39 protein-coding genes, 2 rRNA genes and 1 pseudogene are annotated in these 42,918 nt (G+C 31.5%); 25 read left to right on the top strand and 17 right to left on the bottom strand.

Annotated features, from left to right (window positions below):
* Nucleotides 1-3: 3 nt before the first annotated feature.
* The 6 genes from AJ884_RS07100 to dnaK all read left to right on the top strand — a co-directional run bounded on the left by AJ884_RS07100 (nt 4) and on the right by dnaK (nt 8,330).
* Nucleotides 4-3,070: ribosomal RNA gene (locus AJ884_RS07100) — 23S ribosomal RNA — on the top strand.
* Nucleotides 3,071-3,365: 295 nt separating this feature from the next.
* Nucleotides 3,366-3,482 (top strand): 5S ribosomal RNA (gene rrf, locus AJ884_RS07095).
* A 245-nt stretch (nt 3,483-3,727) separates the two neighbouring features.
* Nucleotides 3,728-4,909, top strand: a complete 1,182-nt coding sequence (locus AJ884_RS07090) for a hypothetical protein (protein WP_070233301.1) — start codon at nt 3,728-3,730, stop codon at nt 4,907-4,909.
* A 208-nt stretch (nt 4,910-5,117) separates the two neighbouring features.
* Nucleotides 5,118-5,909, top strand: coding sequence for an HrcA family transcriptional regulator (locus AJ884_RS07085; protein ID WP_070275172.1), 792 nt, complete (start codon nt 5,118-5,120; stop codon nt 5,907-5,909).
* On the top strand, nt 5,906-6,436 hold the full coding sequence (grpE, locus tag AJ884_RS07080; protein ID WP_002790452.1) for a nucleotide exchange factor GrpE: 531 nt from the start codon (nt 5,906-5,908) through the stop codon (nt 6,434-6,436). The genes AJ884_RS07085 and grpE overlap by 4 nt, the downstream gene beginning before the upstream one ends.
* Nucleotides 6,437-6,458: 22 nt before the next feature.
* The gene (gene dnaK / locus AJ884_RS07075) at nt 6,459-8,330 is read left to right on the top strand and encodes a molecular chaperone DnaK (protein ID WP_002861408.1); all 1,872 of its coding nucleotides are present in this window, start codon (nt 6,459-6,461) and stop codon (nt 8,328-8,330) included.
* A 57-nt stretch (nt 8,331-8,387) separates the two neighbouring features.
* Here dnaK and AJ884_RS07070 read toward each other — a convergent pair whose 3' ends face one another.
* Nucleotides 8,388-9,215, bottom strand: coding sequence for a flagellar basal body-associated FliL family protein (locus tag AJ884_RS07070; protein ID WP_250535418.1), 828 nt, complete (start codon nt 9,213-9,215; stop codon nt 8,388-8,390).
* A gap of 119 nt (nt 9,216-9,334) precedes the next feature.
* On the opposite strand from AJ884_RS07070, the gene AJ884_RS07065 reads away from it, so the two are divergent.
* Nucleotides 9,335-10,345 (top strand): MBL fold metallo-hydrolase, encoded by a 1,011-nt coding sequence (locus AJ884_RS07065; protein ID WP_070233304.1) that lies wholly within the window; start codon nt 9,335-9,337, stop codon nt 10,343-10,345.
* Nucleotides 10,346-10,426: 81 nt separating this feature from the next.
* Nucleotides 10,427-10,768, top strand: coding sequence for a cupin domain-containing protein (locus AJ884_RS07060; protein ID WP_044794551.1), 342 nt, complete (start codon nt 10,427-10,429; stop codon nt 10,766-10,768).
* A 22-nt stretch (nt 10,769-10,790) separates the two neighbouring features.
* Here the strand turns inward: AJ884_RS07060 and AJ884_RS07055 are convergent, their stop codons facing one another.
* The 15 genes and pseudogenes from AJ884_RS07055 to AJ884_RS06985 form a co-directional block, all read right to left on the bottom strand.
* Nucleotides 10,791-11,957 carry a pyridoxal phosphate-dependent aminotransferase gene (locus AJ884_RS07055; protein WP_070233305.1) on the bottom strand — a complete coding sequence of 389 codons (1,167 nt, stop codon included), beginning with the start codon at nt 11,955-11,957 and terminating at the stop codon, nt 10,791-10,793.
* Nucleotides 11,958-12,127: 170 nt separating this feature from the next.
* Nucleotides 12,128-12,766 (bottom strand): serine O-acetyltransferase, encoded by a 639-nt coding sequence (gene cysE / locus AJ884_RS07050; protein ID WP_070233306.1) that lies wholly within the window; start codon nt 12,764-12,766, stop codon nt 12,128-12,130.
* Nucleotides 12,767-14,602, bottom strand: a complete 1,836-nt coding sequence (gene speA, locus AJ884_RS07045; protein ID WP_032595244.1) for a biosynthetic arginine decarboxylase — start codon at nt 14,600-14,602, stop codon at nt 12,767-12,769.
* A complete protein-coding gene (gene hisS / locus AJ884_RS07040; RefSeq protein ID WP_070233307.1) occupies nt 14,599-15,825 on the bottom strand; it encodes a histidine--tRNA ligase in 1,227 nt (408 codons plus the stop codon). Before hisS ends, speA begins: the two co-directional genes overlap by 4 nt.
* The gene (gene tmk, locus AJ884_RS07035) at nt 15,822-16,400 is read right to left on the bottom strand and encodes a dTMP kinase (RefSeq protein WP_070233308.1); all 579 of its coding nucleotides are present in this window, start codon (nt 16,398-16,400) and stop codon (nt 15,822-15,824) included. The genes hisS and tmk overlap by 4 nt, the downstream gene beginning before the upstream one ends.
* The gene (coaD, locus tag AJ884_RS07030) at nt 16,391-16,867 is read right to left on the bottom strand and encodes a pantetheine-phosphate adenylyltransferase (protein ID WP_002852633.1); all 477 of its coding nucleotides are present in this window, start codon (nt 16,865-16,867) and stop codon (nt 16,391-16,393) included. Before coaD ends, tmk begins: the two co-directional genes overlap by 10 nt.
* Before the next feature lie 39 nt (nt 16,868-16,906).
* Nucleotides 16,907-17,470: a UbiX family flavin prenyltransferase gene (locus AJ884_RS07025; RefSeq protein WP_002871446.1), complete on the bottom strand. Its 564-nt coding sequence runs from the start codon at nt 17,468-17,470 to the stop codon at nt 16,907-16,909.
* Nucleotides 17,467-18,129: a flagellar basal body P-ring formation chaperone FlgA gene (gene flgA / locus AJ884_RS07020; protein ID WP_002852578.1), complete on the bottom strand. Its 663-nt coding sequence runs from the start codon at nt 18,127-18,129 to the stop codon at nt 17,467-17,469. The genes AJ884_RS07025 and flgA overlap by 4 nt, the downstream gene beginning before the upstream one ends.
* Nucleotides 18,130-18,212: 83 nt before the next feature.
* The gene (locus AJ884_RS07015; protein ID WP_070233309.1) at nt 18,213-18,989 is read right to left on the bottom strand and encodes a MetQ/NlpA family ABC transporter substrate-binding protein; all 777 of its coding nucleotides are present in this window, start codon (nt 18,987-18,989) and stop codon (nt 18,213-18,215) included.
* A gap of 9 nt (nt 18,990-18,998) precedes the next feature.
* Nucleotides 18,999-19,653: pseudogene (locus AJ884_RS07010) on the bottom strand (MetQ/NlpA family ABC transporter substrate-binding protein).
* A 161-nt stretch (nt 19,654-19,814) separates the two neighbouring features.
* The gene (locus tag AJ884_RS07005) at nt 19,815-20,588 is read right to left on the bottom strand and encodes a MetQ/NlpA family ABC transporter substrate-binding protein (protein WP_002872575.1); all 774 of its coding nucleotides are present in this window, start codon (nt 20,586-20,588) and stop codon (nt 19,815-19,817) included.
* A gap of 189 nt (nt 20,589-20,777) precedes the next feature.
* Entirely contained in the window at nt 20,778-21,689 is a 912-nt protein-coding gene (locus AJ884_RS07000) for a methionine ABC transporter permease (RefSeq protein ID WP_044780307.1), read from the bottom strand.
* Nucleotides 21,686-22,696: a methionine ABC transporter ATP-binding protein gene (locus tag AJ884_RS06995; protein ID WP_070275167.1), complete on the bottom strand. Its 1,011-nt coding sequence runs from the start codon at nt 22,694-22,696 to the stop codon at nt 21,686-21,688. Before AJ884_RS06995 ends, AJ884_RS07000 begins: the two co-directional genes overlap by 4 nt.
* 4 nt (nt 22,697-22,700) lie before the next feature.
* The gene (locus AJ884_RS06990) at nt 22,701-25,313 is read right to left on the bottom strand and encodes a valine--tRNA ligase (protein WP_070275166.1); all 2,613 of its coding nucleotides are present in this window, start codon (nt 25,311-25,313) and stop codon (nt 22,701-22,703) included.
* Nucleotides 25,314-25,335: 22 nt separating this feature from the next.
* Complete coding sequence (locus AJ884_RS06985) at nt 25,336-26,355, bottom strand: hypothetical protein (RefSeq protein WP_002861422.1); 1,020 nt, start codon at nt 26,353-26,355, stop codon at nt 25,336-25,338.
* 128 nt (nt 26,356-26,483) lie between these two features.
* Here AJ884_RS06985 and AJ884_RS06980 point away from each other — a divergent pair, with 128 nt between their 5' ends.
* The 14 genes from AJ884_RS06980 (at nt 26,484) to purU (ending at nt 39,133) form a co-directional block, all read left to right on the top strand.
* Nucleotides 26,484-28,514 (top strand): ATP-dependent helicase, encoded by a 2,031-nt coding sequence (locus AJ884_RS06980; protein WP_070286526.1) that lies wholly within the window; start codon nt 26,484-26,486, stop codon nt 28,512-28,514.
* A 41-nt stretch (nt 28,515-28,555) separates the two neighbouring features.
* Nucleotides 28,556-29,296, top strand: coding sequence for an AcfC family adhesin PEB2 (peb2, locus tag AJ884_RS06975; protein ID WP_002881716.1), 741 nt, complete (start codon nt 28,556-28,558; stop codon nt 29,294-29,296).
* Nucleotides 29,297-29,393: 97 nt separating this feature from the next.
* Nucleotides 29,394-29,921 carry a thiol peroxidase gene (gene tpx, locus AJ884_RS06970; protein ID WP_002856712.1) on the top strand — a complete coding sequence of 176 codons (528 nt, stop codon included), beginning with the start codon at nt 29,394-29,396 and terminating at the stop codon, nt 29,919-29,921.
* 223 nt (nt 29,922-30,144) lie between these two features.
* On the top strand, nt 30,145-32,919 hold the full coding sequence (napA, locus tag AJ884_RS06965) for a periplasmic nitrate reductase subunit alpha (RefSeq protein WP_070286525.1): 2,775 nt from the start codon (nt 30,145-30,147) through the stop codon (nt 32,917-32,919).
* Nucleotides 32,920-32,936: 17 nt separating this feature from the next.
* Complete coding sequence (gene napG / locus AJ884_RS06960; protein ID WP_070275162.1) at nt 32,937-33,677, top strand: ferredoxin-type protein NapG; 741 nt, start codon at nt 32,937-32,939, stop codon at nt 33,675-33,677.
* Nucleotides 33,674-34,456: a quinol dehydrogenase ferredoxin subunit NapH gene (napH, locus tag AJ884_RS06955; protein ID WP_010891886.1), complete on the top strand. Its 783-nt coding sequence runs from the start codon at nt 33,674-33,676 to the stop codon at nt 34,454-34,456. Before napG ends, napH begins: the two co-directional genes overlap by 4 nt.
* A complete protein-coding gene (locus tag AJ884_RS06950) occupies nt 34,453-34,977 on the top strand; it encodes a nitrate reductase cytochrome c-type subunit (protein ID WP_074471030.1) in 525 nt (174 codons plus the stop codon). The genes napH and AJ884_RS06950 overlap by 4 nt, the downstream gene beginning before the upstream one ends.
* A 4-nt stretch (nt 34,978-34,981) precedes the next feature.
* A complete protein-coding gene (locus tag AJ884_RS06945; RefSeq protein ID WP_044779452.1) occupies nt 34,982-35,896 on the top strand; it encodes a WD40 repeat domain-containing protein in 915 nt (304 codons plus the stop codon).
* Nucleotides 35,889-36,227: a chaperone NapD gene (locus tag AJ884_RS06940; RefSeq protein WP_002852435.1), complete on the top strand. Its 339-nt coding sequence runs from the start codon at nt 35,889-35,891 to the stop codon at nt 36,225-36,227. Before AJ884_RS06945 ends, AJ884_RS06940 begins: the two co-directional genes overlap by 8 nt.
* A gap of 9 nt (nt 36,228-36,236) precedes the next feature.
* The gene (gene tatA2, locus AJ884_RS06935; RefSeq protein WP_070286524.1) at nt 36,237-36,410 is read left to right on the top strand and encodes a Sec-independent protein translocase subunit TatA2; all 174 of its coding nucleotides are present in this window, start codon (nt 36,237-36,239) and stop codon (nt 36,408-36,410) included.
* 78 nt (nt 36,411-36,488) lie between these two features.
* Nucleotides 36,489-36,737 carry a tetratricopeptide repeat protein gene (locus AJ884_RS06930; protein ID WP_002859818.1) on the top strand — a complete coding sequence of 83 codons (249 nt, stop codon included), beginning with the start codon at nt 36,489-36,491 and terminating at the stop codon, nt 36,735-36,737.
* A complete protein-coding gene (locus AJ884_RS06925; RefSeq protein ID WP_002861429.1) occupies nt 36,734-37,225 on the top strand; it encodes a CiaD-like domain-containing protein in 492 nt (163 codons plus the stop codon). The genes AJ884_RS06930 and AJ884_RS06925 overlap by 4 nt, the downstream gene beginning before the upstream one ends.
* Nucleotides 37,194-38,312: a CCA tRNA nucleotidyltransferase gene (locus AJ884_RS06920; RefSeq protein WP_070286523.1), complete on the top strand. Its 1,119-nt coding sequence runs from the start codon at nt 37,194-37,196 to the stop codon at nt 38,310-38,312. Before AJ884_RS06925 ends, AJ884_RS06920 begins: the two co-directional genes overlap by 32 nt.
* Entirely contained in the window at nt 38,309-39,133 is an 825-nt protein-coding gene (purU, locus tag AJ884_RS06915) for a formyltetrahydrofolate deformylase (RefSeq protein ID WP_002852510.1), read from the top strand. The genes AJ884_RS06920 and purU overlap by 4 nt, the downstream gene beginning before the upstream one ends.
* On the opposite strand, the gene AJ884_RS06910 is transcribed toward purU, so the two are convergent.
* On the bottom strand, nt 39,130-40,404 hold the full coding sequence (locus AJ884_RS06910; RefSeq protein ID WP_083262106.1) for an aminotransferase class V-fold PLP-dependent enzyme: 1,275 nt from the start codon (nt 40,402-40,404) through the stop codon (nt 39,130-39,132). The two genes, purU and AJ884_RS06910, sit on opposite strands and share 4 nt — an antisense overlap.
* A 35-nt stretch (nt 40,405-40,439) precedes the next feature.
* Between AJ884_RS06910 and AJ884_RS06905 the strand changes: the two genes are divergently transcribed.
* The 3 genes from AJ884_RS06905 to AJ884_RS06895 form a co-directional block, all read left to right on the top strand.
* Nucleotides 40,440-41,312, top strand: coding sequence for a DUF234 domain-containing protein (locus AJ884_RS06905; protein ID WP_070284770.1), 873 nt, complete (start codon nt 40,440-40,442; stop codon nt 41,310-41,312).
* A 9-nt stretch (nt 41,313-41,321) separates the two neighbouring features.
* Nucleotides 41,322-42,341, top strand: coding sequence for a fla regulon two-component system sensor histidine kinase FlgS (flgS, locus tag AJ884_RS06900; RefSeq protein ID WP_044794323.1), 1,020 nt, complete (start codon nt 41,322-41,324; stop codon nt 42,339-42,341).
* 98 nt (nt 42,342-42,439) lie between these two features.
* On the top strand, nt 42,440-42,918 hold a 479-nt coding region (locus AJ884_RS06895; RefSeq protein ID WP_410002265.1), incomplete at its 3' end, for a Cj0814 family flagellar-dependent secreted protein.

The following is a 42,918-nucleotide window of genomic DNA, read 5'->3' as shown; positions in this document are numbered from 1 at the left end:
AAAAGGTAAGCTACTAAGAGCGAATGGTGGATGCCTTGACTGGTAAAGGCGATGAAGGACGTACTAGACTGCGATAAGCTACGGGGAGCTGTCAAGAAGCTTTGATCCGTAGATTTCCGAATGGGGCAACCCAATGTATAGAGATATACATTACCTATATAGGAGCGAACGAGGGGAATTGAAACATCTTAGTACCCTCAGGAAAAGAAATCAATAGAGATTGCGTCAGTAGCGGCGAGCGAAAGCGCAAGAGGGCAAACCCAGTGCTTGCACTGGGGGTTGTAGGACTGCAATGTGCAAGAGCTGAGTTTAGCAGAACATTCTGGAAAGTATAGCCATAGAGGGTGATAGTCCCGTATGCGAAAAACAAAGCTTAGCTAGCAGTATCCTGAGTAGGGCGGGACACGAGGAATCCTGTCTGAATCCGGGTCGACCACGATCCAACCCTAAATACTAATACCAGATCGATAGTGCACAAGTACCGTGAGGGAAAGGTGAAAAGAACTGAGGTGATCAGAGTGAAATAGAACCTGAAACCATTTGCTTACAATCATTCAGAGCACTATGTAGCAATACAGTGTGATGGACTGCCTTTTGCATAATGAGCCTGCGAGTTGTGGTGTCTGGCAAGGTTAAGCAAACGCGAAGCCGTAGCGAAAGCGAGTCTGAATAGGGCGCTTAGTCAGATGCTGCAGACCCGAAACGAAGTGATCTATCCATGAGCAAGTTGAAGCTAGTGTAAGAACTAGTGGAGGACTGAACCCATAGGCGTTGAAAAGCCCCGGGATGACTTGTGGATAGGGGTGAAAGGCCAATCAAACTTCGTGATAGCTGGTTCTCTCCGAAATATATTTAGGTATAGCGTTGTGTCGTAATATAAGGGGGTAGAGCACTGAATGGGCTAGGGCATACACCAATGTACCAAACCCTATCAAACTCCGAATACCTTATATGTAATCACAGCAGTCAGGCGGCGAGTGATAAAATCCGTCGTCAAGAGGGAAACAACCCAGACTACCAGCTAAGGTCCCTAAATCTTACTTAAGTGGAAAACGATGTGAAGTTACTTAAACAACCAGGAGGTTGGCTTAGAAGCAGCCATCCTTTAAAGAAAGCGTAATAGCTCACTGGTCTAGTGATTTTGCGCGGAAAATATAACGGGGCTAAAGTAAGTACCGAAGCTGTAGACTTGCACACAACTTAGATTATTTAAGTTGAGAATATAAAAAACTAAGTTATATGTTTTAGTTATATTTTTACTGATTTTTATAGAGTAAAGATAGAAATAAAGCTTAGTAAAATCAGTAAAAATATTCTTGGTTTAAAGTTTAAGTAGTTTAAGTAGTTTAAGTTGTGTGCAAGTGGTAGGAGAGCGTTCTATTTGCGTCGAAGGTATACCGGTAAGGAGTGCTGGAGCGAATAGAAGTGAGCATGCAGGCATGAGTAGCGATAATTAATGTGAGAATCATTAACGCCGTAAACCCAAGGTTTCCTACGCGATGCTCGTCATCGTAGGGTTAGTCGGGTCCTAAGTCGAGTCCGAAAGGGGTAGACGATGGCAAATTGGTTAATATTCCAATACCAACATTAGTGTGCGATGGAAGGACGCTTAGGGCTAAGGGGGCTAGCGGATGGAAGTGCTAGTCTAAGGTCGTAGGAGCTTATACAGGCAAATCCGTATAAGAACACTCCGAGAACTGAAAGGCTTTTTGAAATCTTCGGATGGATAGAAGAACCCCTGATGCCGTCGAGCCAAGAAAAGTTTCTAAGTTTAGCTAATGTTGCCCGTACCGTAAACCGACACAGGTGGGTGGGATGAGTATTCTAAGGCGCGTGGAAGAACTCTCTTTAAGGAACTCTGCAAAATAGCACCGTATCTTCGGTATAAGGTGTGGTTAGCTTCGTACTAGGATTTACTTCGAAAGCGAAGAAACTTACAACAAAGAGTCCCTCCCGACTGTTTACCAAAAACACAGCACTCTGCTAACTCGTAAGAGGATGTATAGGGTGTGACGCCTGCCCGGTGCTCGAAGGTTAATTGATGGGGTTAGCATTAGCGAAGCTCTTGATCGAAGCCCGAGTAAACGGCGGCCGTAACTATAACGGTCCTAAGGTAGCGAAATTCCTTGTCGGTTAAATACCGACCTGCATGAATGGCGTAACGAGATGGGAGCTGTCTCAAAGAGGGATCCAGTGAAATTGTAGTGGAGGTGAAAATTCCTCCTACCCGCGGCAAGACGGAAAGACCCCGTGGACCTTTACTACAGCTTGACACTGCTACTTGGATAAGAATGTGCAGGATAGGTGGGAGGCTTTGAGTATATGACGCCAGTTGTATATGAGCCGTTGTTGAGATACCACTCTTTCTTATTTGGGTAGCTAACCAGCTTGAGTTATCCTCAAGTGGGACAATGTCTGGTGGGTAGTTTGACTGGGGCGGTCGCCTCCCAAATAATAACGGAGGCTTACAAAGGTTGGCTCAGAACGGTTGGAAATCGTTCGTAGAGTATAAAGGTATAAGCCAGCTTAACTGCAAGACATACAAGTCAAGCAGAGACGAAAGTCGGTCTTAGTGATCCGGTGGTTCTGTGTGGAAGGGCCATCGCTCAAAGGATAAAAGGTACCCCGGGGATAACAGGCTGATCTCCCCCAAGAGCTCACATCGACGGGGAGGTTTGGCACCTCGATGTCGGCTCATCGCATCCTGGGGCTGGAGCAGGTCCCAAGGGTATGGCTGTTCGCCATTTAAAGCGGTACGCGAGCTGGGTTCAGAACGTCGTGAGACAGTTCGGTCCCTATCTGCCGTGGGCGTAAGAAGATTGAAGAGATTTGACCCTAGTACGAGAGGACCGGGTTGAACAAACCACTGGTGTAGCTGTTGTTCTGCCAAGAGCATCGCAGCGTAGCTAAGTTTGGAAAGGATAAACGCTGAAAGCATCTAAGCGTGAAGCCAACTCTAAGATGAATCTTCTCTAAGCTCTCTAGAAGACTACTAGTTTGATAGGCTGGGTGTGTAATGGATGAAAGTCCTTTAGCTGACCAGTACTAATAGAGCGTTTGGCTTATCTTTAATAAAGCATCACTTCCTTGTTAAGGTTTTTATAAAGCTTTGAATGTTTTATATGAAATATTTATATAAACATTATGTTTTTAAGCTAATAAAATCTTTCAAGTAAAGTTTATATTAGAACTTGCTCTTAACATTGTTTTTTAAGTATTCTATATAAAAACTTATCAAAGATAAAAGATAAGTAAAGAAGAAAGAAAAACAAAAGAAGAAAGAGAATAAAGAAAAAAGTAAAGAAATAAAAAGATTAAGCTTTATTTTTTAAATTCAATCTTTCAAAGAATATTTAAATAACAATGTCCGTGATTATACAGATGTGGAAACGCCTTGCTCCATCCCGAACCAAGAAGCTAAGCACATCGTGGGTGATGATACTACGCCTTACTGGCAGGGGGAAAGTAGCTCATTGCGGACTTGTTAAATGTCTTCATTGCTTACTTTATATATAAATCCTATGTTTATTTTTATTGTTGTTTTAGATGGTGCTTAGAATCGTGTTTAAAAAAGAGTTTGTTGCTGGTTAAGGTTTTTAAGAGAATAGGGTGTTTTTAGGAGTTTGGAAAATAATAGAGGATAAAATTTAAAATTTTATAAGTTAAAATTAAATAAAATATATTAGCAATATTTTTGAAAAGATGTCGAAAATTTGAAGGCATCAAAATGGATTTTATAAAATTTCTTAATCATTTTCAACCCATATCTAAATCTTCTCAGCAAGCTAGTGTATACAAATCTTTTAAGTTGAATTTAAAACCAAATATTCTTAATGAAAAAGACGAAAATTCCTCTTCATTTCAAGAGCAAAAAACAGATGTAGCTCAAACTATGCTTCAAAGATTAGAAGATGAAAAAGTTTTCAATCAAAAGGTAAGTGATAAAGTAAAAAAAGCTGAAAGAGGTATGACTACTATATATTTTAGAGATCCTATTACAAATAAACTCGTTCGTAGTGCTTTAAGTTCAACAGCTATTAATAAAATGGGGATTGAATTTGACAAAGAAGATATGACTAAAAGACTTGATGGATCATATATATTAAGTGGAAAAGCTGAAAATTTCGTGTCTGGATGGTATGCTGATATAGCATATACTAGAGCTTATGTGGCTAGTGATAGAAATAATGATGGATATTTAGAAGATTATGAACTTGAAGATACGAAAAGTGGTTTTGTAGCACAGGAAACAAATTTAGGACTTTTTGTGCAATCTTATACACAATTAAATGGTAGCGTGGATACTCTATTTGGTTTTGAAAAAGATTTTAGAGAAATGCGCCCAGATGATACCAAGGATACAGATTATGCTGGTAGAACTATAGGTTTAGAGCTTGATAAAATGATAAGAAAAGATGGAGATTTTAATGGGAAGCTTAGTTTTAGCGAAACTGGCATGCAAGCAGTAAAAACCAAAGCTCCAAATTCTGGATGGACTGAAAGTGTAGGTATGTTAACTTTAACTAAATTTAATCAAACTAATACAATAGAAATTAAAGATATCTTGGATAAATTAGGTAAAGGTGTAAAATATGATGATTTAAGTGAAGATGAAAAATCTCTACTTAAAATGCAATTATCTGATAAAATTTTTGATGAAGTTGAAGATAAAGAAACTGGTAATAAAAAACTTGTTTTTAATCTGGATAAATTTAAAATTTTCTATGAAGGTTTTGTTGATTTATTCAAACAAAGAAGTGCAAAAATGCTAGGTTTAAAACCTGAAGATGCAACTAAACTTAATTATAACAATCTTAGTGAAATTGTCAACGAAATGAAGCAAACTTATTTTGATACAAATTCTACAAGTTATGGAAAAATAGCTGATTTAATTAAAATTTGGGCTTAGTTTTTATAATTATCTTGTAAAGTGTATTGTTATTTTTTATTTTGATATATTGTATTTTTATAAAAAATAACTAATAAAAGTTTAGTCATATAGACTAAATAAAATTAAGTATATTTTTTTATATTTATACTTGACAAAATAACACTCAATGTTGTATAATACTTCTAGCAATCAAAAAATAGAGTGCTAAAAATTTAAGGAAAGAGCTATGAAAAGCCGAGATAAAAAGGATTTGATTTTAGATTCTATCATCCAAACTTATCTTTTGGATAATGTTCCTATTGGTTCAAATGAATTAAATTTAAATCTTTGTATCCCTGCTTCAACTATACGCGTCTATCTTAAAAGACTTAGCGACGAAGGGTTGATCACTCAGCTTCATATAAGTAGCGGTAGAATTCCTACTATTTTGACAATGCAAAATTATTGGCAAAGTTTTTGGAAAAAAGAACAAGATCAAGATATCAATATCAAAAGTGAGAATTTTTTAAAAGAGTTGAGTAAAGAATTTGAAATTTATTGTCTTGTTTATGGTGGTAGAAGCTTAGTACTTAAAGAAGCGCTTGATCTAAATGCTAAGTTTATAGTGCTTGATTTTAAAGAAGAAGAGCTCGTTTTAAAATATGAAAAAGAAGCATGGAATTTTTTACAAAGTCTTATAGGATTAGATCTTTTTAGTATAGAAAAAATAGCTTTGAGAGTTCATTTTATGGATCTTGTAGAAAAAATAGCTAGCTTAAGACAAAATTTGATTTGCTATAGAAGTAATGAAGAAAGAGCTTATCAAATTTATCAAAATGATGAATTTGTTAAGCTCTTAGATTGCGGAGTTCATCGTTATTTTAAAGAAAGTCTTGAATTTGAACCTTTATTTAAAGAAGGTTTTATGGGGCTTAAGGTGGATGCGCAGTTTTTGGGCGAAGATGTAAATATTATCTTAGCAGGTAGTGTTTATACGGATTATAAAAAAATATTACAATACATAAAGGAGGCGGCGTGAGCGAGCAAAAGCAAGAATTTGAAAACGAAAACGCAGAAAATTCTGAACATTTGCAAGATGAGAATTTGCAAAATATCGAAGATGTTGAGCAAAACAAATTGCAAAAAGACTATGATGAATTAAAAGACAAATATATGCGTGCAAACGCTGAATTTGAAAATATTAAAAAAAGAATGGAAAAAGAAAAGCTAAGCGCTATGGCTTATGCAAATGAAAGTTTTGCAAAGGATTTGCTTGATGTTTTAGATGCTTTAGAAGCAGCTATCAATGTCGAATGCCATGATGAAATTAGCTTAAAAATCAAAGAAGGAGTGCAAAACACTTTAGATTTGTTTCTTAAAAAACTTGAAAAGCATGGAGTGGCTCTTATTAAAGAAGAAAAAGAGTTCGATCCAAATTTACATGAGGCAATGTTTCATGTAGATAGTGAAAATCATCAAAGTGGTGAAGTGGTTACCGTGCTTCAAAAAGGCTATAAAATAGCCGATCGCGTAATCCGCCCAACTAAAGTTAGTGTAGCAAAATAAATTTTAATAAAAAGGATAAAAAATGAGTAAAGTTATAGGTATAGATTTAGGAACAACCAATTCTTGTGTTGCTGTGTATGAACGTGGTGAGAGTAAAGTAATCCCAAATAAAGAAGGTAAAAATACAACTCCTTCTGTGGTAGCTTTTACAGATAAAGGCGAGGTTTTAGTAGGAGATAGTGCAAAACGCCAAGCGGTGACTAACCCTGAAAAAACTATTTATTCTATTAAAAGAATTATGGGTTTGATGATCAATGAAGACGCGGCTAAAGAAGCTAAAACAAGACTTCCTTATCATATCACTGAAAGAAATGGTGCTTGTGCGATTGAGATCGCAGGTAAAATTTATACTCCGCAAGAAATTTCAGCAAAAGTTTTAATGAAACTAAAAGAAGATGCTGAAGCTTTCTTAGGCGAGAGTGTTGTAGATGCGGTTATTACTGTGCCTGCATATTTTAACGATGCGCAAAGAAAAGCGACAAAAGAAGCAGGAACAATAGCAGGACTTAATGTATTAAGAATTATCAACGAGCCTACTTCAGCAGCTCTAGCTTATGGACTTGATAAAAAAGATAGTGAAAAAATCGTGGTTTATGATCTAGGTGGGGGAACTTTTGACGTTACCGTGCTTGAAACTGGCGATAATGTAGTAGAAGTTTTAGCAACGGGTGGTAATGCTTTCTTAGGTGGCGATGATTTTGATAATAAACTTATAGATTTTCTAGCTAATGAATTTAAAGATGAAACAGGCATAGATCTTAAAAATGATGTTATGGCTTTACAACGCTTGAAAGAAGCAGCGGAAAATGCTAAAAAAGAATTAAGCTCAGCTAATGAAACTGAAATTAATTTACCATTTATCACAGCAGATGCAAGTGGGCCAAAACATTTGGTTAAAAAACTTACTAGAGCTAAATTTGAAGGTATGATTGATTCTTTAGTGGCTGAAACCATCACTAAAATCAATGAAGTAGTAAGTGACGCAGGGCTTAAAAAAGATGAGATTAAAGAAATTGTTATGGTAGGAGGCTCTACTCGTGTTCCTTTAGTGCAAGAAGAAGTGAAAAAAGCCTTTAATAAAGATCTTAACAAGTCTGTAAATCCTGATGAAGTTGTAGCTATTGGTGCGGCGATTCAAGGTGCGGTTATAAAAGGCGATGTTAAAGATGTGCTTTTACTTGATGTTACTCCGCTCTCTTTGGGTATAGAAACTCTAGGCGGGGTAATGACTAAGATTATCGAAAAAGGTACAACTATTCCAACTAAAAAAGAGCAAGTTTTCTCAACCGCTGAAGATAATCAAAGTGCTGTAACTATCAATGTTTTACAAGGGGAAAGAGAATTTAGTCGTGATAATAAATCTTTAGGAAATTTTAATCTTGAAGGAATTCCACCAGCACCACGCGGTATGCCACAAATCGAAGTTACTTTTGATATCGATGCAAATGGTATTTTAACTGTTAGTGCAAAAGATAAAGCAACAGGTAAGGCTCAAGAGATCAAAATCACAGGTTCAAGCGGACTTAGCGAAGAAGAAATTAACAACATGGTAAAAGATGCTGAACTTCACAAAGAAGAAGATAAAAAACGCAAAGAAGCTGTAGATGCTAGAAATGCAGCTGATAGCTTGGCTCATCAAGTAGAAAAATCTTTAAGTGAGTTGGGTGAAAAAGTTGCCACTGCTGATAAAGAAAATATCCAAAAGGCTCTTGATGATTTGCGCGAGACCTTGAAAAATCAAAATGCAAGCAAAGAAGAGATTGAAAGCAAAATGAAAGCTTTAAGTGAAGTTTCTCATAAGTTAGCTGAAAATATGTATAAAAAAGATGAGCCAAATGCAGCGAACGATAAAAAGAAAAAAGATGACGATGTAATCGACGCTGAAGTTGAGTAATCTTTCAAAATCTTCATTCAAGCCTTTTTAAAAGGCTTGAAAATTTTTTAAAAATTTTTAGGAAATGACAAAATCTTTAAAATATAATCCTTTTATTAGCTTACTACCTAATTTTTCATTGATTTTTTTAAGCAATTCTCTTTGAAGTTCTAATTTAAAATCAGATAATTCATTTTCTTGTATTTCTTTTGCTAGAATGGTTTGAATAATGATATCTCTAATAACAGGCAAAATTCTTGTAAAATTTTCTGAAGAAATCTTACCTGTTAATTCCAAATCAATAGCACAATGTATATATTTTTGTCTGCCAGATTGTGATAGGTTAAGAGTAAAAGGTTCTAGGGAATAAAAATAGTTTGTATGAAAGCTATACGAAGAATTTTCTTGTCTTATATTTTTAGAAGATTTATTAAGTAAAAAGTAGGTGATAAAAACAATGCAAGATAAAATACATATAAATAAAAAAATAATCAATACTTCCAGTGGTTTTAGTATTTTTTTCTTGGTGTTTTTTTCTTTTGAAATAAAATTGAAATTATGTGGATTATTTTTAAAATTAACAATATTTTGTTTGAGCTTTGGCAAATCATAGCGAATAAGGTTTGTTACGATATTTAAATCCATAGCTTGACTATTATGAGCCGCAATATTTCTACTTTTTGAGAGTCTTTTCATATCTTCTTCGCGAAAAATTACCATAACTTCAGTATCTTCGCTATCTTGAATATTTTTTATTGTTTCTTTAATATTGATTAGGGACATGAAAATAGCTTTTTGTTTGGTTTCATTTTTTAAAGCTTGCACAAGTTCGCCTTTAGTTTGTTCAAATATAAAATCAATTTCTTGAATTATTTTGTCTAATTTATATAAATTCTCTTTTTGCATCATTTTACCTAGTATTTAATTTACTTATTTTAACACAAGCAAACTAAAAACTTAGCAATAAAATAAAATTAGTCTAAAAACTTTTTAGATATAATCTTGATAAACATAAAAGGAAAAATTTGAATTTATCATTTAAAACCTTTGATATTTCTAATGCGCAACGATCAAAAGCTAAAAAAGTGCAGGGTAGAAAATATGAATTTTTTCTTAATGAAAACGAGCAAAGTTTTATAACTCCTAAAGTGTCTTTTAAAGAAATTTTGAGGTATTATTATCTTTACCCAAAAAACGCCATTCCTTCTTTTAAATTGCCTTTTTTTAAGCCTGATTTGAGTGATTTTAGCACCTCGCATATTGCTTGGCTTGGACATTCTTCGCTTTTTATAAGTTTTAAAGAATATAAAATTTTGATTGATCCTATTTTTAACACTCATGCTTCGCCTATTTTTTTTATCAACAAGGCTTTTAAAAATGCTCCTGTTTATAATGTAAATGATTTTAATAAAATTTTTGCTGTGATTATCACGCATTCGCATTTTGATCATTTAGATGCTAAGAGTGTAAAAGCTTTAAAAGATAAGGCTAAAATTTTTATTACTCCTTTAAAAGTGGGAAATTATCTAAAAAGTTATGGGGTGAGTGAGAAAAAAATCATAGAGCTTGATTGGTGGAGTGGAATAGAATTTGATGATTTAAAAATCATTGCAACACCTGCACAACACAGTTCAAGTAGGGGAGATGGTAAAAACAAAACCCTTTGGGCTTCTTTTGTGATGGAATTTTTAAGTGTAGGTAAGAGAGTGTTTTTTAGTGCAGATGGAGGGTATTTTACACATTTTAAAAAAATAGGTGAGTATTTTGGAGGTTTTGACTTAGCTTGTCTTGAAAGTGGACAGTTTAATATCGCTTGGCCATATTCGCACTCTTTTCCTGAGCAAATTTTAAAAGAAGCAAAAGATCTTAATGCAAAAGCTGTCATGCCTATACATTGGGGGAGATTTTTAGCAGGAACTCACGCGTGGAATGAAGTAGTAAAATTTCTTTATAAAAATTTAGATTTACCCCTTATCACACCAAAAATGGGCGAGGCTTATGAAATAAGGGCTAAATTTAAACAGGATTTTTGGTGAAAAGAAGGATAAATTAACACAAGTTTATAATCTATATTTTGGTTTTTGCTATAGTTTTATAAAACTAAAAAAGGAGATTTTGTGAAAATTATTCAATGGAATAGGGCGGAATTTAGCCCAAAAGAAGTAAAAATCAATGTTTTAATTGACAATGAAAAAGGTAAAGAAATTCAAATTTTATTAGCTAAAGATAGTGTGATGAAAGAGCATAAAGCTCCTTTTGCTATACATATTCAAGTTTTAAGCGGTAAAATTTGGTTTGAAGTGGAAAAGGAAAAATTTGAATTAAATGCTTTAGATATGATAAGCCTAGAGGCAAATGTAGCGCATTCTTTAGGTGGATTAGAAAATTCTATAATAAGATTGAGTTTAAATAAATCAGATAGTATTCAAAGAGTAAATGCTGTGCTTAAAAAGCCTTAAAGTAATTTTAAGGCTTTAGGGCTTAATAAGAAGCAATGAAATTTGCTATTCTTTCTAAACCTTTTTCGATGAGTTCATCGCTTGTGGCATAAGAAAGTCTAAAGTATCCATCCGTGCCAAAACCTATGCCTGGAACAACGGCAACTTTTTCTTGTTCAAGTAATTTTTGGCAAAATTTCATAGAATCTTTTTCTATTTTTTGTATATTTACAAAAAGATAAAAAGCACCTTCTGGTTTATAAACACTGATATTTGGGATTTGTTTAAGCATATCTAAAGCTAAGTTACGGCGTTTTTCAAAGGCTTGACGCATTTTTTCTATATCTTTATCACATTTTCCATTTAAAGCAGGAATGGCTGCATGTTGAGTAATGGAGCAAATATTTGAAGTGCTTTGTCCTTGAAGTCTTTTAACAGCTGAAATTAGGGCTTTATTTTTGCTTGCCATATAGCCAAAACGCCATCCTGGCATAGCTCCACATTTACTAAGTCCGTTAATGGTCACAGTGCGTTTTAAAGCGTCTTCGCTTACACTTGCAAAAGCTACAAAATCAAAACCATCATAGCGAAGTTTTTCATACATTTCATCACTTAAAACAGTAATTTGCGTTCCTTCTAGAATTTTAGCAATTTGAGTTAATTCTTCTTTAGAATAAATCGATCCCACAGGATTTGAAGGAGAATTTAGCATTAAAACCTTGGTTTTAGCTGTGATAGCTTTTTTTAATTGTTCAGCGGTAATTTTAAAGCCATTTTCTTCTAAGCCTTCTATAAATACAGGTTTTCCACCTGCAAATTTTACCATTTCAGGATAGCTTACCCAGTAAGGACTAGGGATAATGACTTCATCATCTTTTTCTACTAAACATTCTATACATTCAAAAAGAGAGTGTTTTGCGCCTACATTGGTGATAATTTCGCTTGTTTCATAATCAAGATTATTATCTTTTTTAAATTTGATTTGAATAGCTTTTAATACTTCAGGAATTCCCGCAACAGCAGTGTATTTTCCACATCCTTTTTCAATAGCACTTATAGCGGCATTTTTGATGGTTTGCGGTGTGTCAAAATCAGGTTCGCCTGCTGAAAAACTAATGATATCCTCGCCTTTAGCTTTAAGTTCATTGGCAAGTGCGGTGATAGCTAAAGTGATAGATTCTTCTAAAACTTGAGATCTTTTTGTAAGCATTTTTCAATCCTTAATAATTTTTGTTTAATTTTAGCAGAAAATTGCATTTTTGTAATAAATTTAATTTAAAAATGAGTTATAAAATTCAATAAATGTGAAAATTTGTATTAATTTTTAGGAAAAATTAATACGCATAATAATACATATAATTTTATGTATTATAAAAATTATTATTTTTGTGATTCAGGTCGTTTTAATATAAGATTTTCAAGTTCTAAAATTTTATTTTCTAGCTTTTCTAATTTATCATCGCAATTTGCATCTATGGCTCTAATGTTTTTATTTTTACGCTCTTCGATAATATAAGCAGGAATTCCAACGGCAGTTAAATTTGCACCTACATCTTTAACCACTACAGCATTTGAGCCTATTTTGGCATTTTCTCCTATGGTGATATTGCCAAGTATTTTTGCGCCTGAACCTATGATCACTCCTTTTTTTATGGTTGGATGACGTTTAGTGCCTTTTTCAAGACTTGTTCCGCCTAAAGTAACGCCTTGATAAATCAAAACATCATCTTCTATGATTGCTGTTTGGCCTATAACCACTCCATTGGCATGATCTATAAAAACACGCCTTCCAAGTTCTGCACCAGGGTGTAAATCTACTCCAGTTAAAAATTGGGAAATTCCGCTAATCATTCTAGCAATGCGTTTAAAATTTCTTATGTAAAAAAAATGTGCAAAGCGGTAATTTACTACAGCCCATACTCCAGGGTAATTAAAAAAAAGTTCTATAGAAGAATTAAAAGCTGGATCTTGCACCTTTGGTTGAGAAAAATCTTCTTTTATAATACCCCAAAAATTCATCTAAACTCCTATGCTTTTTAAATAACCATTATCATTTAAGAAAAGATAAAGTTCACCTAAAATATGCTTTTTTTGCTTGTCATTGACAAGCTTAGAATTACTTATGCGTTCATTAAGTATATCCATGATAGCGTGTATATCATAGTCTAAATCTTCTAAGGCATCAAGTATGGATTGTGCTTCTATAATCCCCTCAACTTCATAGCCTTTTTCATTGATACTTATAATAGCTTCAGTGGGATGAGTAAAAAGATTGTGTTTCATTCCAAGTACTTCTTGATAGGCACCTACAAGAAAAAACCCTAGAAAATAATTTTCTTTTTCTACATCTACATCGTGTAAAAATAAAGGTTTATCTTTAGAATATGAAATTTCTCCATCGCTATCGCAGGTTATATCCCAAATACTTGCACTTCGAGTCGGTTCTTCATCTAAGCGATCAAGGGGCATGATGGGGAAATTCTGTTCTAAGCCCCAAAAATCGGGTATGCTTTGAAAGAGTGAAAAATTTACCAAATACCTTTCTTGCACTTCATCTTGTATGGCAAGTAAATCCGCAGGATTTTGTTTATCGCCTAAAAGCAAGATGGCTTTTTTCGTAATCAAATGAGTTAAAATTTCAGCATTGGAACGATCTTGTAAATCCACATAGCCCAAATCAAAAAGAGTTAGAATACTCTCTAAATGATCTATGCTATCGTGCAAGTATTCTAAAGCATTGGAAGGTTTTATGCTTTTATAAAGATCATAAAGCTCATCGATAAGTTTTGGATTTTGTTTTTTAAGTATGAGTTTGTTTTCTGCGTATTCTTGAGAAAAAAGTTCTAATACAGGAGCGATTAAAACAGCATGATTGGCTGCTACAAAACGTCCGCTTTCTATGAAAATATCAGGCTCTAAATCTTTTTTTTGTTCAGCTATATTTTTTAGGATAAAAACTACATCGTTAGCGTATTCCCTTAAGGTATAATTTCTACTTTTTTCATTTTTAAATTGTGAGTATTCCACAGCTAAACCGCCACCAAGATTGATAGCTTTTAGATTTTTAGCTCCCATTTTTCTAAGTTCTGTGTAAATATTTCCTGCTTCGTTTAAGGCTTTTTTTAAAGGATGAATTTCGGTAATTTGTGAGCCTAGATGAAAGTGAATCATGGTAAATTGTTCTAAAAGTTTGTTTTCTTTGAGTAAATTTACTGCTTCTATGAGTTCAGTGGATGTAAGTCCAAATTTAGAATTAATCCCACCGCTTTTTGCCCAAATTCCAACTCCAGCAGAATGCAAACGCACACGTAAGCCTATATTTGGTTTGGGTTTAAAGCGTTCTTTGGCTATGTCTATGATAGCTTCAAGTTCATTAAGTCCTTCTATGGTTAAAGTGATATTATGTCCCATTTCAGCTGCGATAAAGCCTATATTGATAAGTTCTCTATCTTTAAAGCCATTTACTGTAATAGGTGCACCTTCATTATTATAAGCCATAGCGAGTAAAAGCTCTGCTTTAGAACCTGCTTCAAGTCCGTAGTTATAGTCTTTTCCAAGCTTTACAAGATTTTTTACAAAACCAGGGTATTGATTTACCTTTAAAGGATAAACAGCGTTAAATCCTCCTTTATAGCCAAATTCTTTTCTTGCTTTATTGAAATTTCCGTAAATATTTTCAATTTGTTTTTGAATAAGATGAGGAAATCTTAAAAGTAAAGGTCCCTTGTATCCATCATCTCTTAATTCTTTAACTATATCAATAATAGCAGGTTTTTTCTCATGATTGATACAAACTTTACCATTTTTGATAATGAAATTTTCATTTCCCCAAATATCAATACCATAATCCATTATAAAACCTTCTTTAAGTCTGAAATTTTAATCATTTTTTCTTCTTTTTTTGCTAAATTTTTATAAAACAAACTTTCATTTTGTGCTTCATTTTCTCCCATACAAAGAAAAATTTCAGCATTATTTTTATCCGCGTTTTCAAGATGTTTAGCTAGTTTTCTTGCTTCATAGCTTAAAAGCACTTTATGTTCTTTTCTTAAATTTGTAGCGATATGCAAAAGTTTTTGGATATAAATTTCATCCATAGCACAAAGATAAATTCCTTCTCTTTGAACCTTTTCTTCTTTTTGTTCTAAAATAGCTATAATTCTTTCTATACCCATGGCAAAACCTACACCAAAACCACTTTTTCCATCAAGGTATTCAATAAGTCTATCATATCTTCCGCCCCCAGCAATAGCAGCTTTTGCACCAATTTCATCGCTAATGAATTCAAAAGCCGTTTTAGAGTAGTAATCAAGCCCTCTAACAAGTTTAGAATCCACTTCAAAATCCACTCCGTTTTCTTTTAAAACGCTTTGTAAAATTTCAAAGTCTTTTTGGCAAGATGAGCATAAATTTTGATTTAAAAGCGGAACATCATTAAGTAAGCTTTGACAATGCTCATTTTTACAGTCTAAAACACGAATGGGATTTAAGTTTTTTCTACGCAAACAATCCTCGCAAAAACCTTTTTTGCTATCTAAAAAATGTATCAAATTTTCACGATATTTTGGCATACATTCTAAACAACCTAAAGAGTTAATCAGTAGTCTAAATTTAATATCTAAGCGTGAAAAAATTTCTACTAACATTAAAATAATACTTGCATCTTCATAAACGCTTGCGTTTCCAAAACTTTCAACGCCAAATTGATGAAATTCTCTTAAGCGTCCCTTTTGGGGTCTTTCATAGCGGAACATGGAACCATGATAAAACCATCTTTTCACACTAGTGTTTTTATCGAGTTTTTTTTCTATATAGGCACGCACCACCCCAGCAGTTCCTTCAGGACGCATGCAAACATGATTTTCGCCTTTATCGATAAATTCATACATTTCTTTGCCTACTATATCAGAACTTTCTCCTACGCTTCTTTTAAAAAGGGTGCAAAGTTCTAAATGCGGTGTGTTGATAAAAGTAAAGCTATAGTTTTTAGCTACTTCTTCACAGATTTTAATCACTTTTTCATAATAATATGCATCTTTATCTAATAAATCTTTCATTCCTTTTAAAGCGTTAATCATTGTAAAAATTCCTTTATTTGTTGGTGTAATTTTTCTTTACTTTCTTTTGCGTCAAGTGTTAAAATTTCTATAGAAATTTTTTCTTTTAAAAAATAAAGCACTTTTTCGAGTTTATCTTGTATGCTTAAAAAATACTCAATGCCACGTTTTTCTATGCTATCTAGTTCTTTTTGACTGAGACGTTCTTGGATAAGGTTTACATCTCCTTTTAAAAAGATAATTTTTTGTGGAAAAAAATTTTCTAAAGCAAAACTATTTAAAGCAAAAAGCAAATCGTTTTCAAAATCTTTGGCATAAGCCATGCCTGAAATAAAACTTCTATCGCTAATAATGAGTTTGTTTTGATTGGTTTTTAAGATTTCTTCAAAATGTTGAGCACGATCAGCTAAAAAAAGCAAGAGTTCAGCTCTTTTGCTAATAGGATGAGTTTTATTAAGTAAAATTTCTCTTAAATGTTTTCCAAGTTCTGTTCCGCCAGGTTCGAGTGTGAAAATGGCGTCTTTATAAATTTCTTTTAAAAGTGAAATTTGCGTACTTTTTCCTACGCAGTCAATACCTTCAAAAACTACATACAAGATTGATCCTTTAAAAAAGGTAGAATTTCTTTTGGAACAAGAGAACTTACATCACCCCCATGTGCTACTATAGAGCGAACAATAGAACTTGAAATAAAAGCATGTTTTAGACTTGGCATAAGATAAATGGTTTCCATATCTTCCCAAAGTGCGTGATTTGCATAGCCAATTTGCAATTCGTATTCAAAATCACTCACCGCTCTAAGTCCACGGATTATAGTATTAACTTTTAATTCTTTGGCTAAATCTACAAGTAAATTATCAAAAGCAATGATTTTAACATTTTTTAAATTTTGTGTTGCAAGCAGGGCTAGTTCTTTGCGTTTTTCTAAATCATAGCAAGGTTTTTTATGTTCACTTTTTGCTATGGCAACGATGACTTCATCAAAAATTTTTAAAGCTCGTTTGATAACATCCAAATGTCCGTTGGTAATAGGATCAAAAGTCCCAGGATATAAACAAGTCATTTTTGCTCCAATTTTTTTTAAAAATATAACAAATTTAAACTAAAAATTTTGCCATTTTTCATATAAATTGTGTTTTATTTCTAAAAGATCTAGCCATTTACCTACGATAAAATTTTCCATTTGTTCTAGATTGTTTGCTTTAGAATAACTTGCGATAATAGGAGGTGCGATAATAACTCCCATTTGGCTAAGTTTTAACATATGTTCTAAATTTAAAGTAGAAAAAGGCATTTCACGTACGCCTAAGATGAGTTTTTTTCTTTCTTTTAAGGCCACTGCTGCAGCACGCATTAAAAGAGTGTCTGCAAAACCAGCGTGAATTTTTGCTAAACTTGAAATCGAACAAGGAGCAATGATAGTTTTTTCTATTCCAAAAGATCCACTTGCTACACTTAGACTTAAATTTTTATCATCTAAAAAATGAGTGTATTTAAAATTTTCTTGACAAATTTCTTCTAAATTTGCTTCATTTTCAGCTTTGAAACTAAGTTTTGCACCTTGAGTTAAAATACAATAAAGTTCGCATTGATTTTCTAAATTTTTTAATAATTTTAAGCCTAAATTGACACTGCTTGAACCAGAAATTCCTAATAAAACCTTCATTGTATAATCATCCTATTTTTACCCACTACGATGCCTTGCATAACTTTGCCTTCTTTGTTTTTTGCACGAATCCTTTCGCCCATATTTGCACTTTGCAAAGCCACAAGTTCGATTAAAACATCAACATTTGCTTCACTTAAAACTCCGATTATAGGATCATTTCGGCGTATTAAAGCTGTGGTTTTAAACATATTTGCTCTTAAAATGGCGTTTTTGTTAATATTGCTTTTAGCTACAAGATTATCTACATCATCTAAGGTTAAGGCATTTAAAGGAACTTTATCAAAATCAATCAATACGCTTTTATAGTCAAAAGCTCCAAGTTTATCTCCTCTTTTTATAGCGCGTTCGCTTTTTAAAACTTCTAAATTTGCTTGAATGAAATATCTAAAAAATACATTTTTTTGTATATTTTGCGGAGTTTTAAATTCAGCCCTTAAAAAGCCTTGTGCTTGATTAAAACGCCCATTAGCGATTCTTAGAAATTCATATTGATCAAAATCTTTAGGCAATGATGTTATTTTTAAATCAATTTGAGAAATTATAATTTTAGGAAAATTATTTCTAAATTCTTTAGCTAGTGCTGTTTTGATTTCTTCTAAACTAGCTGCTTGGATATAATTTATCACAATAAAAAAAGTTAAAAAAATAATTTTCATTTTTATCCTAAGAATTATAATGCAATAAATAGTATTTTAGCTTTTATAAGTTTAACAAAGCCTTTAGAAGGCTTTGTATAGAGTTAAAAAGTAGGGATAACAGAGCCTTTATATTTTTCTATGATAAAATTTTTAATTTTATCGCTTGTTAAAATTTCTTTAATAACAAGACTTTTTTGACTTGTTTCTTCACCTTTTCTTGCAGCTAAAACAATAGCATATAAACTATCTTTATCTTCTATAAAAATACCATCTTTTAAAGGGTTTAAACCTGCTCCAAGAGCATAGTTTGTGGTAATAACAGCCAAATCAGTATCATTTAGGGCTCTTGGAAGTTGTGCGGCTTTAAGCTCTATAAATTTAAGTTTTTTTGGATTTTTACTTATGTCAATAGGGGTTTTAAGGGTGTTTTGACTTTTAAATTCTATTAAATTTGCTTTAGCTAGTAAATCAAGGGCTCTGCTTTCATTGGTAGCATCATTAGGTATAGCGATTTTAGCACCATTAGGAATGTCTTTTATATCTTTTATGGAGTTAGAATATATAGCCATAGGAACTAAAACAATAGCACCTAAAGAACTTAAATTTGTTCCTTTGTGGGTATTAAAATCATCTAAAAAAGGTTTATGCTGATATAAATTTGCATCTAAATCTTTCTCATTTAAAGCGATATTAGGTATATTATAGTCATTAAATTCCTTAACTATCAACCTCCAACCTTTTTCTTGAAATAAGGGTTTAGAGAAATTTAAAATTTCAGCATAAGGCGTTGGTGTTGCACCTATGATTATGGTTTTATCTGCCCCAAAACTAAGGCTAATTGTAAATAAAACACTTAAAAATATTTTTTTAATATTCATGCTATACTCCTAAAAAGCTGGGATTAATATATCTTTATAATGTTCATTAATGATGGCTTTAAATTTATCGCTTCTTAAAATTTCATCAATTACTTTGGTCTTTTCGCTATTTTTATCTTCTGAGCGTACCACAACATAATTTACATAAGGGCTATTTTTATCTTCCCTAAAAATAGTATCTTTACTTGGATTCAGACCGGCTCCAAGTGCGAAATTAGAATTAATTATAGCAATATCAACATCATCTAAAGCTCTTGGAAGTTGTGCGGCTTTAAGTTCTATAAATTTAAGTTTTTTTGGATTTTTGTTTATGTCCAATGGGGTTTTAGAGTATTTTTGTTAAGCTCTATTAATTTTGCTTTCTCTAAAAGCTCTAAAGCTCTGCTTTCATTGGTCGCATCATTAGGTATAGCAACTCTAGCATCTTCTTTAAGATTTTCTAAATTTTTGATTTTTTTACTATAAACTCCTACTGGAGCTATAAGTACAGGCGTTGTTGCAATTAAATTTGAACTTTTTTTAGGTTGTATTCTTCTAAAAAAGGTTTGTGTTGATATAAATTTGCATCAAGTTCTTTTTCCTCTAATGCACGATTGGGCAAAATATAGTCTGAAAATTCTACTATTTTAAGCTCATACCCTTTGTTTTTAAAATCATCTTTCATTAGTTCTAGTAAGCTACCAAAAGGATTTGGAGTGGCTCCTATAGTAATGTTTTGTGCAAATAGGCTAGATAAATTTAGAATGCAAGCGAGTATAATAATTTTAAATAAATTCATAAAAACTCCTTTGTATTTAAAAAAAAGTCCCTAGGTAAGGGACAAAATTAAAAAGCAGGTAAAACAGATCCGTTGTATTTTTCTATGATAAATTGTTTGATTTTATCACTTTGTAGAGCTTGGATTAAGGCTTTGATTTTTGGATCGTTTTCATGTCCCACTCTTACAACAAGAATGTTTGCATACGGGCTTTCTTTATCTTCGATAAATACGCTATCTTTTGCAGGATTTAGATTTGCAGAGAGAGCGTAGTTGGAATTAATTACAGCAAAATCAACATCATCCAAAGCTCTTGGAAGTTGTGCGGGCTTTAATTCTACAAATTTAATTTTTTTAGGATTGTCTATAATATCAAGAGGTGTTTTTAAAGCCTTATCTTTAAATTTTACCAAACCTTTTTTTGCAATAATATCTAAAGCTCTACTTTCATTGGTTGGATCATTTGGAATGGCGATTTTAACCCCTTCTTTAATATCATCTAGACTTTTGTATTTTTTGGAGTAAACAGCCATAGGTTCTATGTGTATGGCAGCTACTTTGATAAGTTTGGTGCCTTTGTTTTTATTAAATTCTTCCAAATAAGGAGTATGTTGGAAAAAATTTGCATCGGCTTCTCCGTTATCAACAGCTAGATTAGGTAAAACATAATCCGTAAATTCTTTGATTTCAAGTTTATAGCCTTGTTTTTCTAAATCAGGTTTTACTTGTTCTAGGATTTCAGCATGAGGGACGGGAGTTGCTGCAACTGTGATGGTTTCTAATGCATTTGCATTAAGACTTAATGTTAAAATACTTGCTATAAATAAAGATTTGATTTTCATTTTTTTCCTTTTTAGTCATTTTGTGCTTGCTTTAATCTTAATAAATTCACTCTGACTATCAGGAAGAAGCATATAAAAACTTGTTGATAGTCAGATTAACGCATCTGATACATCATTTTAATTCCTTTAATTTTTTTTAAATTTTACTTAAAAAAACTTATATTTATCTTAAAAGGAGATATAATCTCCTTATTTTTTGAAACCTTTATAAAGCAAACTTCCTAAAAATAAGATAAAAATAATTGCTTGCCAAAAGAAATTTTCATCATTGTTTATATTGATAACTATACTAACTCCAAGTAAAATCAATAGAGTGGCAATGATATATGTAGTTTTACTATTTTTAGCCCAAGTATAAAATAAATTACCTAGAATTTGAACTAACTGAACTAATATAAGTAAAATAACTACAGTTTGAATCATAACTTCTTTGTTAAATCTTTCATAACCATAGCGAATAGCGACATCTCCCAAACCTCCACCACCGACAGTTCCAGCAAGAGCAGAAAAACCAATGGTAAAGATTAAAGTTAGAGTAATTCCGCTAATTATAGCAGGAAGAGCCTCACTAAAGATAACCTTGAAGATAATTTGAATATTGCTAGCGCCATAACTTTTTGCTGCTTCTATGATTCCTTTGTCTATTTCTTTAAAAGCACTTTCAAGCATCTTTGCCAAATAAGGAGCTATTCCGATAGCTAATGGAACTATGGCGGCATTTGTACCTATGCTGGTGCCTACTATGATTTTAGAAAGTGGTAAAAGAACAACTATAAGAATTAAAAATGGAAAGGCACGCAGTATATTTGTAATAAAATCTAAAATGCTATAAGCGATTTTATTTTCTTTAATTCCGTTTTTATCCCAAATAGCAAGTAAAATTCCAGGAATAATAGCCAATAAAAATCCAAATAGTACAGCCATTAAACTCATATAAATTGTTTCATTAAGTGCAGGTTTTAAAATGTTCTCATAATTTTCACTGAAACTTGTGATAGAACTTAAACTCACTTCTTTAATATCCTGCCAAGAAAATTCATTAAAAAATTGAGAAATTCTACCAAAAAAAGCACTGATGATAGAGATGTTTTCTTCATTCATGATGCCACCTCCCATAATACTCCACTTTTTTCTATGTAATCAAGAACCTTGTCTTTATCCTTTTCATTTATATTTATAACTAAATTTCCTAAGGCTTTTCCATTAAGTTTTTCTATTTTACCCCAAACTATGTTAAAGTCTATATTTAGAGTTCTTGCCATATGAGTGATGACGCTATTTTGGGCAACTTCTTTTGGAAAGTAAAGTTTGATATTAAGTCCGTGTTTAGGCAAAAAATCACTTTCTCCTAAAAATTCTTTCATTTTGGCATTAGGCTTTAAAAAAAGCTCATCAATTGCTCCACTTCCTATGATTTGTCCATGTTCAAGCAATAAAGCTTTTTGAGCTATGTCTTTTACCACATCCATTTCGTGAGTTACTAAAACAACAGTAATCCCAAATTCAGTATTGATTTTAGATATAAGCTCTAAAATATTTTTTGTAGTGTTTGGATCAAGAGCCGAAGTAGCTTCATCACTAAGTAAAATTTTTGGGTTTAAAGCTAAGGCTCTAGCAATAGCAACGCGTTGTTTTTGCCCCCCACTTAGTTCTCTTGGGTAGGATTTGTTTTTATGATCAAGTCCTACGATTTCAAGCAAAGAATTGACTTTTTGGGCAATTTCTTTTTCACTCATGTATTCTTTATTAAAAAGCTTGGCATGAAATTTACACTGAGTATAGTGTGTTCTTAAAGGCATAGCAACATTTTCAAATACATTTTTGCGCTCCATTAGGGCAAAATTTTGAAAAATCATCCCTATATCTTTTCTAAGCACTCTTAGCTCTTTTGATTTTTTTTGACTTAAATCTTTAATTTCTTGATCAAAGACTTTTAAGCTTCCTTCTTGATAATTCTCAAGTCCATTAATACATCTTAAAAGAGTGGATTTTCCAGCTCCACTATGACCTACTATGGCGTAAATTTCACCCTTTTTAATCTCCAAAGAAACATCGTTTATCACGAGTTCCTTGCCATAATATTTTTTTAAATTTTTTATTTTTATCAAATTTTCAACCTCTTAGATTTTGAAGTTCAACTGATATTTTTTCAAGCTGAATTTTTAAATTTTCTAGAGCTTCTTTATTTTGCTCCACCACCTCTTTAGGTGCGTTAGCAGTGAATTTTTCATTTGAAAGCATGGAGTTAAGCTTGAAGCTTTCTTTTTCAAGCTTATTTTTTTGATTTTCAAGTCTTGTTAAAATACCACTTAAATCAACATTTTCAAGCGTAATGAAAATTTCTAAATTCTCGCTAACATCACATATTGCCTTTGGTAATTTTTCTTCACTAAATTCTATTTGCTCGCACTTTGCGAGCATCATGATAAAATTCATATAAGCTTTGATTTCATTTTTGATTTTTTTATCGTTAAATTTGATATAAGCTTTTTCTATTTTAGAATTTCCAAGATCGATTAAACTTTTAGCACGGCGGATACCAACTATGCTTTCTATAAGTAAAGAAAAGATTTTTTCTATATTTTTATCTTGTTCTTTAAATTTTGGATATTTGCTTATCATAATAGAAGGGCTTGTTTTAAGTTCTGTATCGCTTAGTTTATGATATAAATATTCACTGATAAAAGGCATAAAAGGATTTAAGAGCTTTAAAGCTTCTTTGAAAATACTACCAAGTTCTTTAACGCTTGATTTTTCTGCTTTGCTAAGCTCTATACCCCAATCGCAAAAATCATCCCAAAAGAATTTATATAGAGTATTGGCTGCATCATTAAAGCGATAATTGTCTAAATTTTCTCTTACATCCTTAACACAAGTTTGAAATTTGGCATAAATATATTTTGCTAATTCTGAATGAAGTGTGATATTTTCCAAATCTTCAAATTTACTTTCATTTAAAAGCAGATAATTTGTAGCATTATAAATTTTATTTGTAAAATTTCTAACTTGTAAAAGTTTATCATTGCTAAGTTTAATATCGCGTCCTTGTATAGCAAGAAGTGCTAAAGTAAAGCGTAAAATATCGGCACTATATTCTTTAATACTTTCATTTGGATCGATGACATTTCCAAGACTTTTACTCATTTTTCTACCTTGCTCATCTTTCACAAGAGCGTGTAAATAAATATCTTTAAAAGGAAGTTGATGTAAGGCATTAGTGCTTTGAAACATCATTCTAGCCACCCAGAAAAATAAAATATCAAAACCTGTAATGAGTAAAGAATTGGGATAAAAATCTTTTAAATCCTTTTCAGACCAAATTTTATCTTTACCCCAATTTTCATTCCCCCAGCCTAGAGTACTCATAGCCCAAAGTCCTGAAGAAAACCAAGTATCAAGTACATCTTCATCTTGTTTGAAATTTTGACTTTGACATTTTGGACAAGTTTTAGGCGTATGTTGGCTTGCCCATTCATGAGAGCATTCGCAATAATACACAGGAATTTGATGCCCCCACCAAAGTTGTCTTGAAATACACCAATCTCTTAAATCTTTCATCCAAGCATTAAAGCTATTTATCCAGTGATTTGGATAAAATTTGCTTTCGCCAAGTGCAACTTTTTCTATACTTTCTTGGGCGATTTCTTTTTTTACAAACCATTGCTTGGAGATATAAGGTTCAACTACATTGTTGCAACGATAACAATATCCTACCTGATTATTATGTTCTTCTGTTTTTTCTATAAAGCCAAGACTTTCAAGTTTGGCTACGATTTTTTCTCTTGCTTCTAAGCGTTCTAAACCTTGAAACTCTAAACAATGTTCGTTTAAAATTCCTTTTTCATTAAAAACGCTTATAAATTCTAAATTATGTCTAAGTCCTACTTCATAATCGTTCATGTCATGAGCGGGAGTAACTTTTACAACTCCTGTTCCAAATTCTTTTTCTACATGCTCATCAGCTATAATTTTAATGGCTTTTTTACTTATAGGCAAAATCACTTCTTTGCCCACAAATTTAGTATAGCGTTCATCGTCAGGATGTACCATAACTGCAGTATCGCCAAAAAAAGTTTCAGGACGCGTTGTGGCTACTACTAAAAATTCATCGCTATCTTTTAAAAAGTATTTAATATGATAAAGTTTTCCTTTGTTTTCTTTGTATTCAACTTCTATATCACTTAAAGCGCCATCGTGAGTACACCAATTTATCATGTAGTTTCCACGTACAATAAGTCTTTTATCATAAAGTTCTACAAAGGCTTTTTTTACGGCATTAACCAAACCTTCATCCATAGTAAAACGCAAGCGACTCCATGCAGGAGTGATGCCTAGTGTTCTCATTTGGTCTAAAATTTTTCCACCGCTTTGCTCTTTCCACTCCCAGACTTTTTCTATAAATTTTTCTCTACCTAGTTCTTCTTTTTTAATGCCTTGAGCAAGAAGTTGTTTTTCTACAACATTTTGAGTAGCAATACCTGCGTGATCAAGCCCTGGTTGATAAAGAACCTTATAGCCATCCATTCTTTTGTAACGCGTCATAATGTCTTGTAGAGTAAAAGTTAAAGCATGTCCTATGTGTAAAACTCCAGTGACATTAGGAGGAGGCATCATAATGCAGAAATTTTTATCTTTTTCTTGTATGGTTTTATTGCCATCGATCTCAAAATATCCGCGTTCTTCGCAAATTTGATAATACTCTTTTTCTAAATTTTTATCATACATTATTTGCCTTTATTGTTTTAGCTTATTTAATAGAGCTAATTTCTATAATTTCACAAAACGGGAAGAAATATTGTGCTGTATTAAGTCCAGTTTTCAAACTTTTGATATGTTTAGAAAAATCACTTCCTTTGCCATCTTTTTTAATTTGAAGTTTAAGTCTTTCTAAAATTTCTTCACGTGCTACATGTTCATTTAATTCTTTTGGATTGTTTAAATATGGGCTTAATCTATCTAAGCTAATATATTTATAAGCTTTTTTCATATCTGAAAAGATAATTTCTTTGTTATAGATAGTTAATTTCATTTCCCCTTTTGGTAGCATTTTAACAAAAATACTTAGATAATAATCTTTTGCATTATCTTGTATAACGCTTAGCATATCTTTTAACAGATTGATTCTATATTGGCTTAAAAATTTTCCATCTAAAATATAAACTTTCATATTTTCTGTACTAAGTTCAGGTTCTAAACGACTGTTTTTTCCTATGCTTAGATACTCTCTAGCGGTATTTAGATATTTATTTTTGTTTGACTTGTTTGATTGAAGTTCTTTTTTTACGGCTCTCTCTCTTTCTAAGATCTTTTGTTGTTTGCTGATTTCTTTTTTAAGAGCTTCTATTTTGGCTTGTTTATTTTCTTGTTTTAATTTTTCTTTATCCGTATCTAAAATTTGCTTATTTTCATTTGTATTAATATTATTACTTGTATTGGTGTCATTATTTAAGCTTTGATTGTTTTCACTTATTGGCGTATTAAATGTATTGTTATTTAAGCTTTGATTTTCATCTAATGGGTTTGTTTCTTGCTTTTGGATGGTATTGTTATTAATATTTATATCTGATGAACTATTGTTGGTTTGGATCGAGGGCGAATAGGAATTATCGTAGTTATTAGTATACGATTTTTGCTCGGTGTAAGTGTTGGTGTTTAAGGTGTAATTCTTTGGTTTTGAATATTCAAAAAGATAATAATAGGTTCCACCTAATATCACAATAATAGCAATTAATATGCCAACAATAATAGAAAAAATTTTCAAATTCATTTGCTATCCCTTAAAAACAGAAAGTTAAATAATTTTAGCATTGTACTATAATCTAATATAAAGTAATTTTAAATTTTTATATTTTTAAGTAATTTTTTTTTATAATTTTAACTTTTATAAGGAAAATAATGCCACTTTCAAAATTAAATAATGAACAATATCTTGCTGCTACTGCTGATTTTGGACACAATCTTGTTATTGCAAGTGCAGGGACGGGAAAAACTTCTACTATTGTTGCAAGAATTTCTTATCTTTTAAGCAAGGGAGTGACACCTCAAAAAATTATGCTTTTGACTTTCACAAATAAAGCCAGTAAAGAAATGATAGGGCGTTTAGGGAAATTTTTTGATAAAAATATTACCAGTAAAATACTTGCAGGAACTTTTCATAGTACGGCTTATACCTTACTTAGAAATGCGGATAAAAATATAATTTTAAAGCAAGCAAGCGAGTTAAAAACTCTACTTAAAAGTGTCTATGAAAAAAGAACCTTTAGGCATTTAAGTGATATAAAACCTTATCAATCAAGTTATTTATATGATCTTTATTCTTTGTTTCAAAACAAAGCACACAATCAAGATTTTTATACTTGGTTTTGTCAAAACTATGAAGAACAAAGTATTTATGCTGAAATTTATGAAGATATTTTAAAAGAATATGATAATGAAAAAAAGCGTTTTAATTATGTAGATTTTAATGACTTACTTATCAATCTAAAAGAGCTTTTAAAAGAAGAAAAATATGAATTTGATGAAATTTTAGTGGACGAATATCAAGACACAAATACTTTGCAAAGTTCCTTAATAGAGGCTTTTCATAGTAAAAGTTTGTTTTGCGTAGGGGATTATGATCAAAGTATTTATGCTTTTAATGGAGCGGATATTAATATCATAGGTGGGTTTAAAGATCGTTTTAAAGATGCAAAAATTTTTTCTTTAAATAAAAACTACCGTTCATCAAGAAGTATTTTAGCTTTGGCTAATAAAGTGATTTTAAATAACGAAAGATTATATCCAAAAGAACTTATTGTTACAAGAAATGATGAGTTTAAAGCCCCATCTTTGCTTACTTTTGAAGAATTATTTGATCAGTATCAAAATATAGCCAAAATGATACTTACAAGCGGAGTAAGTTTGGAAGAAATTGCCGTGATTTTTCGCAACAACTCAAGTGCTGATGGGGTTGAAGTAGCTTTAAGGGAGCAGGGCATTGCAAGTATGAGAAAGGGAAGTGGAAGTTTTTTTGAAAGTTTAGAAGTTAAAGCTTTTAGCTCCATGCTTGCTCTTGTGGTAAATCCTAAAGATATCATGGCTTTTATTCATTTGGTTCAATATACCAAAGGTGTGGGTGGAGTTTTAGCAAAAGAAATTTTTGACGCACTTTTAAAATTAGGGCATGGAAATTTAATAAAAGGTTTTTTAGATCCTGATAAAAATGTAAATTTGCAAAATCATCAAAAAAGAAATTATCAACTTGGACTTTTTGCGGATTTAGAAGAATTAGCCAGCGAAACTCGTTTTAAATTTGAGAGCGAATTTGATGCACATCCTATTTTAAGACTTTCAAAAATCAATGATTTGTGCGCTAGAAATTTGGAAAAAATCTATCTTTTTTTAAAAAAAGCTATGGAAATAAAACATTCTTTGACTTTAGTCAATTTAATTTGTGAAAATTCTTTTTATAGAGAAATTTGCGAAGAACTTGCAACCAAAAGAGCGACAAATAAAGCAGGGCAGGTGGATTTATTAAGAAAGAGTGAAAATTTAGAAAAAATAGAAACAAAATTCAATGTTTTAAAAGAGCTTACAAAAAATTATAGCGATATTTACAAGTATTATAATTTTCTAACTTTAGGTGCAAGCGAAATGAGTAGTGGCAAAGGAGTTAATTTGCTTAGCGTGCATGCAAGTAAGGGCTTGGAATTTGATCTTGTTTTTGTGATTGATCTTGCGCAAGGTCGCTTTCCTAATCAAAAGCTTATGGGAATGGGTGGAAGCTTAGAAGAAGAAAGAAGACTTTTTTATGTTGCGGTAACTAGGGCAAAAAATATACTTTATTTAAGTTATGCTAAATATGATAAAAACAAAAAAACTTCTTTCGCTCCTTCTCGTTTTCTTATAGAAGCAGGGCTTTGCAAGGGAGAGTTAACTATAGATTGATAGAATTTTCTTTCATTATATTATAAAGAAAGGTTTATTTTATGAAAAAAATATTAATTTTAAGTTTAGCAGCAGCAAGTTTTTTAAATGCTGAAATTTTAGTTTATGGTCCAGGTGGTCCTGCTCCTGTACTAAAAGAGCTTGCTTTAAAATTTGAAGAAAAAACAAAAGAAAAGGTGATTGTAACTGCAGGTCCAACTCCAGCTTGGATAGATAAAGCAAAAGAAAATGCAGATTTGATTTTTTCAGGCAATACTTCAATGATGGATGATTTTGCTAAAAAAATTCCAAGTTTAAGTTTAGAAAATTTAAGCGTTTTAAATATGCGTCCATCAGGTATTATCGTGCGTCCAAATAATCCAAAAAATATTAAAAATTTTGAAGACATTTTAAAAGATGGCGTAAATGTTATGGTGGTTGATGGTGCAGGACAAGTTGGACTTTATGAAGATATGGCTTTAAAAAGTGCAAAAAGAGAAAATTTGGTAAAATTACGTAAAAATATAAAAATTTATGCTAAAAATTCCAAAGCCGCCGTAGATGAGTGGAATAACAATCCAAATATCGATGCTTTAATTATTTGGTCTCATTGGGCAAAGGCTTTAGGCGATGATAAAGCTTTATTTATCAAAGATAAAAATGCAGTGATTTATCGTGCAGCTGAAATAGCTCCTACAAAAAAAGGTTTAGAAAATAAAAAAGCTTTAGAATTTGTCGATTTTATTAAGAGTAAAGAAGCTCAAAAAGTGTGGAAAAAATATACTTGGAAAGAAGTAAAATAATTTTCAGTGAAATTAAAAATAATTAATGTTTATAGGATATAATCACTCCTAAAACATTAATTGCAATAATGTTTAAAATATCAAAAAAGGAAATTAAATGAGTACAGTAAATTTTAAAGGAAATCCTGTAAAACTTAAAGGAAATTCAGTAGAAGTTGGAGCAGATGCTCCTAAGGTAAATCTTAAAGCTAAAGATTTAAGCGTGATTGAAATCGGTGCAGCGGGTAAAACTCAAATCATTTTAAGTGTTCCAAGCTTAGATACACCAGTTTGTGCTACAGAAGCTAGAGAATTTAATAAAAAAGTAGCCAGTTACAATGGTGCTGAAGTGATTGTAGTAAGTATGGACTTACCTTTTGCTATGGGAAGATTTTGCAGTACAGAAGGTATTGAAAATTTAAGTGTTGCAAGTGATTTTGTGGCAAAAGAATTTGGTGAAAAATATGGTGTTTTGATAAATGAAGGTGCTTTAGAAGGGCTTTTAGCTCGTGCCGTATTTGTGATTAAAGAGGGTAAAGTGGCATATAAAGAACTTGTAAATGAAATCACAGAAATGCCAGATATTGCAAAACTTGATGCATTTTTTGGTGGTTCTAGCTGCTGCGGTGGTTGTGGTTGCCATTAATTTTGATTAAGCCCATTCTTAGGGCTTAATTTTTACATCTTCATTTTTTTATTATTTTAAGTTGATTATTTTTAATATTTATTTTGTGTAAGAATAATATAAAAAGGACAATAAAACTCCTATAAAATAGAGCTTTAAAATTATTATTTTTATTAAAATTTCAAGAGATTTTTATACTCCATTTTTTATAATAAGATGATTTTTTTATTTTGGAGGAATAAGGATGAATAGAAGGGATTTTATTAAAAATACCGCTATTGCAAGTGCTGCTAGTGTTGCAGGACTCAGTGTTCCAAGCTCTATGCTTGGCGCGCAAGAAGAAGATTGGAAATGGGATAAGGCTGTTTGTAGATTTTGTGGAACTGGCTGTGGAATTATGATAGCCAGAAAAGATGGCAAAATCGTAGCAACAAAAGGTGATCCTGCAGCACCCGTAAATCGCGGACTTAATTGTATCAAAGGTTATTTTAATGCTAAAATCATGTATGGTGAAGATCGCCTTGTTATGCCTTTGCTTCGCATGAATGAAAAAGGCGAATTTGATAAAAAAGGCAAATTTCAACAGGTTTCTTGGCAAAGAGCTTTTGATGAAATGGAAAAACAATTTAAAAAAGCCTACAATGAACTCGGCATTACAGGTATAGGGATTTTTGGTAGTGGGCAATACACTATCCAAGAAGGTTATGCTGCTTTAAAACTTGCAAAAGCGGGTTTTAGAACAAACAATATCGATCCAAATGCAAGACATTGTATGGCCTCTGCAGTGGTTGGTTTTATGCAAACTTTTGGTGTAGATGAGCCATCAGGCTGTTATGATGATATAGAACTTACAGATACTATCATCACTTGGGGAGCTAATATGGCTGAAATGCACCCAATCCTTTGGTCAAGAGTAAGTGATAGAAAACTAAGTAATCTTGATAAGGTCAAAGTTGTTAATCTAAGCACTTTTTCTAACCGTACTTCAAATATTGCTGATATTGAAATTATTTTTAAACCAAATACAGATTTGGCTATTTGGAACTACATAGCAAGAGAGATTGTTTATAATCATCCAGAGGCTATGGATACGAAATTTATCAAAGAACACTGCGTATTTGCAACTGGTTATGCTGATATTGGTTATGGTATGAGAAATAATCCAAATCATCCAAAATTTAAAGAAAGTGAAAAAGATACAGTTGAAAAAGAAAATGTAATCACTTTAGACGATGAAGAGGCTACTTCTTTATCTTATCTTGGCGTTAAAGCGGGTGATAAATTTGAAATGAAACATCAAGGTGTGGCTGATAAAAACTGGGAAATTTCTTTTGAAGAATTTAAAAAAGGTTTAGCCCCTTATACTTTGGAATACACTGCAAAGGTAGCCAAAGGTGATGATAATGAGTCTTTGGAAGATTTTAAGAAAAAACTTCAAGAATTAGCTAATCTTTACATAGAGAAAAATCGCAAAGTCGTAAGTTTTTGGACTATGGGCTTTAATCAACATACAAGAGGTTCTTGGGTAAATGAACAAGCTTATATGGTGCATTTTTTACTAGGAAAGCAAGCTAAACCAGGTAGTGGAGCCTTTTCTTTAACAGGACAGCCAAGTGCTTGCGGAACGGCTAGGGAAGTAGGGACTTTCTCCCATCGTTTGCCTGCGGATATGGTTGTGGCAAATCCAAAACACAGAGAAATTTCTGAAAAAATTTGGAAAGTTCCTGCAAAGACCATCAACCCAAAACCAGGTTCTCCTTATCTTAATATCATGAGAGATTTAGAAGATGGAAAAATTAAATTTGCATGGGTGCAAGTGAATAATCCATGGCAAAACACTGCAAATGCAAATCACTGGATCGCAGCAGCAAGAGAAATGGATAATTTTATTGTTGTAAGTGATTGTTATCCTGGAATTTCAGCAAAAGTAGCTGATCTTATTTTACCAAGTGCTATGATTTATGAAAAATGGGGTGCTTATGGTAATGCTGAAAGAAGAACTCAACATTGGAAACAACAAGTCTTACCTGTAGGTGCTGCCATGAGTGATACTTGGCAAATTTTAGAATTTGCAAAACGCTTTAAGCTTAAAGAAGTTTGGAAAGAGCAAAAAGTGGATAATAAGCTTACCTTGCCAAGTGTTTTAGAAGAGGCAAAAGCTATGGGTTATAGTGAAGATGATACACTTTTTGATGTACTATTTGCCAATAAAGAAGCAAAAAGCTTTAATCCAAACGATGCTATCGCAAAAGGCTTTGATAATACTGATGTTAAAGGCGATGAGAGAAAAATTCAAGGCAGTGATGGAAAAGAATTTACAGGCTATGGCTTTTTCGTTCAAAAATACCTTTGGGAAGAATATCGTAAATTTGGCTTAGGACACGGCCATGATTTAGCGGATTTTGATACCTATCATAAAGTAAGGGGTTTAAGATGGCCTGTGGTTAATGGCAAGGAAACACAGTGGAGATTTAATACTAAATTTGATTATTATGCTAAAAAAGCGGCTCCAAATTCAGATTTTGCTTTTTATGGTGATTTTAACAAAATGCTTACAAATGGAGATTTAATAGCTCCTAAAGATGAAAAAGAGCACAGTATTAAAAATAAGGCTAAAATTTTCTTTAGGCCATTTATGAAAGCACCTGAAAGACCAAGTAAAGAGTATCCATTCTGGCTTGCAACAGGAAGGGTTTTAGAGCATTGGCATAGTGGAACTATGACTATGCGTGTGCCTGAGCTTTACCGTGCTGTCCCTGAAGCGCTTTGCTATATGAGTGAGAAAGATGGAGAGAAATTAGGCTTAAATCAAGGTGATTTGGTTTGGGTGGAATCTCGTCGTGGTAAAGTAAAAGCAAGAGTAGATATGCGTGGAAGAAACAAACCGCCTGTAGGACTTGTGTATGTGCCGTGGTTTGATGAGAATGTATATATCAATAAAGTTACTTTGGATGCGACTTGTCCGCTTTCAAAACAAACTGACTTTAAAAAATGTGCTGTAAAAATTTATAAGGCTTAATTTAGGGTTTTGATTAAATGAAAGGTAGAAGAGAATTTTTCGTTAGCGCCTTTAAGGCTGCATGTTTATGTACAGGAGGTGGATTTTTGGTTAATTTGACTTTAAAAGCCGATGATAATTATGCCTTGCGTCCTCCTGGGGCTGAAGATGAAGCTAGATTTTTAAGCAAATGTATTCGTTGTGGGCTTTGTGTAAAAGCCTGTCCTTATAATACTTTAAAGCTCGCTAGCTTGTTAGATAGTCCAAAAAATGGCACGCCTTTTTTTAGAGCAAGAGAAATTCCTTGTTATCTTTGTAAGGATATTCCTTGCATTAGAGAATGTCCAACTGATGCTTTAGATAAAAAGCATTTAGAGCAGGGTATAGAATCCTTGAAAATGGGTATTGCTATTGTTGATAGTGCTTCTTGTGTGGCACACTGGGGAATTCAATGCGATGCTTGTTATAGAGCTTGTCCTTTGATAGATAGGGCTTTAAAACTTGAGCTTAAACGCAATGAACGCACCGCCAAACATGCTTTTTTACTACCTAGTGTGGATCATGAAGTGTGTGTAGGTTGTGGGCTTTGTGAACTTGCTTGTATTACTGAAAAACCGGCCATTCGTGTTTTACCAAGGGAGTATGTATTGGGAAAAGCAGGATCTCATTATGTAAAAGGCTGGGATGAAAAAGATGAAGGTCGTATAAAAAATGCAGATACTTCAAAACATTTTAATGCTAAAAAAGCAACCAATTATTTAAATGATGGAGAACTGTGATGAAGTATTTAATTGCTAGACGCATCGTTCAGCTTGGAATTTTAGCGCTTTTTAGTTTTAAAGCTACAGATTTTATCTTGCAGGGAAATTTAAGTTCTTCTAGACTTTTTAATACCATACCTTTAAGCGATCCTTTTGCGGTTTTGCAAATCATTTTAGCAAGCTGGAGTATAGATTTAATGGCTTTAATAGGAGCTTTGATTATATTTTTTATCTATGGTTTGCTTTTAGGAAGGGTTTTTTGCTCTTGGGTTTGTCCTGTTAATTTAATCACAGATTTTGCTGCTTTTGTGCGAAATAAATTAACCCTTAATAATAAATTTTTAATTTTGCCTAAAAATTTACGCTATTTTGTGTTGGTCTTGGTTTTAGTCCTTTCTTTTGTATTTTCATTACCTGTGTTTGAAAGTTTTTCTTATATAGGAATGATACATAGAGGGATTATTTTTGCTACAAGTTCTTGGATTTTTGTAGCCTTTATACTTTTTTGTATCGATACTTTTTTAAGTCCTAGGGCAATTTGTTCACATTTTTGTCCACTAGGAGCTTTTTATGCTTTTATTTCTCGTTTTGCTTTGCTTAAAATAAAGCATGATAGTGATAAATGCACTAAATGTTATGAATGTATCCGTATTTGTCCTGAAAAACAGGTTTTGTGGATGGTTGGAAAAGAAAGTACTAGCGTGAAATCAGGAGAGTGTATAAGGTGTGCAAGGTGTATAGAAGTTTGTAATGATGATGCTTTGAATTTTAATATTTTTGATTTAAGGAATAAATGATGAAGAAGAAATTGGTTTTATTAGGAAGTGCTGCAGTGGTATTTTTTGCCGCTTGCGCAATGAATAGTGGGGTAAGTTCGGAACAAATTGGACTTAGAAAAGCAAGTTTAGAAAATGAAAATAAAGTAAATTTAGTGGAAGCAAATTTCACAACTTTACAACCTGGGGAATCTACTCGTTTTGAGCGTTCTTATGAAAATGCACCACCATTAATTCCGCATGCTATTGAAGATTTGTTACCTATAACTAAAGATAACAATATGTGCTTAAGCTGCCATGATAAGGCTATAGCAGCAGATGCTGGTGCAACTCCACTTCCTGCTAGTCATTATTATGATTTTAGACACAATAAAACCACAGGAGATGTGATTAGCGATAGTCGTTTTAATTGCACTCAGTGTCATGTTCCACAAAGCGATGCAAAACCTTTAGTGGGAAATAACTTTAAACCTGAATTTAAAAATGAACAATTAAAAAGTCGTTCAAATTTAATTGATGTGATTAATGAGGGTGTAAAGTAAATAAATGAAAAAAATTCTTTTTATTTTGAGTCTTTTTTGTGTTTTGTCTTATGCTTATGAGCTGAAATTAAATGCTAATATAACAGCTTTAAAGCTTGATAAGCAAAACTTATATATAGGCACTGATAAAGGTGAAATTTTACAATATAACATTAAAGATAAAAGTTTAAAAGAACTTTTATCTTTACCAAAGATTAAAAATTATTATGGTGATGATTTTGCTAAGATTTATAACATTGATGTTTTTAAACATACACTTTTAATACTTAGCGAGGGTGATTTTGGTGCTAAAAATTTAAGTTTTTATAAGGAAAATTTACAAATCAAAAAGCTCGAAGAAAATAGCATAATAAAAGCATTTTTTATCAATGAAAACACTTATCTTTTGATTTCTATTGGTTCTGAAATAGAATTGATTGATAAAAGTTTAAAAAATATAAAAAAATTTAATTTTTCTCATTCTAGTCTTAATGATGCAGTTTTAAATGAAGATAAAAGTATGCTGGTTGCAGGTTTTGAGAGTGGTGAAGTGGAGCTTTTTGATTTGAAAAATTGGAAGATGTTAAAAAACTATGATAAAATGCATAAAGATAATATCTATCAAGTAGATTTTAAAAATAATGTTATTTTAAGTTGTGGAACGGATAGGCGTATAGGAGTTGTAAAAAATGAAGAGCAAAATTTTTTACAAAAAGATTTTTTGATATATACTTGCGCTTTAAGTCCTAATGGAGAATTGGCTGTTTATAGTGATAACGAAGCTGGAGTTAGTGAAGTTTTTAGCACAAGTGATTTTAAGCCTGTTAAAACTTTTAATAATGAAAATTTGATGAGTGAGTTTATTATTTTTTTAAACAATAAAGATTTTATCGTTTCAGGCTTTGGTGATAGTATAATGTTTAGGAGTATTGATGAATAATCTTTCTAGTGTTTTGATTTTAGCAAAAGAAGAATATATAAATGATTTAAAAAAGGCTATATCTGAAATTCCTTTTTGTTCTGTAGAACTTTGTGAAAATGAAAAGATTATAGTTGTGATTGAAAGTGAAAATTTAGAAGATGAGTTAAACTCTTATAAAATGCTTGAGAAATTGCCAAATATTATCAGTATTAATATGGTTTTTTCTTATCAAGATTTAAATGATGATATCCAAAAAGCAATTAATAGCGGCGCAATAGAAACGATAGAAAAAAATGAAAATGCTGAGAATGTTCGCTACTATGGTAGTGTATTTAATCAATTTTCTTAAAGTGTAAAGATGGTATTTTTAATCCCATTGCTTATTGTAATTGGTGTTATTTTTGGAATTGATTATGTGTATTTTAAAAATCAAGATTTAAAAGCGCAAGTTAAAAAAGAACAAAAAGAATTAAATTCTAGTTTAGAGAAAGAAAAAAAAGAATATATAGAAAAATTGTTTAAAACAAAATAGACATTAAAAAACATCTTATTTTCTTAAAGATAAATTAAAAAGCTTTTTGCTAGAATTAAAGAAAAATTTTAGGAAACAGTGATGAAAAATACAGTCACTGAAGCTTCTATCTATGAGGCTCAAGGGTTAAAAGACGAAGCTTTAGAAATTTATAAAAATATCTTAAAAGAAGATCCGGATAATCAAAACGCTATCGATGCGGTTCGTCGTCTTAGTGGTTTTAGATCCAAGCATAAAGACTTAAACACTCAAATGTTGGATTTTTTTATTAATATGAAAAGCGATGAAGAAATTAATGAATTTAAAAGGTGGTTGATAAAAATATGAATTTGGAAGATTTGGCTAAAAAAACCATTAGCGAAGTTAGCTCTATCATGGAAGAGCAAAGAAGACAAAATGAAATTTTAAAAGAACAAGAATTAAGCAGAAAAACTGAAATAAAAGATGAATTACCACCTATGGAGTTTGTATGCGAAGAATTTGATACTCCGCAAGACTTAGAAGATAAAATTTCTATGGCAAAATTTGAAGAAGAGCAAAAAATACAAAATAATATTGAAATTTCTACTCAGGAAAATAAAGAGTTTAAAAAAGAAGAGCCTTTTTTACAAAGTGAAATTTTAAATCCCAGTGTTATGACAGAGGTTCAAACGCTTAATGAGGATATTTTTTTAAAACATCTTAGAGAGAGAATTTTAGTTCTTTTTGAAGGTTTAAATAGCATAAAAAAAGATAATCTTGAAAATAGGTTAAACTTGACCATAAATTTTTTAGAGTTTTTGCTTGCAAATATCGAAGATAAGCTTAAAAAATAATCCCGATTTGCAGTTTATCGCTGAGTTTTTAAAGCCTTATACTAAACGAGCGTATTTGGTTGGAGGTAGCGTTAGGGATTTGTTTTTAGGCTTAAAAATTTGTGACTATGATATAGAGCTTTATGATATAAAACCTAAAGATTTTGAAAAGATTATGCAAAAATTGGGCGCACAAGGCCTTGGAAAAAGTTTTTTTGTGTATAAGTTTAAAAATTATGATTTAGCTCTTGCTAGAACCGAAAATAAAATAAGCTATGGACATAAAGGTTTTGAAGTTCAAATTTGTAATGATGAAAAACTTGGCGCCAAAAGACGCGATTTTACCATAAATTCTATGATGATTAATCTTTTTAACGATGAGTTTTTAGATTTTTATGGAGGATTAAAAGATCTAGGAGCAGGCTTTTTAAGGCATATTGACAAACAAAGCTTTCAAGAGGATAGTTTAAGAGTATTAAGAGCGGTAGTATTTGCTTCAAGGTTTAACTTTAAGATAACTAGTGAAAGCTTGAAATTGATTCAAAGTATGGATATAACTGATCTTAGCAAAGATAGGATCAATGCGGAGCTTTATAAATTCTTTAAAAGCCCTAGACTTGATGTTGGCTATAGATATTTGCAAGAACTTGACTTAGAGAAACAGGTTTTAGGCTTTGAGAGTGTTTTTAAGAGTTTGGAATTTCAAAATTTACTCAGACAAAGTAGAGAATTCGTAAAAAGCGATGCTTTATTCTTGTATTTGTATTTGAATTTTTTTAATTTAGAAAAAGATATATTTTTTAAAAGAACCAAACTTAAAAAAGAATACCTAAAATACGCAAATCAAGCTTTTTATCTTGACGATATAAGTGATTTTGAACTAGCAAAAATTGCTTTTGAAATACCTTTGAAGGAATGGCTTGGACTTTGGAGTAAAAAGCGTATTGAGCAAGCTAAAAGATTAAGACTTTATGAGAATAGGTTTGAAAGTAAAATTTTAGCAAAAGATTTCATAAATGCTGGATTTTGTGGTAAAATTCTTGGTTTAAAGATTCAAGAAGCAAGAGAGAATGAATTAAAAGAATATATAAAAGGTTTAGCTAAATGATTTCTGTATTAAAAATTTGTACCAAAGATCAAAAAGGTTTAATCTATAGAATTTCTGATGTTATTTTTAAATATCATATCAATATAGTAAAAAACGATGAATTTGTAGGCGAAGGAATGTTTTTTTTTCGTGCTCTTTTAGAAGGTGAGTTTGATAAAGAAGCTTTTATAGGAACGCTTGAGGCTATGCTTGGACAAGAAGCCTTGATAGAGCTTTGCGAGAAGAGAAAAAAAGATATTGTTGTTTTTGCTACTAAAGAAAGTCATTGTTTGGGAGATTTGCTAATAAAGCATTATAGTAACGAACTTGAAGCAAATATCAAAGCTGTGATTTCAAATCACAACTCTTTAAAGGATTTAGTTGAGAAATTTGAAATTCCTTATCATTTTATCAGTGCTGAAAATTTAGATCGTAAAGAGCAAGAAAATCAGATTTTAAAATGTCTTGAACAATATAAATTTGATTATTTGGTTTTGGCAAAATATATGCGAATTTTATCTCCTGATTTTGTTAGGCATTTTGAAGGTAAGATTATAAATATTCACCATTCTTTTTTACCTGCATTTATAGGAGCAAATCCTTATAAACAAGCCTTTGAAAGAGGGGTTAAAATAATTGGAGCTACGGCACATTTTGTAAATAATAATCTTGATGAAGGTCCTATTATCACTCAAGCTGTTTCGCCTGTAAACCATGAATTTACTTGGCAAGATATGCAACAAGCAGGTAGAAATATAGAAAAAGATGTTCTTTCAAAAGCGCTTGATTTGGCTTTTGAAGATAGAATTTTTATACATAATAATAAAACTATAATATTTTAATGCGATAATTTTACTATAGTTTTATTTAAAGCATCGAAAAAATAATCAATATCCTCTTTTTCATGCGTATAATGCAAGCTTATTCTTAACCAGCCTGGTTTTGTTTTAAGTTTTTGATTATCTTTTAAGCCTAGCAAATCATGACCATAAGGCCCAGCACAAGCACATCCAGCGCGTGTTTCTATGTGGTATTTTTTACTAAGTTCGTAAGCGATATCAAAAGGAGAAATTTCTTTGATATTGAAAGCAAAAATAGGCAATCGGGTTTTTAAATTCTTTGCATATAAAATTAAATTAGGTATAGTTTTTAGTTTTTCAAAAAAATAATCTTTTAAAATTTCTTCTTTTTTTTCTATATTTTTAACCCCTATAGAATCTTTGATTTTAAAAGCTAAGCTAGCGCGAATGAGTTGTAAAATTCCAGGTGTTCCCCCTTCTTCTAAAGCTTCTTCATTACAAAGGTAGCATTGTGAAGTGCGAGAAACATAGCCCACAGTTCCACCTGCTGCAAAGCTAGGCTTGTTTCCACAAAGATCTTTTTTGATGGCCAAAAGTCCAGAACCGCCAATACCACCAATTAATTTATGAGAACTTATAAACAACGCATCATAGTATTGACAAGATATGTTTTTATAAGGAATGAAACTAGATGCATCAAAAGCAACTATCCCTTTAAATTTACGAACCATTTCAGAAATGCGTTTATAATCACTTAATATCCCAGTAACATTTGAAGCTAAAGAAAAGCTAGCGATTATTTTTCTTTTTTTGTTTTTTTGTAAAGTTTTTTCTAGAAAATCAAAATCAATTTCTCCATTTTTATCTAAGGGAATTCTAACACATTCACACAAGCCTTCTCGAAATGAAAGTTCATTAGAATGATGCTCATAAGGCCCTACGATAACTAAAGGTAAGGTATTTTTATCAATTTGCGTAAAATATCTTTCTTTTACAAGAGGGGGAATGTAAATGCCGATCAATTCTTGAAATTTTTTAATAGCACTGCTTGATCCTGTTCCGCAGGCTATAAGGGCAAAATTTTCATCTAATGATAAACTTTTTTTTATATCTTTTCTTGCTTGTTCGTAAATTTGTTGAGTTTTAAAAGAATTCAAAGAGCTATCAGAATGTGTGTTTGCATAGGTTGGGAGAATTTTTGAAATTTCTTTTTCTACACATTTTAGAGCTAAAGCACTTGCTGTGAAGTCAAAATGCAAAATACCTTTTTTTAAGATCAATTCTTTTTTTAAATCTGAAATTTGCAAATACAATCCTTATAAAAATTTGCTAAAATTATACTATAAAAATGCTTTATAAAAGGAAAAATATAAAATTTAAGAACTTTGTAGATTTGCATAAGAATTTATCTTTAAGTAAGCTTTTTGATTTTTATAGTGTGTTTGAAGGTTTTGAAAAATTAAACATTTTAAATTTTAAAGACGATGTATTTACAAATATAGAGCGAATTTTGCTTGATGATTATCTAAAAATCAAAAGTTATTTCGCCTTGGATGAAACAAGTTCTTACGCTCTTACTTTACTAGCTAAAAACAATCGCAAGCGTTTTTCTATCAATAGAAAAATTCAGCATTTTAAAGCTTTATCTACACTTAAATATCTTTTAGAAACAGGTATAATAAAACTTGAGTATAGTAAGGAAGCTAAAAAAATAAAAGATAAAAGACAAAAAATCAAAAAAGAACTAAGATCTTATGTTGTCCAAGATAAGATTATATTTAACAACCATTTTACTCGTTTCTTTTTTTATTTTTTAGAGCCCAATGAAAAGCTTATTTTGCAAAATCGCTATAAAGAAGTTTTAGAATGCATTAAAGAAAAATTTGAACTTTATCAAAGTTTTTGTTTTGAACAGCTTTCTAGAGAATTGCTTGAGAAAAAATTCAATATCAATGGAGTGCAAAGTTACTGGGATAAGAATTTAGAACTTGATCTTTATTATCAAGATGAAAATTTGTGTTTTGTCGGAGAAGTTAAATTTAAAAATAAAAAAATTTGTAAAAATATTTTAAATCTTTTAAAATCAAAAGCAAAGTCTTTAAATTTGGCTCCAAATTATTATATTATAATCTCAAAAAATGGTTTTAGCAAGGAATTTGATAAAATATGCGAACAGAATTTGCTTTTATTTGATTTGAATGATTTTAAGATTTTATTATAGGAATGATAAATGAATGAAAGTATTTTAAAAAGTTTAGACTCAAATGAAAAAGAAACTCTACAAAAAGGCTTAGAAAGTCTCATAGAACAAACTTATGTAATAGAAAATGAATACAAAACTTTAAATGAAAACTATAATTCCTTACGCGCAATGGTTGATGAGATTATAGAGGTGTTGCCTAGTGCGCTTTGGATTTTAGATAAAGAAAAAAATATTATTTTACAAAATCAAGAAGCCTTGAAAAATCCAAAATTACTTAATATCATTAGTCTTGATAAAATTCGCGATGAGCTTGAATTTGAAGGTAGGTTTTATGCGGTAAAAATCATAGCACATAATGAAAAAACTATAGTTTCAGCTACAGATATTAGCGATGAAAAACGCAATGAAAGGCTTGCAAGCATGGGTAGTGTAGCGGCTCATTTGGCACATGAGATAAGAAATCCTATTGGATCTATATCTTTACTTGCTTCAACCCTTTTTGCTCGTAGTGAGCTTAAAAATAAGCATATAGTTCTTGAAATCCAAAAGGCTATTGCCAGAGTAGAGCGTATCGTAAATTCAACTTTACTTTTTACTAAGGGTGTGCACATCAATGCTTTAAATTTTAATCTTTTAGAGTTAAAAGAAGAGTGTGAAAGTGCCATTAACTCTTATAATTTTACTTCTCAAATAGACTTTGAAATATCTTTTTTGGATAAGCAGATTTGTGCCGATAAAGCTCTTCTTGGTTTGGTTTTACAAAATTTGATTTATAATGCTATTGATGCGATAGAAGAAAGCGAATGTGAAAAACCTATGATTAAAATTTTAGCAAGTTGTGATAATGAAAAAATATGCATCAGAGTGTATGATAATGGTTGTGAAATAAAAGATGAGAAATTGGTTTTTGAGGCTTTTAAAACAACAAAACTTAAAGGCAATGGGCTTGGTTTGTCTCTTTCTAAAGAAATCATAAACGCTCATAAGGGAGAGTTAAGTTTTCAAAGCGATCCTAAGAATTTTTATTTTACCTTACCTTTGGTGTGATAAATATTTTCTTTTCACCCCAAAACGGAACAGATTTTGCTTATATTATTTTAATATATTTAGATTGAAGGCAGAAAAATCTAAATCAAGGAATTAATATGAGTATCTTTAGCATCAATGATAACTCAAACTATAATTCTATACTTTCACAAGCAAAAGCTAATAAAGAAAGTAAAGAAAATTCTAAAATAAGTTTTGCTAATGCTTTTTTAAAACAAAATGCTAGTAAATTAAATGAAATTCAAAATGCAAATTCACAAACCCTAGCAAGAAGTGAAGTATTAAATTCTACTAATACAACAAATACTAGCAATAACACTAATTTTAGTATAAGTAGTAAGACAAATTCTCCTAACTATGATATATCAAGTGAATTTAAAAACTCTATTTATACTCTAAAATACAAACAAGCAGATATAAGTAATACTTCTACTAATACAGCCTATGGTTATAGTGTAGATAAAGATGGCTATATGGGAAGTGATTTTAACAAAGCTGCAGGACTTCCTGAAGATTTTAAGATACATAAATCTACTTTGGATGAGATATATAACTTTAATGAAGCACAATATCAAGA

It is taken from the genome of Campylobacter sp. BCW_6463 (assembly GCF_001762785.1).
GTDB lineage: Bacteria > Campylobacterota > Campylobacteria > Campylobacterales > Campylobacteraceae > Campylobacter_D > Campylobacter_D jejuni.
This window is presented reverse-complemented; position numbering and strand designations above follow the sequence as displayed.

Excerpts from the sequence above, each read along its gene's own strand:
- AJ884_RS07090 (WP_070233301.1), top strand. The coding sequence starts at position 3,728 with ATGGATTTTATAAAATTTCTTAATCATTTTCAACCCATATCTAAATCT.
- AJ884_RS07085 (WP_070275172.1), top strand. The coding sequence starts at position 5,118 with ATGAAAAGCCGAGATAAAAAGGATTTGATTTTAGATTCTATCATCCAA.
- dnaK (WP_002861408.1), top strand. The coding sequence starts at position 6,459 with ATGAGTAAAGTTATAGGTATAGATTTAGGAACAACCAATTCTTGTGTT.
- AJ884_RS07070 (WP_250535418.1), bottom strand. The coding sequence starts at position 9,215 with ATGCAAAAAGAGAATTTATATAAATTAGACAAAATAATTCAAGAAATT.
- AJ884_RS07055 (WP_070233305.1), bottom strand. The coding sequence starts at position 11,957 with ATGCTTACAAAAAGATCTCAAGTTTTAGAAGAATCTATCACTTTAGCT.
- cysE (WP_070233306.1), bottom strand. The coding sequence starts at position 12,766 with ATGAATTTTTGGGGTATTATAAAAGAAGATTTTTCTCAACCAAAGGTG.
- hisS (WP_070233307.1), bottom strand. The coding sequence starts at position 15,825 with ATGATTAACGCTTTAAAAGGAATGAAAGATTTATTAGATAAAGATGCA.
- coaD (WP_002852633.1), bottom strand. The coding sequence starts at position 16,867 with ATGACTTGTTTATATCCTGGGACTTTTGATCCTATTACCAACGGACAT.
- AJ884_RS07025 (WP_002871446.1), bottom strand. The coding sequence starts at position 17,470 with ATGAAGGTTTTATTAGGAATTTCTGGTTCAAGCAGTGTCAATTTAGGC.
- flgA (WP_002852578.1), bottom strand. The coding sequence starts at position 18,129 with ATGAAAATTATTTTTTTAACTTTTTTTATTGTGATAAATTATATCCAA.
- AJ884_RS07015 (WP_070233309.1), bottom strand. The coding sequence starts at position 18,989 with ATGAATATTAAAAAAATATTTTTAAGTGTTTTATTTACAATTAGCCTT.
- AJ884_RS07005 (WP_002872575.1), bottom strand. The coding sequence starts at position 20,588 with ATGAAAATCAAATCTTTATTTATAGCAAGTATTTTAACATTAAGTCTT.
- AJ884_RS07000 (WP_044780307.1), bottom strand. The coding sequence starts at position 21,689 with ATGAATGAAGAAAACATCTCTATCATCAGTGCTTTTTTTGGTAGAATT.
- AJ884_RS06990 (WP_070275166.1), bottom strand. The coding sequence starts at position 25,313 with ATGTATGATAAAAATTTAGAAAAAGAGTATTATCAAATTTGCGAAGAA.
- AJ884_RS06985 (WP_002861422.1), bottom strand. The coding sequence starts at position 26,355 with ATGAATTTGAAAATTTTTTCTATTATTGTTGGCATATTAATTGCTATT.
- AJ884_RS06980 (WP_070286526.1), top strand. The coding sequence starts at position 26,484 with ATGCCACTTTCAAAATTAAATAATGAACAATATCTTGCTGCTACTGCT.
- peb2 (WP_002881716.1), top strand. The coding sequence starts at position 28,556 with ATGAAAAAAATATTAATTTTAAGTTTAGCAGCAGCAAGTTTTTTAAAT.
- tpx (WP_002856712.1), top strand. The coding sequence starts at position 29,394 with ATGAGTACAGTAAATTTTAAAGGAAATCCTGTAAAACTTAAAGGAAAT.
- napA (WP_070286525.1), top strand. The coding sequence starts at position 30,145 with ATGAATAGAAGGGATTTTATTAAAAATACCGCTATTGCAAGTGCTGCT.
- napG (WP_070275162.1), top strand. The coding sequence starts at position 32,937 with ATGAAAGGTAGAAGAGAATTTTTCGTTAGCGCCTTTAAGGCTGCATGT.
- AJ884_RS06950 (WP_074471030.1), top strand. The coding sequence starts at position 34,453 with ATGATGAAGAAGAAATTGGTTTTATTAGGAAGTGCTGCAGTGGTATTT.
- AJ884_RS06945 (WP_044779452.1), top strand. The coding sequence starts at position 34,982 with ATGAAAAAAATTCTTTTTATTTTGAGTCTTTTTTGTGTTTTGTCTTAT.
- AJ884_RS06940 (WP_002852435.1), top strand. The coding sequence starts at position 35,889 with ATGAATAATCTTTCTAGTGTTTTGATTTTAGCAAAAGAAGAATATATA.
- tatA2 (WP_070286524.1), top strand. The coding sequence starts at position 36,237 with ATGGTATTTTTAATCCCATTGCTTATTGTAATTGGTGTTATTTTTGGA.
- AJ884_RS06925 (WP_002861429.1), top strand. The coding sequence starts at position 36,734 with ATGAATTTGGAAGATTTGGCTAAAAAAACCATTAGCGAAGTTAGCTCT.
- purU (WP_002852510.1), top strand. The coding sequence starts at position 38,309 with ATGATTTCTGTATTAAAAATTTGTACCAAAGATCAAAAAGGTTTAATC.
- AJ884_RS06905 (WP_070284770.1), top strand. The coding sequence starts at position 40,440 with ATGCTTTATAAAAGGAAAAATATAAAATTTAAGAACTTTGTAGATTTG.
- flgS (WP_044794323.1), top strand. The coding sequence starts at position 41,322 with ATGAATGAAAGTATTTTAAAAAGTTTAGACTCAAATGAAAAAGAAACT.